The sequence below is a fragment of the Paractinoplanes globisporus DSM 43857 genome (genome assembly GCF_000379645.1).
GTDB classification, from domain to species: Bacteria; Actinomycetota; Actinomycetes; order Mycobacteriales; family Micromonosporaceae; genus Actinoplanes; species Actinoplanes globisporus.
This window is the reverse complement of record NZ_KB903326.1, coordinates 1-55,595: the sequence shown is the minus strand read 5'-3', so window position 1 is coordinate 55,595 and position 55,595 is coordinate 1. Positions and strand designations below refer to the sequence as shown.

At 70.9% G+C, this 55,595-nt stretch carries 55 protein-coding genes and 1 tRNA gene (1 of these 56 running past the window's edge); 25 read left to right on the top strand and 31 right to left on the bottom strand.

Annotated features, from left to right (window positions below):
- From A3CQ_RS55380 to A3CQ_RS0136675, 5 genes are all read right to left on the bottom strand, one after another.
- Positions 1-2,601, bottom strand: the 5' portion of a protein-coding gene (locus A3CQ_RS55380; RefSeq protein WP_020515945.1) for an arabinofuranosidase catalytic domain-containing protein. 1,161 nt of this gene lie to the left of the window's left edge; 2,601 of the gene's 3,762 nt are visible here — the first part of the coding sequence; it begins with the start codon at positions 2,599-2,601; the stop codon falls past the left edge of the window.
- Positions 2,602-2,695: 94 nt separating this feature from the next.
- Positions 2,696-3,391: a 2OG-Fe(II) oxygenase gene (locus tag A3CQ_RS0136690; protein WP_020515944.1), complete on the bottom strand. Its 696-nt coding sequence runs from the start codon at positions 3,389-3,391 to the stop codon at positions 2,696-2,698.
- A 9-nt stretch (positions 3,392-3,400) separates the two neighbouring features.
- Positions 3,401-3,892 carry a methylated-DNA--[protein]-cysteine S-methyltransferase gene (locus A3CQ_RS0136685; RefSeq protein WP_020515943.1) on the bottom strand — a complete coding sequence of 164 codons (492 nt, stop codon included), beginning with the start codon at positions 3,890-3,892 and terminating at the stop codon, positions 3,401-3,403.
- A gap of 100 nt (positions 3,893-3,992) precedes the next feature.
- Positions 3,993-4,853, bottom strand: a complete 861-nt coding sequence (ppk2, locus tag A3CQ_RS55375; RefSeq protein WP_020515942.1) for a polyphosphate kinase 2 — start codon at positions 4,851-4,853, stop codon at positions 3,993-3,995.
- A 73-nt stretch (positions 4,854-4,926) separates the two neighbouring features.
- Complete coding sequence (locus tag A3CQ_RS0136675; protein WP_020515941.1) at positions 4,927-6,351, bottom strand: aminotransferase-like domain-containing protein; 1,425 nt, start codon at positions 6,349-6,351, stop codon at positions 4,927-4,929.
- A 63-nt stretch (positions 6,352-6,414) separates the two neighbouring features.
- On the opposite strand from A3CQ_RS0136675, the gene A3CQ_RS0136670 reads away from it, so the two are divergent.
- Positions 6,415-7,572 carry a pyridoxal phosphate-dependent aminotransferase gene (locus A3CQ_RS0136670; protein WP_020515940.1) on the top strand — a complete coding sequence of 386 codons (1,158 nt, stop codon included), beginning with the start codon at positions 6,415-6,417 and terminating at the stop codon, positions 7,570-7,572.
- On the opposite strand, the gene A3CQ_RS0136665 is transcribed toward A3CQ_RS0136670, so the two are convergent.
- The gene (locus A3CQ_RS0136665) at positions 7,479-8,252 is read right to left on the bottom strand and encodes an AAA family ATPase (RefSeq protein WP_026206617.1); all 774 of its coding nucleotides are present in this window, start codon (positions 8,250-8,252) and stop codon (positions 7,479-7,481) included. The two genes, A3CQ_RS0136670 and A3CQ_RS0136665, sit on opposite strands and share 94 nt — an antisense overlap.
- 317 nt (positions 8,253-8,569) lie before the next feature.
- Between A3CQ_RS0136665 and A3CQ_RS58075 the strand changes: the two genes are divergently transcribed.
- On the top strand, positions 8,570-9,235 hold the full coding sequence (locus A3CQ_RS58075) for a phosphatase PAP2 family protein (protein WP_051115461.1): 666 nt from the start codon (positions 8,570-8,572) through the stop codon (positions 9,233-9,235).
- Between the two features lie 60 nt (positions 9,236-9,295).
- On the top strand, positions 9,296-11,158 hold the full coding sequence (locus A3CQ_RS0136650) for an FtsX-like permease family protein (protein WP_020515936.1): 1,863 nt from the start codon (positions 9,296-9,298) through the stop codon (positions 11,156-11,158).
- On the opposite strand, the gene A3CQ_RS0136645 is transcribed toward A3CQ_RS0136650, so the two are convergent.
- From A3CQ_RS0136645 to A3CQ_RS0136635, 3 genes are all read right to left on the bottom strand, one after another.
- Complete coding sequence (locus tag A3CQ_RS0136645) at positions 11,155-12,180, bottom strand: ABC transporter substrate-binding protein (protein WP_020515935.1); 1,026 nt, start codon at positions 12,178-12,180, stop codon at positions 11,155-11,157. The genes A3CQ_RS0136650 and A3CQ_RS0136645 overlap by 4 nt on opposite strands.
- Entirely contained in the window at positions 12,173-12,925 is a 753-nt protein-coding gene (locus tag A3CQ_RS0136640; RefSeq protein ID WP_020515934.1) for an ABC transporter permease, read from the bottom strand. The genes A3CQ_RS0136645 and A3CQ_RS0136640 overlap by 8 nt, the downstream gene beginning before the upstream one ends.
- Positions 12,926-13,013: 88 nt before the next feature.
- A complete protein-coding gene (locus A3CQ_RS0136635) occupies positions 13,014-13,811 on the bottom strand; it encodes an ABC transporter ATP-binding protein (RefSeq protein WP_040433715.1) in 798 nt (265 codons plus the stop codon).
- A 169-nt stretch (positions 13,812-13,980) separates the two neighbouring features.
- Between A3CQ_RS0136635 and A3CQ_RS0136630 the strand changes: the two genes are divergently transcribed.
- The 3 genes from A3CQ_RS0136630 to A3CQ_RS0136620 all read left to right on the top strand — a co-directional run bounded on the left by A3CQ_RS0136630 (position 13,981) and on the right by A3CQ_RS0136620 (position 17,114).
- Complete coding sequence (locus A3CQ_RS0136630; RefSeq protein ID WP_020515932.1) at positions 13,981-15,570, top strand: sensor histidine kinase; 1,590 nt, start codon at positions 13,981-13,983, stop codon at positions 15,568-15,570.
- Positions 15,567-16,229 (top strand): response regulator, encoded by a 663-nt coding sequence (locus tag A3CQ_RS0136625; protein ID WP_026206614.1) that lies wholly within the window; start codon positions 15,567-15,569, stop codon positions 16,227-16,229. The genes A3CQ_RS0136630 and A3CQ_RS0136625 overlap by 4 nt, the downstream gene beginning before the upstream one ends.
- Positions 16,230-16,592: 363 nt before the next feature.
- On the top strand, positions 16,593-17,114 hold the full coding sequence (locus A3CQ_RS0136620) for a hypothetical protein (protein WP_020515930.1): 522 nt from the start codon (positions 16,593-16,595) through the stop codon (positions 17,112-17,114).
- Positions 17,115-17,212: 98 nt separating this feature from the next.
- On the opposite strand, the gene A3CQ_RS0136615 is transcribed toward A3CQ_RS0136620, so the two are convergent.
- Positions 17,213-17,285: transfer RNA gene (locus A3CQ_RS0136615), tRNA-Asn, on the bottom strand.
- Between the two features lie 182 nt (positions 17,286-17,467).
- Here A3CQ_RS0136615 and A3CQ_RS0136610 point away from each other — a divergent pair.
- Entirely contained in the window at positions 17,468-17,758 is a 291-nt protein-coding gene (locus A3CQ_RS0136610) for a hypothetical protein (protein WP_020515929.1), read from the top strand.
- Positions 17,759-17,866: 108 nt separating this feature from the next.
- On the top strand, positions 17,867-18,427 hold the full coding sequence (locus A3CQ_RS0136605) for a class I SAM-dependent methyltransferase (protein WP_020515928.1): 561 nt from the start codon (positions 17,867-17,869) through the stop codon (positions 18,425-18,427).
- A 3-nt stretch (positions 18,428-18,430) separates the two neighbouring features.
- On the opposite strand, the gene A3CQ_RS61295 is transcribed toward A3CQ_RS0136605, so the two are convergent.
- A complete protein-coding gene (locus tag A3CQ_RS61295) occupies positions 18,431-18,871 on the bottom strand; it encodes a hypothetical protein (protein WP_157296783.1) in 441 nt (146 codons plus the stop codon).
- A gap of 88 nt (positions 18,872-18,959) precedes the next feature.
- Entirely contained in the window at positions 18,960-21,323 is a 2,364-nt protein-coding gene (locus A3CQ_RS55360; protein ID WP_020515926.1) for an NEW3 domain-containing protein, read from the bottom strand.
- Between the two features lie 176 nt (positions 21,324-21,499).
- Here A3CQ_RS55360 and A3CQ_RS0136590 point away from each other — a divergent pair, with 176 nt between their 5' ends.
- Together A3CQ_RS0136590 and A3CQ_RS0136585 are read left to right on the top strand one after the other, a co-directional pair.
- Complete coding sequence (locus A3CQ_RS0136590; RefSeq protein WP_020515925.1) at positions 21,500-22,858, top strand: cellulase family glycosylhydrolase; 1,359 nt, start codon at positions 21,500-21,502, stop codon at positions 22,856-22,858.
- Between the two features lie 143 nt (positions 22,859-23,001).
- Positions 23,002-23,292 carry a DUF1905 domain-containing protein gene (locus tag A3CQ_RS0136585; protein WP_020515924.1) on the top strand — a complete coding sequence of 97 codons (291 nt, stop codon included), beginning with the start codon at positions 23,002-23,004 and terminating at the stop codon, positions 23,290-23,292.
- Between the two features lies 1 nt (position 23,293).
- Here the strand turns inward: A3CQ_RS0136585 and urtE are convergent, their stop codons facing one another.
- The 6 genes from urtE to A3CQ_RS0136555 all read right to left on the bottom strand — a co-directional run bounded on the left by urtE (position 23,294) and on the right by A3CQ_RS0136555 (position 29,270).
- On the bottom strand, positions 23,294-23,986 hold the full coding sequence (gene urtE, locus A3CQ_RS0136580; protein ID WP_020515923.1) for an urea ABC transporter ATP-binding subunit UrtE: 693 nt from the start codon (positions 23,984-23,986) through the stop codon (positions 23,294-23,296).
- Entirely contained in the window at positions 23,986-24,732 is a 747-nt protein-coding gene (gene urtD / locus A3CQ_RS0136575; protein ID WP_020515922.1) for an urea ABC transporter ATP-binding protein UrtD, read from the bottom strand. Before urtD ends, urtE begins: the two co-directional genes overlap by 1 nt.
- Positions 24,729-25,811 (bottom strand): urea ABC transporter permease subunit UrtC, encoded by a 1,083-nt coding sequence (urtC, locus tag A3CQ_RS0136570; RefSeq protein WP_020515921.1) that lies wholly within the window; start codon positions 25,809-25,811, stop codon positions 24,729-24,731. The genes urtD and urtC overlap by 4 nt, the downstream gene beginning before the upstream one ends.
- On the bottom strand, positions 25,808-26,695 hold the full coding sequence (gene urtB / locus A3CQ_RS0136565; protein WP_026206612.1) for an urea ABC transporter permease subunit UrtB: 888 nt from the start codon (positions 26,693-26,695) through the stop codon (positions 25,808-25,810). Before urtB ends, urtC begins: the two co-directional genes overlap by 4 nt.
- Positions 26,696-26,753: 58 nt before the next feature.
- Positions 26,754-28,010, bottom strand: a complete 1,257-nt coding sequence (urtA, locus tag A3CQ_RS0136560) for an urea ABC transporter substrate-binding protein (RefSeq protein WP_020515919.1) — start codon at positions 28,008-28,010, stop codon at positions 26,754-26,756.
- Positions 28,011-28,181: 171 nt separating this feature from the next.
- On the bottom strand, positions 28,182-29,270 hold the full coding sequence (locus tag A3CQ_RS0136555; protein ID WP_020515918.1) for a substrate-binding domain-containing protein: 1,089 nt from the start codon (positions 29,268-29,270) through the stop codon (positions 28,182-28,184).
- Between the two features lie 102 nt (positions 29,271-29,372).
- Between A3CQ_RS0136555 and A3CQ_RS0136550 the strand changes: the two genes are divergently transcribed.
- From A3CQ_RS0136550 to A3CQ_RS0136515, 8 genes are all read left to right on the top strand, one after another.
- On the top strand, positions 29,373-29,801 hold the full coding sequence (locus A3CQ_RS0136550) for a MarR family winged helix-turn-helix transcriptional regulator (protein ID WP_020515917.1): 429 nt from the start codon (positions 29,373-29,375) through the stop codon (positions 29,799-29,801).
- Positions 29,802-29,825: 24 nt separating this feature from the next.
- Positions 29,826-29,990 carry a hypothetical protein gene (locus A3CQ_RS61290; protein ID WP_020515916.1) on the top strand — a complete coding sequence of 55 codons (165 nt, stop codon included), beginning with the start codon at positions 29,826-29,828 and terminating at the stop codon, positions 29,988-29,990.
- A 30-nt stretch (positions 29,991-30,020) separates the two neighbouring features.
- On the top strand, positions 30,021-31,019 hold the full coding sequence (locus A3CQ_RS0136540) for a type 2 periplasmic-binding domain-containing protein (RefSeq protein WP_020515915.1): 999 nt from the start codon (positions 30,021-30,023) through the stop codon (positions 31,017-31,019).
- Positions 31,016-31,642 carry a hypothetical protein gene (locus A3CQ_RS0136535; protein ID WP_026206610.1) on the top strand — a complete coding sequence of 209 codons (627 nt, stop codon included), beginning with the start codon at positions 31,016-31,018 and terminating at the stop codon, positions 31,640-31,642. The genes A3CQ_RS0136540 and A3CQ_RS0136535 overlap by 4 nt, the downstream gene beginning before the upstream one ends.
- A 68-nt stretch (positions 31,643-31,710) precedes the next feature.
- Positions 31,711-32,280 (top strand): flavoprotein, encoded by a 570-nt coding sequence (locus A3CQ_RS55355; RefSeq protein ID WP_084699389.1) that lies wholly within the window; start codon positions 31,711-31,713, stop codon positions 32,278-32,280.
- Positions 32,277-33,947: a glycoside hydrolase family 3 protein gene (locus tag A3CQ_RS55350; protein WP_063713647.1), complete on the top strand. Its 1,671-nt coding sequence runs from the start codon at positions 32,277-32,279 to the stop codon at positions 33,945-33,947. Before A3CQ_RS55355 ends, A3CQ_RS55350 begins: the two co-directional genes overlap by 4 nt.
- Positions 33,948-33,983: 36 nt before the next feature.
- Entirely contained in the window at positions 33,984-36,557 is a 2,574-nt protein-coding gene (locus tag A3CQ_RS0136520) for an ATP-binding protein (RefSeq protein WP_020515912.1), read from the top strand.
- Positions 36,558-36,605: 48 nt separating this feature from the next.
- Positions 36,606-37,415 (top strand): class I SAM-dependent methyltransferase, encoded by an 810-nt coding sequence (locus A3CQ_RS0136515; RefSeq protein WP_026206607.1) that lies wholly within the window; start codon positions 36,606-36,608, stop codon positions 37,413-37,415.
- Here the strand turns inward: A3CQ_RS0136515 and A3CQ_RS55345 are convergent, their stop codons facing one another.
- Both A3CQ_RS55345 and A3CQ_RS0136505 read right to left on the bottom strand, forming a co-directional pair.
- A complete protein-coding gene (locus A3CQ_RS55345) occupies positions 37,416-37,916 on the bottom strand; it encodes an SRPBCC family protein (RefSeq protein WP_020515910.1) in 501 nt (166 codons plus the stop codon).
- 85 nt (positions 37,917-38,001) lie between these two features.
- Complete coding sequence (locus A3CQ_RS0136505; RefSeq protein ID WP_020515909.1) at positions 38,002-38,445, bottom strand: protein-tyrosine phosphatase family protein; 444 nt, start codon at positions 38,443-38,445, stop codon at positions 38,002-38,004.
- Positions 38,446-38,608: 163 nt separating this feature from the next.
- On the opposite strand from A3CQ_RS0136505, the gene argS reads away from it, so the two are divergent.
- Positions 38,609-40,255: an arginine--tRNA ligase gene (argS, locus tag A3CQ_RS0136500; protein WP_020515908.1), complete on the top strand. Its 1,647-nt coding sequence runs from the start codon at positions 38,609-38,611 to the stop codon at positions 40,253-40,255.
- A gap of 46 nt (positions 40,256-40,301) precedes the next feature.
- Positions 40,302-42,086, top strand: coding sequence for a bifunctional metallophosphatase/5'-nucleotidase (locus A3CQ_RS0136495; protein ID WP_040433713.1), 1,785 nt, complete (start codon positions 40,302-40,304; stop codon positions 42,084-42,086).
- A 39-nt stretch (positions 42,087-42,125) separates the two neighbouring features.
- On the opposite strand, the gene A3CQ_RS0136490 is transcribed toward A3CQ_RS0136495, so the two are convergent.
- From A3CQ_RS0136490 to A3CQ_RS0136475, 4 genes are all read right to left on the bottom strand, one after another.
- Complete coding sequence (locus A3CQ_RS0136490; protein ID WP_020515906.1) at positions 42,126-42,968, bottom strand: MerR family transcriptional regulator; 843 nt, start codon at positions 42,966-42,968, stop codon at positions 42,126-42,128.
- A gap of 36 nt (positions 42,969-43,004) precedes the next feature.
- A complete protein-coding gene (locus A3CQ_RS55340; protein ID WP_020515905.1) occupies positions 43,005-44,360 on the bottom strand; it encodes a serine/threonine-protein kinase in 1,356 nt (451 codons plus the stop codon).
- A gap of 76 nt (positions 44,361-44,436) precedes the next feature.
- Complete coding sequence (locus A3CQ_RS0136480; RefSeq protein WP_026206606.1) at positions 44,437-45,006, bottom strand: YdeI/OmpD-associated family protein; 570 nt, start codon at positions 45,004-45,006, stop codon at positions 44,437-44,439.
- Between the two features lie 60 nt (positions 45,007-45,066).
- Entirely contained in the window at positions 45,067-45,399 is a 333-nt protein-coding gene (locus tag A3CQ_RS0136475) for a hypothetical protein (RefSeq protein ID WP_020515903.1), read from the bottom strand.
- A 320-nt stretch (positions 45,400-45,719) separates the two neighbouring features.
- Here A3CQ_RS0136475 and A3CQ_RS0136470 point away from each other — a divergent pair, with 320 nt between their 5' ends.
- Positions 45,720-46,085 (top strand): STAS domain-containing protein, encoded by a 366-nt coding sequence (locus A3CQ_RS0136470; RefSeq protein WP_026206605.1) that lies wholly within the window; start codon positions 45,720-45,722, stop codon positions 46,083-46,085.
- Positions 46,086-46,091: 6 nt separating this feature from the next.
- Here the strand turns inward: A3CQ_RS0136470 and surE are convergent, their stop codons facing one another.
- From surE to A3CQ_RS0136450, 4 genes are all read right to left on the bottom strand, one after another.
- Positions 46,092-46,931 (bottom strand): 5'/3'-nucleotidase SurE, encoded by an 840-nt coding sequence (surE, locus tag A3CQ_RS0136465; protein ID WP_020515901.1) that lies wholly within the window; start codon positions 46,929-46,931, stop codon positions 46,092-46,094.
- On the bottom strand, positions 46,928-47,860 hold the full coding sequence (locus A3CQ_RS0136460) for a 1-phosphofructokinase family hexose kinase (RefSeq protein ID WP_020515900.1): 933 nt from the start codon (positions 47,858-47,860) through the stop codon (positions 46,928-46,930). The genes surE and A3CQ_RS0136460 overlap by 4 nt, the downstream gene beginning before the upstream one ends.
- A 63-nt stretch (positions 47,861-47,923) precedes the next feature.
- Complete coding sequence (locus A3CQ_RS0136455; RefSeq protein WP_020515899.1) at positions 47,924-48,235, bottom strand: hypothetical protein; 312 nt, start codon at positions 48,233-48,235, stop codon at positions 47,924-47,926.
- Between the two features lie 95 nt (positions 48,236-48,330).
- A complete protein-coding gene (locus A3CQ_RS0136450) occupies positions 48,331-49,245 on the bottom strand; it encodes a cation diffusion facilitator family transporter (RefSeq protein WP_020515898.1) in 915 nt (304 codons plus the stop codon).
- Between the two features lie 139 nt (positions 49,246-49,384).
- Between A3CQ_RS0136450 and A3CQ_RS0136445 the strand changes: the two genes are divergently transcribed.
- Positions 49,385-50,299: an SMP-30/gluconolactonase/LRE family protein gene (locus A3CQ_RS0136445; RefSeq protein WP_020515897.1), complete on the top strand. Its 915-nt coding sequence runs from the start codon at positions 49,385-49,387 to the stop codon at positions 50,297-50,299.
- On the opposite strand, the gene A3CQ_RS0136440 is transcribed toward A3CQ_RS0136445, so the two are convergent.
- Positions 50,286-52,415 (bottom strand): HelD family protein, encoded by a 2,130-nt coding sequence (locus A3CQ_RS0136440; RefSeq protein WP_020515896.1) that lies wholly within the window; start codon positions 52,413-52,415, stop codon positions 50,286-50,288. The two genes, A3CQ_RS0136445 and A3CQ_RS0136440, sit on opposite strands and share 14 nt — an antisense overlap.
- Positions 52,416-52,528: 113 nt before the next feature.
- Between A3CQ_RS0136440 and A3CQ_RS0136435 the strand changes: the two genes are divergently transcribed.
- Positions 52,529-52,852 (top strand): ArsR/SmtB family transcription factor, encoded by a 324-nt coding sequence (locus A3CQ_RS0136435; RefSeq protein WP_026206603.1) that lies wholly within the window; start codon positions 52,529-52,531, stop codon positions 52,850-52,852.
- On the top strand, positions 52,849-53,295 hold the full coding sequence (locus A3CQ_RS0136430) for an SRPBCC family protein (RefSeq protein WP_020515894.1): 447 nt from the start codon (positions 52,849-52,851) through the stop codon (positions 53,293-53,295). Before A3CQ_RS0136435 ends, A3CQ_RS0136430 begins: the two co-directional genes overlap by 4 nt.
- Here the strand turns inward: A3CQ_RS0136430 and A3CQ_RS0136425 are convergent.
- Complete coding sequence (locus tag A3CQ_RS0136425) at positions 53,292-54,257, bottom strand: alpha/beta fold hydrolase (protein ID WP_040433718.1); 966 nt, start codon at positions 54,255-54,257, stop codon at positions 53,292-53,294. The genes A3CQ_RS0136430 and A3CQ_RS0136425 overlap by 4 nt on opposite strands.
- 194 nt (positions 54,258-54,451) lie before the next feature.
- On the opposite strand from A3CQ_RS0136425, the gene A3CQ_RS0136420 reads away from it, so the two are divergent.
- Complete coding sequence (locus A3CQ_RS0136420) at positions 54,452-55,072, top strand: carbonic anhydrase (protein WP_020515892.1); 621 nt, start codon at positions 54,452-54,454, stop codon at positions 55,070-55,072.
- 279 nt (positions 55,073-55,351) lie between these two features.
- Here A3CQ_RS0136420 and A3CQ_RS62310 read toward each other — a convergent pair.
- On the bottom strand, positions 55,352-55,595 hold a 244-nt coding region (locus A3CQ_RS62310; RefSeq protein WP_211216747.1), incomplete at its 5' end, for a hypothetical protein.

Sequence of the window (55,595 nt, the reverse complement as noted above, 5' to 3'; positions counted from 1 at the left end):
GGGCTTGCCGATCGCGGTGACGGTGGCCGTCTCGAGCCGGTCGCCGTAGCCGATGGCCATCTTCTGGCCGACCTTGAAGCCGGCCGTGCTGGTGACCGGCACCGTCGTCGAGTGGGCGGGAATCGTGATCACCGGGCCGTCGGGAACGGGCTGCCACAGCGGCGTGCTCGCGCTCGCCGCCGACCCGGGGCTGACGATCGTCGCGGTGCGCCCGTTGCCGGAGGAGTCGGTCGCCGTACGGCCGGTGGTCTCGTCGAATTTGTAGTCGGCGACGTTCCCGGCGCCGGGCTGACCACCGGCCAGGGCCGCCAGCTCGGCGGCGGACAGCGCATGGTCGTAGATGTTGACGTCGTCGACCGTGCCGTTGAGATACGGGTCGGGGTACTGCGAGCGGCCGATCCAGTTCTGCGTGGTGGCGCCGAGCGCGGCCGGCGTCAGCGTCATGTTGGCGCTGGTCGCCACGGCCGCACCGTTGAGATAAAGCGTGCCGGTGGTGCCGGAGAGCGTCACCGCCACGTGTGACCAGGTGTTCAGTGGCAGGTGACCGCCACCGGTGAGGTCCTGTTCCGCACCGTTCCCGTTCGTGGTGATGCCGAAGCGAAGTCCGTTGCCGCCGCCGTTCACGGTCAGGAACATGTTCACCGCGGTGCCGCTGCCGAAGTCGAAGACGCGGGCCCAGGTGTCGTCGGAGGCCGGGTTGACCCAGGCCGAGACCGTGTAGTCGGACAGCCCGCTGACGATTCCGGTGGGCAGGCTGACGTACTCGTCGGCGCCGTTGAGCTTGACGGCGTTCCCGAGGCGCCCGGTTGCTCGCGGCCCGGAGGCGCCGCCGGCGGGGATGTCGGCGATCGTCGCGGACTCGGCCCGGCCGCCGGTGTCGATGACGATCGGATCGCCGACGTTCAGGCCGGTCGTGTTGCTGAGGTTGAGAATGGTGTCGCCCGCATTGGCGGGGGCCGCGAGCCCGGAGGTGGACAGGCCGAGGAGGTACCGGCCGTGGGCCGCGATCCTCGTGCCGGCCGGGATCCGCACCGTCGAGGAGACCGCCTGCTGGGTCGGGTGCTCGGTCAGGGTCCAGCCCGAGACATCCACCGTACGGGCGCCGGTGTTGTAAAGCTCTATGTAGGAGTTGGTCGGGTTTCCGCTCGTCCCGACGCGGAACTCATTGATCTTGACCGGGCTGGTGTTGCGCACCTTCCCGATCGCCGTCGCGACATGCCTCGCCCCGCCGGCCGGCTCGCGCCAGGACGCCTGACCCGTGATGTCGCCGTTGAAGGCCGTCCGGGCCGAGGTGACGGTGAACGTCGTGCTCACACTCTGGCCGGCCGCGACCGACGGGAACCTCGACGCGCCCTTCGCCCGGGCGGTCCACCCTCGCGGCACGGAGAGGCTCAGCTCGACATTGGTCACACTCACAAGAGACGTGTTCGTGTACGTCGAGGAGACGTCCTGGCTTTCCCCGGGCGCGAACGTCCGGAGGCCGCCCGCCGGCGTCAGGGTGAGCGGCCGCTCGGCGTACCGGGCCGCCACGATGTCGGCCTGCACCTGCTGGTCGACGGCGTCGGTCGGATACCCGGACGTCATCACGCCCTCGTAGAACGTGCCCTGCGACCCGACGCTGTTGTCGCCGCCGTTGCCGAGGACGATCGCGCCCTGCTTGCGCATCGGGTCGTAGCTCGCGTCGACGCGCGGCCCGTCGAACATCGTGGTCAGGGCGCCCTGCTGCGCGTCGCCGCCGAGGCTGGCCCAGTGGTGCGGCTCGCCCTTGGCGACCGCGGTCACGAACCGGGAGGTCACGCTGGGCAGGTCGGCGCAGAGCTTCGACGTGCTGCCCGGGTTGACGCAGCCGACCAGGTTGTTCTCCTGGTCCGTCATGATCCACGGGCCGGGCGGGTTGCCGTGGTACCAGGCGCTCGCGGTCCCGAAGTAGCTGGTCTCCATGGTGCCGTTGCCGTCGTCGCGGCTGTCGGTCTCGGCGTTGCCGTAGTCGTAGCAGCAGCCGCCGTTGTAGTGCTTGCCGTTGACGACCCAGTACATGCCCTCCGGCTCGTCGTCGACCGCGATGCCGTGGGTGTCGTTGTCCCGCAGGCCCATGCCCGGCTCGATGAAGATTCCGTACGCCTGGTGCCCGCCGACGGTGATCGGAGCCATGTCCGCGATCGGGAGGTTGTTGAAGCCGCCCATGGCCGGACCGCTGAACCCGCCGCGGGGCGCCTGGGTGAGGTCGTTGTGCATCGGGGACTGGTCGTACAGCGTCGTGATGAGGCACGTCGTGCCGGCGCAGAACCGGTCCTGCGCGGCGGCGTCGGCGTACCCGCCGCGTTGCAGGAGCCCGATGTTCCGGACGGCGTCGTCCGACTGCCGCCGGACCTGATACAAGGGACCGTTGTACGACGCGTAGAGCGCGCGGGTGGTGCTGTGTGCCGCGACGCAGGGGGTCCCACCCGTGGCGTAGATGTCGCACGGGCGCTGCGTCGCGGGCGGCGTGGCCGGACCGCCCGCCCGCGCCGCGGTCGCCGTGCCGAACAGACTGAGAACGATCGCGATACTCGCTGCGAAGATCCTGCCCCGCGCCGGGCGCGAGATCGAGGGATGTCTCATGTCACCGTCCCTTGACTCGGGCGTCACCCATGCGCCGGCATCGATGCCGCCAACGGTCGAACGGTGTCACTGTGAACGTTAACAACGTGAGTCGTCAAGAGGCATCGTGAAACACGAGGCCGAGCGTGTGCCGCCGTCCGGAGCGGACGGTGCTCACGCCGTGCCGCATCGGACCGTTCGACCAGCCTCGATGCGTCGCGACCGGCCGGTCCCGGGTGGTGAAGACCAGACCGTGCCCCTGGGGCAGGGTGGTGGCGAAACCGCGGGACTGCGCGCGCGGCCGTTGCTCGGTCATCACGAACTCGCCGCCGGTGTAGTCCACGCCGGGCGCGTCGAGCCCGACGACGACCTGAAGCGGGAAGAGCATCTCGCCGAACACGTCGCGGTGCAGGGCGTTCCAGTCGCCCGGGCCGTACCGCAGCAGGATCTGCGCGGACTTGGACTGCCCGGCCTCATGACACATGCGAAGCCACTCGTCCAAGTTGTCGGGCCAGGGCGCGGGCTTGCCGAGCTTGGCCGCCCAGTCCCGCGCGATCGGCAGGAGGAGGGGATAGAACGCGCTCCGCAGCTCCCGCACCGGGTCGGGCAGCTCGTGGGTGAAGTAGCGGTACTGGCCGGAGCCGAACCGGTGACGGGCCATGTCCACGGTGGTGCGGAAGCGGGCGGAGTCGTCGTAGAGGGCGGTGAGCTCGCGGCACTCGGCGGCAGTGAGGATCGGGCCGGTGAGCGCGCTGCCGTACGCGTTGAGGTCGTCCGTCAGCGCGCCCCGGTCGGCGAATAGGGAATTCATGACGCGGCCTCAGAGGAGAGCCGGCTGCAGGGCGCCCTCGTGGGTGAGGAGCCGTATCTTGCGCTCGACGCCGCCCGCGTACCCGCGCATCGACCCGTCGGCCCCGATGACGCGGTGGCACGGGCGCACCAGCAGCAGCGGGTTCGCGCCGATCGCCGCGCCCAGGGCCTGGATCCGGTCGCGCGGCAGGCCGAGCCGCTCGGCAAGGGCGCCGTACGTGGTGGTGACGCCGTACGGGATCTCGTCCAGCTCCCGCCAGACACGCTGCTGGAACGCCGTGCCGCTGTCGGTGAACGGGATGTCGAACCGGGTGAGCTCGCCCGCGAAATACGCCTCGAGCTGGCGTATGACCTCGGCGAACGGCCCCGCGTCCCGGCGCCAGTCGGGCCGGACGGCCGGGGCGTTCCGCTGTCCGGGCATGGACAGCGAGGTCAGAGTGATTCCGTCGCCCACCAGCTGCAGGTCGCCCAGCGGGCTCGAGATGGTCGTCCAGGCAGTCATCGTCGCCTCCGTCGCGATCGGTTCCGTTCCGCCCTCAACTCTGCCGTCCGGCCGGGACGAAAGCTGGCGGGATTCGGACATCGCGCTGGAGTGCGCGGCCTTATGCGCGGTCCGCTTTGGCTTGTCGCTTGCGTGACTTGGCCGGGGCGCCTGCCGCCACCGAATCGGCGTGATCCGGCACGAACGTCTGCATCTCGCGCGGAGTCCGCTGATAGCCGCTCGACGGTGGCCGGGGCGGCAGCGACAAGGGCACGCGCTGCACCTCGTGGTAGCGAATCGTGGAGATCAGGTGGGCGATCATGTTGATGCGCGCCCGCCGTTTGTCCTCGCTCTCGACGACGTACCACGGCGCCTCGGGAATGTCGGTGTGCATGAACATCTCGTCCTTGGCGCGCGAGTAGTCCTCCCACCGACTGATCGATTCGAGGTCCATGGGAGAAAGCTTCCAGCGTCGCATGGGATCGTCCAGCCGGGAACGGAACCGCTCCTCCTGCTCGTGATCGCTCACCGAGAACCAGTATTTGCGAAGCAGAATCCCGTCCTCGGTCAGGAGGCGCTCGAAGATTGGGCATTGGTGCAGGAAGCGCATGTACTCCTGCTTGGTGCAGAAGCCCATTACCCGTTCGACGCCGGCCCGGTTGTACCAGCTCCGGTCGAACAGCACGATCTCGCCGGCCGCCGGGAAATGCTCGACATAGCGCTGGAAATACCATTGCCCGCGCTCCCGCTCGGTCGGCGCGGGCAGCGCGGCGATACGCGCGATGCGGGGATTGAGATACTCGGTGACCCGTTTGATGGTGCTGCCCTTGCCGGCCGCGTCCCGTCCCTCGAAAACGACGGCGACCCGGGCGCCCTCGACCTTCACCCATTCCTGGAGCTTGACGAGTTCGCCCTGAAGCCGGAACAACTCCGCCTCGTAGGCCTTCTTCGGCAGTCGCTCGATTTGCGCACCCTTGGTCATCGCAGCCCACCTTCTCCGAGCCGTCCCGTACCTCGGACTGTAGTGGCGATTACGGCGGGCGTCGTCACCCGCTTCAGATGGCCATGACCGGCGGGAACGCGTCTCGGCCGGGCGCGGGGTGGTAGTCGTGCCAGGCCGCGGCCAAGCGGCGCACGGCCTCGGTCAGCACCGCGGGCTCGGCGAGGAAATGCAGTCGCAGGTGGTCGGTGCTGCCGCCGTCGGCGTCGAGGCCAGAGCCGGGCAGCACGGCCACGCCGTGGCGCAGGGCCTGCTGGGCGAACGAGCGGCCGTCGCCGTGCGGCAGGCGGACCCACAGAGTCTGGCCGCCGGGGACGGCCGGGGCCTCCCACGACGGCAGATGGTGGGCCAGCTCGGCCCGGACGTGGTCGTGCTGGGCGCGCCGTTGGACGGCCGAGCGCGCGAGGGCGCGATCCAGGTGGGGGAGCAGGGCGGCCGCGGCGAGTTGCGCGGGGACGTTTCCCCCCAGATCGGCGACCGTACGCATGCGGGCCAGCCGGGCGATGAAGGGCTCGGGTGCGCGCACCCATCCCACCCGGAGGCCGCCCCAGACGACCTTGCTCAGCGACCCGATCGTGATCACCTCGTCGTCGTACGCGGCGAGCGGGGGTGGCGCGGTCTCCCCGGGGAAGCCGAGGTCGGCCAGCGCCTCGTCGTCGATCAACGGGACCGAGGCAGCGGCGGCCGCCGCCACGAGACGACGGCGTTCCGGCTCCGGCAGGACGGCGCCGGTGGGGTTGTGGAAGGTGCTTATCGCGTACGCGCAAACGGGTCTGACTGTCGTCAAAGCGGAAGCGAAATCGCTCAGCCCGACCGGCAGCGTGCGAAGCACCGCCGCCTCCTCGCGGAAGGCCTCGAGGGCGCCGAAGTACGTCGGCGTCTGGACCAGGACGCGGTCGCCGGGGCGGATGAGCGCCCGGGCCAGGAGGGTGAGCGCCTGCTGGCCACCGGTGGTGACGAGGATCTGGCTCGGATCGGTGGGCAGGCCGCGCGCGGCGTAACGGTCGGCGAGGGCGCGGCGCAGGCCGAGGTCGCCCATCGGGTGGTAGCCGATGTCTCCGGAGAGCCGGGCCAGGTCGGGCACGATCCGGGCGTACGCGTCGGTGAGCTCGGGCGGGGGAGCGTCTGGCGCGGCGCAGGCCAGCATGATGACGCCGTCGCGCGGTTCCAGCAGGTGGAGGAAGCCGGGGGCCTCGGTCGTCGGGCGCGCGGCGGCATTGTGCGGACCGGCCACGCGCGTGCCGCTGCCCTGACGGCGGACGATGCGGCCCTCGGCGGCCAGCAGGTCGTAGGCCGCGACGACCGTGCTGCGGCCCACGGCCAGCGCGGAGGCCAGCGCGCGGTCCGGCGGCAGGGCCGCACCGGCGGGAAGCTCGCCGTCGTCGATCAGCGTGCGGATCCGGGCGGCCAGCAGCAGGTACAGCGCGCCGCGGCCCGACGACCAGCGGCCCAGGCGTTCGACGATCCCGATTGGCTCCATCGGCAAACCAATCTAGCGGCATTGGCCCTGCCGCGCCTCCGCCCACCGGCCCACGATGAGGCCATGGCCGTCTTCGAACCCAGCGACATGACCGTTCTCGTCGACACCAATGTCCGCTTCGATCTCGCGGAGAGCACCTGCCTTCCCGTACGGATGGGAGAGCTGGCCGATCCGGCCGAGCTGGCCGATGTTCCGCTCGGCTACGGGACCGTGCGCGGCGACGCGGGACTACGCGAGCTGATCGCCGGGAGCACCGGGGTCGAGCCGGGTCAGGTGCTGGTCACCGTGGGTGCGATCGAGGCGATGTTCCTGCTGGCCCAAGCCGTCTGCGGGCCGGGGGACCGGGTGCTGCTGCTCACGCCGTGCTTCCCGCCGGCGCGTACGGTTCCGGCGGGGCTCGGGGCCCGGATCGATACGGTGCCGCTGTCGTTCGACGAGGGGTACCGGCTGCCGATCGAGCGGGTCACGGCGGCGCTCCGGCCGGAGACGCGGCTGGTGTCGCTCGCGTCGCCGCAGAACCCGTCGGGGGTGCGGTTCACCGACGGGGAGCTGCGGGCGCTGGTCGACGCGGTGCACGACCGAGCCCCCGGCGCCGTGGTGCTTGTGGACGAGACGTACCGCGAATCGACGTACGGGAAAATGGCGAAGCCACCCTCGATCGCGACCCTCGCTCCCAGCGTGATCACCTGCTCGTCGGTCTCGAAGGCGCACGGCGCGCCCGGGCTGCGGCTGGGCTGGCTGACCACGACGGACCCGGCGCTCTACGACCGGCTGCGGGAGGCGAAGTTCCAGACCACGATCTCGTGCTCGCGGGTCGACGAGTTCCTGGCGGCGCGGGTGCTCGGGCGGAGCGGGGAGATCCTCGCCGCGCGGGCCTCATTCCTGGAGGGTGCGCTGGCCGAGCTGGTGCGCTGGGCCGAGAAGCAGCGGGTCGAGATCGTCGTGCCGGACGGTGGGCCGATGTGCTGCCTGCGCCTGCCCGCCTCGGTCGATGTGGCGGCCTTCCATCGGCGGCTCGCCTCGCTCGAGACGCGGGTGGCGCCGGGGGCGTGGTTCGGCTCGGAGGATCGGGTCGTGCGGGCGGGCTTCGGCCACCTGGGCGCGGACGATTTCCGGAAGGCGCTGGATCACGTGGCGGATGCTCTGGCCTTCGCCTCGGCCTCTGCCAGCTCGGCCTCTGCCAGCTCGGCCTTTGTCAGCTCGGCTCGGACCAGCGTCTGACCGGACCGGACGGCGGCGGCCAGTCGGGCCCCGCCACGGATCGCGGTGAAATCGGGCGCGGCGTAGCCGACCTCGAGCGGTCCGGCGTCGTCGCCGCCCGGGTGAATGCGGAGCGGGTCGAGATAGCAGGCCAGGTTGTCGTCGTCGAGCGATACGAGGATCGCCTCGACGATCTCCTCGGGCGTGGCCCGAGTGCTGTCGCAAATGATGTCGTAGTTGCGCAGGCGCGTCTTGTCGGCGCCGTATGTGGTGAGGAACCGGATGCGCTCGCTCTCGGCGCGGTACGCCAGCTGGGTGCGAGCCTCTTCGAGCGTCGCGTAGTTCTCCACCTCGGTCGGCCGCCCGAGCACCCGCCACGCCGCGACGGTCGGCTCGGTGATGAGATGCACCTTCCGCGCATCGGTGAAGAAATGCCAGGCCAGCCGGCTGTCGACGACGAGCCGCTCACCGGACGCCGCGATCTCGCACTGGATCTGGTCGATGTAGGCGTCGATCTTGCCGTCGAGCTCGGCATGGAGGTTCAGCTGGAGGGCGCTCAGTCCGCGCTGCGCGGCCATTTCCCGATAGAGGTCGCCGATGCTGATGCGCCGGACGCCGAGGCGCCGGGCCAGCAGGACGGAGACGGTGGTCTTGCCGCTGCCGAGATCACCGTTGATGACAACAGATCGTCCTGAGGCCATGCCCCACCCTAGCCTCCGTCCACCTCGCCGGCCTCCATCCGAAGGATCCGGTCGCAGGTCGCGGCGACGCGCTCGTGACGCGTCGCCAGCAGCACGGCGGCACCGCGGTCGGCGCGCAGCTCCGGCGGACCGGTCTCGCCGCGCCGCCGCAGGTGGGCGTCTAACCGTGCGCGCAGCCGACACCCTGGTCGTCACCGACGACCAGGACCTTCGACGGAATGACCAGGCTGTTCACGCGCCCGGATCCTTACACCGCCGGTTCAGCGAATTCTCAGCCGGCCTCAGCTCCTACAGGCTGTAGGAGCTAGGCTCGGCCGATGGTGGTGAGCGCCGAGCGCCGGGTGTCCTGGTGGTGGCTTGTCGGCTCCTCGGCGGTGGCGTTCGTCCTGCTTGTCGTGCTGGTTCTCGTCCGCTTCGACCCGCTGGTGGATTTTGACAGCCGAGTGAGCCGAGCCACGCGCTCCGCGACGCTGGCCCACCCGCTCGGCCGGGCCGTGATGTCGGCGATCACGGCCACCGGGAGCACGCGGATCCTCGGCCCGCTCGCCGCGCTGGGCTGCGCCGTCCTGCTGGCGTTCAGGCGGTGGCGGGAAGCGTTCTTCGTGGCCGTCGCCATGATCGCGACGGTCGCGATCCGGTTGGCCGTGGTGACACTCATCGCCCGGCCGCGGCCGACCGACCGACTGGCCCCGGTCGCGAGCTACTCGTTCCCGTCCGGCCACAGTGCCGCGTCCGCCGCGGCGGCCCTGATCCTGGTCGTGGTCTGCCGGCCGCTGTTGCGCCGTCGATGGAGCCGCATTCTGCTGTACGCCGTCGCCGGGTCCTGGGCCTTCGCGGTCGGCCTGAGCCGGGTCGCGCTCGCGGTGCACTGGCCGACGGACGTTCTCGGCGCCTGGCTGTTCGTCCTGATCATCGTGCCCGCGGTCGGTCTGCTGCTGGACAGGCTCTCTCCCGGTGAGGGTCTCAGGGATCACCCTGATTGACGGAGCGGTACCGCTAACGGTTATCTGGTAGCTAACGGTTATCGGTGGAGGCGGGCGATCATGAGCGAAGTGGTGCTGCGTACCCGGAAGGCTCGGGGCGAGTGGGTGATGGGCCGATCCCTGCTCGTGCTCCGGCTCGCCTGGCGCGATCTGCGCCGCCGCCCGGTCGAGGCGATCCTCGCGTTGCTGGTGATGGCCGCGGCCACCACGACTCTCGCGATCGGGCTGGCCCTGCACGGAGTGACCGACCACCCCTACGAGCAGACGCGTTCGCAAACCGCCGGACCCGATGCCGTGGCGGGCTTCCTGAGCGAGGGCGGCGCACCGCCCACGACCGCCGATGTCGACGCGGTCACGCGCCTGCCCGGCGTGACCGCCCACGGTGCACCGATGCCGCTGGCACACACCACGTTGTCGATGGCCGGGCGTACCGCAACCGTGCAGGCGCTGGGCCGGGCGCCGGACGGCGATCCGGTCGATCGGCCGCTGCTGACCTCGGGCAGCTGGATCGGCGCCGGCTCGGTGGTGCTCGAGCGCGCCTTCGCCGACGCCATCGGTGCGCGGGTCGGCGATCAGGTCTCACTGGGCGGCCAGTCGTTCCGGGTCGGGGGTACGGCCGTGAGCGCGGCCCTTCCGGCGTATCCGAGCAGCCTGTGCCACCTGTTGTGCTTCGCCGGGGTCGCACCCGGTCCGCACGCGTTCGACCTCGGCCTGGTCTGGCTGACCCCGGCCGATCTGGCGAAGGTGCACGATCGCACCACCCCCGCCGTGGTCTATCTGATCGACCTGCGGCTGTCCGACCCGTCCTCGGCCCCCGCCTTCGCCGCGGCTCACGGCACACTGCCCGGCCCCGGTGCGAGCGGGCCGTTCGTGCTGAGCTGGCAACAGATCCGCGACGCCGACGCCGGGGTGACCCGCTCGGCCCAGGCCGCGTTGCAGGTCGGCGCTGTGCTGCTCGCCCTGCTCGCGGTGGCCGGACTGGCCGTGCTGGCCGGCCGCCGCACGCTGGAGCAGACCCGGCGGGTCGGCCTGCTCAAGGCGGTCGGGGGCACCCCCGCCCTCATCGCCCTGGTGCTGCTCGTCGAGCATGTCGCGCTGGCCCTGCTCGCGGCGGGGGCCGGCCTTGGCCTGGGCCGCGTTCTGGCCGGCCGGTTCACCGGTCCCGGCGCCGGGTTGCTGGGCTCGCCCGGCCCGGTCTCGCTGACCGGCGCCACCGTCGCGGTGGTGTTCACCGCCGCCCTGCTCGTGGCGCTCGCCGCCACGCTGCTGCCGGCGCTGCGGTCGGCCCGTTCCGCCACCATCACCGCGCTCGAGGCGCCCGCCCGGACGCCCCGCCGCGACGGCCGGCTGATCGCGCTGTCCGCCGGGCTGCCGGTCCCGCTGTTGCTCGGGCTGCGTCTCATCGGCCGCCGGCCGGGCCGCGCGGTGCTGTCGGTGCTCAGCACCGCGGTCACGGTCACGGGCCTGGTCGCGATCCTGACCAGCGCCACCGTCGCCGGCCGCGACACCGGTGGCCTGCACAACCTGCGCACCGAGCGGCTCACCCAGGTCACCGCCACGATCACGGTGATGCTTCTGGTGCTGGCCGCGGTCAACATCGTGTTCCTGACCTCGGCGACGGTTGCCGATGCCCGGCACACCTCGGCGGTGGCCCGCGCGTTCGGGGCCACCCCGAGCCAGGTGGCGGGCGGACTGTCGGCGGCACAGGTCGTGCCGGCCGGGCTCGGCGCGCTGGTCGGAGCGCCGGCCGGCCTGATCGTCTACCGCCTGGTGACCCGGACCTCGCTCACGATGCCCTCCCCGGCCGGACTGGCCGCGGTTCTGGTGGGGGTGGTGCTGGCGGTGGTGGTCTGCACGGCGATACCGGCGGGCATCGGCGCACGCCGGCCGGTGGCCGACGTGCTGAGTGCCGACACCGCCTAGCCGGCCACCTTCGCCGTGAACTGCGTGGTGTACGTCTTGCTCAGGTCGACCTGGTCCTTCTTGCCCTTGACGTTGGGGGAGAACTGGCTGAGCACCTCGAGAACGTTCTTCGCGCCGTCCTCCTTCATGAGGCCGTCGCCGTTGAACATGCCGATGCTGTCGTGCACGGCCTTGGCGTACAGCTGAGGATCGCCGGCCGCATAATCGGCGGGCATCTTGGCGGCGATCTCCTCGGCGCTGTGTCCCTTGATCCAGCGCAGCGTCTTGACGAACGCGTTGGCCAGCTTCTGCACCTGCTCCGGATGGCTCTGCACCCAGGCGCAGTCCATGTAGAGCGAGCTCGCCGGATACAGCCCGCCGAGCGCCTGCTTCGCGCCCTGCTCGGTCCGCATGTCGAGCAGGACCTTGCCCTTTCCGGTGCTGACCAGCTTGGCCGCGGTCGGGTCCGTGGTCATCCCGGCGTCGATCCCGCCGTTGTCGATCGCGGCGATGAACGTCTGCCCGGCGCCGGCCTTGACCGTGGTGTAGTCGGCGCTGGTCAGCCCGCCCTTGGTGGCGAGGTACTGGGTGAGGAAGTCGGTGGACGAGCCGGGGCTGGTCACGCCCATCTTCCTGCCCTTGAAGTCGGCCGGTGCCTTGATCGACGACGCCTTGCCCGCCGCGACGATCTCCACCTCGCCGGGGACGTCGGCCAGCTGGACCACGCTCGTGATGCATTTGCCCTTGGTCTGCAGGTCGATGGTGTGGTCGTAGAAGCCGACCACCCCCTGCACGTCGCCGGCGATCAGCACATTTTCCGCGGTCGCACCGGACGGCTCGGTCAGCAGCTGCACGTTCAGGCCCTCCGCCTGGAAGCCGCCGAGTTGCTCGGTCAGCTTCGCGGGGAGGTAGATCACCTTGTCGATGCCGCCGACCATGATCTTGATCGGACCGTCGGAGGCCGCGGAGGCGTCGGGGCCGGTGCCACGACACCCGGCGACAAGAACGGCGAGAGCGGCGGAAACAGCGAGGAATTTACGCATAGTTATCTCCCGATGTCTGTGCGGGTGGGCGCCACCGGAGGAGCCGGTTCTCCAGCAGCGTGAGCAGCCATTCGGCGAGCAACGCGACGACCGTGATGATGATCATTCCGGCGTAGATCCCGGCCGCGTCGAACGTGCCCTGGGCGTTGGCGATGAGGAGCCCCATCCCCTTGTCCGCGCCGGCGTACTCGCCGACGACCGCGCCGATCAATGCGAAGCCGAACGCGGCGTGCAGCGACGCGAAGATCCAGCTGGTGGCGCTGGGCACGACGATCGAGGTGAGCACCTGGGTGCGGGACGCGCCCAGGATGCGGGCGTTGTTGACGAGGTTCCGGTCGACCTCGCGGGCGCCCTGGAAGGCGTTGAAGAACACCGCGAAGAAGACCAGCACCACCGCGGTGGCCACCTTCGAGGTCAGTCCCAGCCCGAACCAGATGATGAACAGCGAGGCCAGCACGATCCGGGGTACCGCGTTGGCGGCCTTGATGAACGGCGCGGCCACCTCGGCCGCGAACCGTGCCCGGCCGAGCAGGATGCCGAGCACGACGCCGGCCACCGCGCCGATCAGGAAACCGAGCACCGCCTCCTCGAGGGTGACGGCCAGCTGCTTCCAGATCGATCCGAACGCGGTGCCGGTCGTGAACCAGTCGACCAGCCGCCCCCCGATGGCCGACGGCTTCGAATAGAAGAACGGATCGATCCAGTGGGTGGCCGCGTACTGCCAGCTGGCAAGCCAGACAACCACCAGACCAAACCGGACCGACCACAATCTCGTACGCCGATGGGTCCGTGTTCCGGTGATCTCCCGGACCTGTTCGGGCGCGACAGTCATCTCAGCCTGCACGGCTCGCCTCCTCACGGGCGCGGGCCACCTCATCGCGCAGGCAGGCCCAGATCTCGCGGTACGCGGCGGTGAACTCGGGCGTCATCCGGATCTCCTCGACGTCGCGCGGCCGACGAAGCGGCACGTCGAAGATCGCCTTGACCGTGGCCGGGCTCGAGGTCATCACCACCACCCGGTCGGCGAGCGCGATCGCCTCCTCGAGGTCGTGGGTGACGAAGACGACCGCCGCGCCGGTGCCCTGCCACAACCGCAGCAGCTCGTCCTGCATGAGCTGCCGGGTCTGCACGTCCAGCGCGCTGAACGGCTCGTCCATCAGCATGATCCGGGGCTCGTTGACCAGGGTCTGTGCCAGCGCGACCCGCTTGCGCATGCCGCCGGAGAGCTGATGCGGGTAGTAGCCGGCGAACTTCGCCAGCCCGACCCGCTCGACCCAGACCGTGGCCTTCTGCCGCGCCTCGGCCTTGGCGAGGCCGCGGTAGCGCGGGCCGGCGGCGACGTTGTCGAGCACCGAGCGCCAGGGGAGCACGGCGTCGGACTGGAACATGTAGCCGACGCCGTCCGGGATGCCGCGGACCGGCGTACCGTCCACTTCGACCTCGCCGCTGGACGGCGGTTCCAGTCCGGAAACCAGCGACAGCGTCGTCGATTTTCCGCAGCCGGTGGGGCCGACCACGGCGACGAACTCGCCGGCCGCCACCTCGAAGGTCAGATCCCGGACGGCGGTGTGCGGTCGGCCACCCGTGCCGGGGAAACGCTTGGTCGCGTTCCGCAACGCTATTACCGTCACGGCGAGCGCCTCCTGTCGTGTTTCGCGAACGTTTCGATTCCGCGACCGTAGGAAGACCGCCCGGCGGCCGGAATCCTTGCGGGCGTTGCGGCGCTAACCCGCGTTGACCGCGTATTGCTCGTTTTGCTCACGGCCGCGGATCGAGGTTCGTGGCGTTACAGTGCGGGGCATGCCGCGCCGGCCCGTTCCGTTCGCCTGGCAGGTCATGGGCCTGCAGGTCGGAGTGCTCGTGGTGGTCTTCGGGCTCGGCTGCGCGCTGATCGGCTGGCTCTTCGACCGCGAGCTCACCGAGCAGTACGGCAGCCGCGCCCTCGCCGTCGCGCACACCCTTGCCGCCGACCCCGCGATCGCGGCGGCCGCCGCCGTCGAGGATCCGGGCGGTGCTTTGCCGGCCCGGGCCGAGGCCGCCCGGGCCGCCAGCGGAGCGCTCTTCGTCGTGATCACCGACCGGCATGGCATCCGGCTCGCCCACCCCAACCCGCAGCGCATCCACGAGCAGGTCAGCACCGATCCGTCCGCGGTGCTCGCCGGGCGCGACACGATCAACGTCGAGCGCGGCACGCTGGGCCTCTCGGCGCGCGGCAAGACGCCACTGCGCGCCCCGGACGGCAGCATCGTCGGCGAGGTCAGCGTGGGTTTCAACGTGGCCGAGATCCGCGGGTACGTGTGGCAGCAGCTCGGCCTGGCCGGCATCGTCGCGGGCTGCGCGCTGCTGCTCGGCGTGGCCGGGGCGGCCTTGCTCAGCCGCCGGCTCAAGCGGCTGACCCTCGGTCTGGAACCGGCCGAGCTGGCCGAGCTCGTTCAAGAGCGGGAGGCGGTGCTGCGCGGCATCAGCGAGGGCGTGCTGGCCGTTGACGCGACCGGCCGCGTGTCGGTGTGCAACAAGGAGGCCGTACGCCTGCTCGGCGCCGGCCCCGCGCCGGGCACCCCGGTCGCCGAGGCCGATCTGCCGCCGGGGCTGGTGGGCGTGTTTGCGCTACGCGCGGCCGACAACGTGATCACCGTGGCCGGTGACCGGGTGCTGGTGGTCAACTACCGGGCGGTCCGCCGAGACGGCCGCGACCTGGGCGGCGTGCTGACCCTGCGGGACCGCACCGACCTGGAGAACGTGACCCGTGAGCTCGATTCGGTGCGCACGCTGAGCAGCGCGCTGCGCGCCTCCCGGCACGAGTTCGCCAACCGGCTGCACGTCCTCTCCGGCCTGCTGCAGAACGGCTACCGCGACGAGGCCCTCGAGTACCTGCACGCGGTCGCCGGCGGCACCCCGGCCGCGGCCGGCCCGGTCGGCGCCGTCGACGACCCGTACCTGCAGGCCTTCGTCGCGGCGAAGACGGCCGAGGCGGCCGAGCGCGACGTGCGACTGACGCTGTCCGACACCAGCTGGGTCGGCACCCGGGTCACCGCGCCGGTCGAGGTGACCACCGTGCTCGGCATCCTCGTGGACAACGCCCTGGAGGCGGCCCGGCTCGGCGCGCGGCGGCCGGCCTGGGTCGACCTGGCCCTGCTGTCCGACGACGACGCGCTGTACATCTCCGTGGTGGACTCCGGCGACGGCCTGACCCCGGCGCTCGGCGAACAGGTCTTCACGGCCGGCGTCAGCACCCGTGGCGAGCAGGGGCGTGGACTCGGCCTGTCGCTGGCCCGGCAGGCCGCCCGGCAGCTCGGCGGCGACGTCACGCTCGCCACCGCGGCCGGCGACGGGCACGGCGCGGTCTTCGAGGCGAGGCTGCCGCACGCGCTGGTGCCGGTCGCTACATGATCAGAGTGCTCGTCGTGGAGGACGACTTCCGGGTCGCGAAGGTGCACGTGGACTTCACCTCGCGGGTGGACGGCTTCACCGTCGCGGGTACCGCGCGTACGGCCGCCGAATGTCGCTCGATCCTCGCGGCGCGACCGGTCGACCTGGTGCTGCTGGACAGCTACCTGCCGGACGAGCCCGGCCTCGACCTGCTGGCCGAGCTCAGCGCCGACACCATCGTGTTGACCGCCGCATCGGACACCCGGTCGGTACGCCTCGCGCTCGCCCGCGGCGCCCTCAACTACCTGGTCAAACCGTTCACCGCGGAGCAGCTGGGCGAGCGGCTGACGGCCTACCGCCGGTACCGGGCGGCGCTGGCCGGGGATCGCCACCTGGGGCAGGAGGAGATCGACCGGGTGTGGCGGCTGCTGCACGAGGGCGACCGGCCGGCCGTTCCCAAGGGCCAGTCCGCGGTGACCGTGCGCCTGGTCAGCGAGACTCTGCGCCGCGCCGGCGAGCCCCGCACGGCTGCCGAGATCGCCGACGAGCTGGGCATCTCCCGGGCCACCGCGCAACGGTATCTGGCCGCTCTGGCCCGCGACGGGACGGCCGAGATGCGCCTGCGCTACGGCACCACCGGCCGGCCCGAACATCGCTATCGATGGGTCGGAACCGGTTGACACCTTTCAGCGTTTCCTAGGGTTCCGTCAGTAGCCTCCGCCGATGGGTTCCGCCATCCGACACGTGCTCGGCGTGCTTCCGCGCCCGGCCCGGGAGTGGTTGCTGCGCCACCGGGAGGTGACCAACTGAGCGACTTCGCCTCCGGGATGGTGGCCGGGACGCTGCTGGCGATGGGGTTCCGGCTCTGGGCGTACCGAACCTGGGTGTTCCCTCACCGCCGGGTGCGACCGGTGCAAGGGGGAGCGCAGCCGCCCATGCCCGAGGAACGGGCCGCCTGACCAGCGGTCACCTCCCCGAAATCAGGGTTATCTTCGGGAGTCCACCGATGGCCCGGCGGGACCGGGAGGTCGGAGACTCCGCCCATGCGCCTTCCGTACCTGCTGCCGGCCGTCGCCCTGGCCATCCTGATGTCGTCCTGCGCGCCGAAATCCGCGGTCCGCGCCCCGGCTGCTCCGGCGGCCTCGGTGGCCGGCAACGCGGTCCACCTGACCGCCTACACCGACAACGACGGTCCCACGTCCACCGTCGTCCTCGACGGCGCGGTCGGCGACTTCGGCCAGGCGAGACGAGACAAGAACGAGCTCGACCTGGTGCTGGCCCACGGCTCGTTCCGGCTGGACATCGGGGACCTGGAAAGGACGTTCGCCGGCGGCCTGAACAATCTCGCGATCAACACCGCCACCTGCTCGGCCACGGCGAGCGTGCGCGGTGCTGTCCCGGTCGCGGCGGGCTCGGGAACCGGCTCGTACCGGCGTATCAGCGGCACATTCGACCTTACGATCACCCTGGACGAGGTCTATACGCCGAACTCGTGCACCGAAACGAGTGCCTACCTGGCGCAGTCCATCGTCATCACCGGCCCCGGCACGGTCGTTCTCCGCTGACGGTCCGGCCGCGGTGTGACCGAGAACACAACGGGGTTTCAATCGGGGGCCGACCGGCCGACTAGACTCGAGTGTCACCAGGAAAACCCTGGTCAGAGCTCCCCCATTTGGACTCGAACCAAAAACCTGCCGGTTAACAGCCGGCTGCTCTGCCAATTGAGCTATGGGGGATCGTGCAGCACCGTCTTGCTCGGTGCCGGGGAACAGAGTACATGACCACCCGCCCCCGGTGCGAAGGGGTTGCCCGGGCGCGCCGCACCGGGGTGAAACACCTGGTGCGGGAGTACCGGGCGGGCAGGATGGGTATGGCACCGAGAGACGCACGCGCGTCACGTACGGAAGGAGCCGCCACCATGCGCGGAAAGCTGATGTTCCTCACCGGCCTCGCGGCGGGCTTCGTCCTGGGCAGCCGGGCCGGCCGGGAGAAGTACGAGGAGCTCCGGGAGAGCGCCAAGAAACTCTGGGACAGTCCGACGGTCCAGGAAGCGGCCGGTGTCGCCCAGGCGCAGGCCACGAAGCTCTACTCGGAGGGCAAGGACAAGCTCCAGTCCTCCAAGCTCGGCGAGAAGCTCCACGCCGTCAGCGACTCGACCCCGGCGGATTCACTGGCCGGTTCGAACAGCAAGTCGCCCGGCAGCATCTGAGTTCCCAGCTTCGGTACGACGGAACGGCCGCCCCATCCCGGGGCGGCCGTTCCGCGTTTCGCGCCGGGATAGTGTGGGCTCGTGGCTCAGGACAATCTCTGGCGGCGGATGGTGGCGGAGAACCCGGAGCACTCGCGGCGGTACATCCAGCGGTTCCGGGATCTCGCGGCCGGCGGCACGGACCTGGGCGGCGAGGCTCGGATGATCGACGCGATGGTGGGTCGCGGAGCCCGGATTCTGGACGCCGGGTGTGGCACCGGGCGGGTCGGTGGGTTTCTTCTCGAGGCCGGCCATGAGGTGGTCGGGGTCGACCTCGATCCGGAGCTGATCGCGGTCGCCCGTCAGGAGCATCCCCGGGGCGAGTGGATCGTGGGAGATCTCGCCGAGCTGGACGTCCGGGGCGAGTTCGACTTGGTGTTCTCGGCCGGGAACGTCATGACGTTCGTGGCGCCGGGCACGCGGGTGGAGATCCTGCGCCGGCTGGGTGGGTGCTTGCGCGAGGGCGGGCGGGTCGCGGTCGGCTTCGGGGCCGATCGGGGGTACGACTTCGACGCCTTTCTCGCCGACGCCGCGACCGCCGGCCTCGCGCCCGAGCTGCTGCTGAGCACCTGGGACCTGCGCCCGTTCACGCCCGCGTCCGACTTCCTCGTGGCGATCCTGGCGCGCTGAGAGTCAGGTGGTCGTCCCGTCCTGAGCGGCGCCGGCGCCGGTGCCCTGCTGGGTCGAGCCGGTGCCGCCCTGCTGCGTCGAGCCCTGCTGCTGGTTGCCGAAGCCGCCGCCGTCCATCCCGCCGCCGGGACCGCCGTTGCCTCCTCCGGGGAACTGGCCAGCGCCGGGGCCACCCTGCTGGGTGGAACTGCTGCCGCTGTCCACCGCCATGCCGATGCCGAAACCGGCCCCGCCGGCCAGTGCCGCCGTGAGCGCCACCGCCGCGATCACCCTCTTCCCCGTCCACCGAGCCGAGCCGGGCGCCGCCGAGCCGGGCGCAGCGGTAGTGGGAACGCCCGCCGGGGCCCACTCTCCCTCGAGCGGAGCCGTGACCGGCTCGGGCAACGACGAGGGCGACGACGAGGGCAGCGGCGAGGGCTGGTGTGCGACCTGATCAGTGGACATGTGCATCCTTCCGAGTCGGAGAGCTTCCCCAGAAGGTGCTGTCGCCACCTGTCGGCAGCCTATGCCTGACGTATCCGCCGACTGAGACTTACTCGGCCCGGATGTTGTCGATCCAGACGTCCCCTCCCGTGTTCAGGAAGACCCAGACCGCCCGGATGTCGGCCGGGTCGAGCGTCACCCCGGCCGGGCAGCCGATCTCGTCGAACGAGCGCGTCACGGTCCGGCTCCCGCCGGGGTTGGTCCAGGTCCACTGCCCACCCTGGCACCACGTGTACGCGTCGCCGACCTGCACCGCGAACTCGCCGACACTGCCGAGCCCGGACGTTCGCATGTCGAACTTGAGCGCATGCGCCCCGCTGAGATCGAACGGCGACGGCAGCGCCGGCCCGAACCAGTTCCCGTTGACCGGCGTGTGCACGAGCAGCCCGGCCGACCCGTCGGTCGCGAACGCCGGAGACTGCTCGACCGACCCGCCCCCGTCCGCGTTGGCGATCCCGAACCCGTCCGTCCCCGACTCGAACGAGAACAACGTCCGCGACGAAGGCAGCACCGGATCGCCGGGCCCGGCCGAACCGCAGGTCAGCACGGGCTGCGCCCAGTCCGCCTCCCCGGTCCCGGCAGTCACGAGCCGCAGCCAGGTCGCGCCGCTCAGGGCAGCGGTCAGCGTCCCCGACGACCCCGCGGCCACGAGCGTGTCGTCCGCGTACACCTCAAGAGTTCCGCCCGAAATATCCGACACGAGCGAGCTGCACGACCCGCCCAGGTAGTAGCTCAGCGACGCCGGCGCCAGCGTTCCGATCCCGCGCACATAGACGTGGTCACCGATCGAGATGAGGTTCCCGGCGCTGTTCTGGTCGTAGAACACCGATCCGCTGACCGCCGCCGCCCGCACCGTGCTCAGGTGAAGCCGGCCGCCGGGCGGCGCGTTCACCACATTCACCCCGAGGGTGCTCGCGCTGGTCTGCCGGTGCCGGCCTCCCCAGACGTACGAGGCGGAGATCGTCACCGGATATGAACCCGCGGCCGTTCCCGCGGGCGCCGTGACGGTCCAGCTCGTTGCGAAAGAGGCGTCGGTGGCCAGCGACCGCCGCGAAGCCGAGGCGGCCGTGGCCGTCCACCCCGCCGGCCCGGTGACCTTCACGCGTACGTCGCCGATGGCGCCGGCGCCCCGATTGGTGATCGTGGTCGTCAGCGGAATCCCCGCCCCCGGAACGGCCGTGCCCATGCTCCCGGCCACCGTCACCGACGGCGCGAGGGGCCGCGGATCGCCGACCGGCCGCACCCTGTAGACCACGGTCCCGTGCGCCGGAACCGCCGTCTCGATCGTGCGCGCGGCCTGCGTGACCGCCCCCGACCACACGTACCGCAGCCGATACGCGGACGCCCGCGGCAGCCCGGTCGCCGAGGCCGCGACCCCGACGGTGGCCAGCGTGTCGGTCGAGTTGTAGAGCGCGATCGCGTGCTCTCCCGACGCCAGCGGCTTGTCCAGCACGAGCAGCCCGCCCGAGTCCGACACGACCCGCCCCTGCGCCCCGAGCCGGTCCTGGTCGATCCCGATGACGTCCCGGTTGGTGAGGATCGCGAGCGTCTCCGCCGGCGCCGACCGCAGGTCCGTCCCGATGATCAGCGGCGCGGCCATCATCGCCCACATGCTCATGTGCGTCCGGTACTCGGTCGCGGTCATCCCGCCGTTCCCGATCTCGAGCATGTCCGGGTCGTTCCAGTGCCCGGGCCCGGCGTAGGCCGACAAACCCACGTTCTGCGCGATGATCGACTTCAGCGAGGGCCAGTTGTCGCTGATGTCCCCGGTGGTGCGCCACAGGTGTCCGACGTCGGCGCCCCACGTCCAGGGCTGGGTCGTGCCCCACTCGCAGATCTCGAAGACGATCGGCCGTCCGGTCGCCCTGAGCGCGTCCCGCATCGCGGTGTACCGCCGGATGTACTCGGCCTGCGTACCGTCGGATTGGTTGTAGCAGTTGTCGTATTTGAGGTAGTCGACGCCCCAATCGGCGAAGGTCCGGGCGTCGAGCGCCTCGTGCCCGAGACTCCCGGGGTAACCGGCGCACGTGTTGGTGCCCGCGTCGCCATAGATCCCAAGCTTCAGACCCTTCGTGTGTACGTACGCAGCCGTGCCCGCGATCCCGTCGGGGAACTTGACCGGGTCCGGCAGCAGCCGGCCGGTCGCCGCGTCGCGCTCCTTCAGCGCCCAGCAGTCGTCGATGTTGACGTACCGGTAGCCGGCGTCCCGGAGCCCCTCGCTCACGAACAGGTCGGCGGTCTGCTTGATGAGCTGCTCGTTCACGTCGCAGCCGAACGCGTTCCAGTCGTTGAAGCCCATCGGCGGCGTGCGGGCGAGCCCGTCGTCGAGCGCGAGCGCGGGCGTGGCCGGCAGGGCGACGGCGGCGGCCACGACGGTCAGCGCCGCGGCCGCGACGGCGAGGAATCTGCGCATGGGCGGGACGCTACGGCAGACATCCATGGCAATCAATGGGAGCGCTCCCGATTGACGGAAGCCGATGCGCTGGGTAGTTTTCAGGCACTCGACATCCCCCGAGGGCGAGCACGTTTGCCGGTCAGGCGGCGGGCTGGGGTAGCACTTCCCCCTTCCCCCGTTTCCTGAGGCAGGTCATGAAAAAGCAGCTCAGCATCCTCGGCACCGTCCTGGCCACCGTGGCCGCGGCGGTACTCATGTTCGTCAGTCCCGCCTACGCGGCCACCGGCCTGCACATCAGCGGCACGAACATCGTCGAGCGCAACGGCTCGACGTTCATCATGCGCGGCATCAACCACGAGCACACCTGGTTCACGAACCAGACCAGCTCGTTCGCCAACATCAAGGCGACCGGCGCCAACACCGTCCGGGTCGTGCTTTCCGGCGGCCGGTGGACCGCCAACAGCGCCACCGACGTGGCCAACGTGATCGCCCTGTGCAAGCAGAACAGGCTGATCTGCGTGCTCGAGGACCACGACACCACCGGGTACGGCGAGGACGGCGCCGCGTACACCCTCGACCAGGCCGTGAACTACTGGATCGGCCTCAAGAGCGTGCTGGTCGGCCAGGAGGACTACGTCGTCATCAACATCGGCAACGAGCCGATCGGCAACACCAACCCCGGCCAGTGGACCGCCGCCACCGTCGCGGCCATCCAGAAGATGCGCAGCAACGGCTTCCAGCACCTGCTGATGGTCGACGCGCCGAACTGGGGCCAGGACTGGCAGTACACGATGCGGGACAACGGTCAGACGGTGCTCGACGCCGACACCCAGCACAACACGGTGCTCTCCATCCACATGTACGCGGTGTTCAACACCGCCTCGTCGATCACGTCCTACCTGGACACCTTCAAGTCGAAGGGCTGGCCGCTGGTCATCGGCGAGTTCGGCTGGCAGTTCGACTCCTCGCAGGTCGACGACCAGACGCTGATGTCCGAGGCGGTCAAGCGCGGTCTCGGCTACATCGGCTGGTCCTGGGCCGGCAACAACGACCCGATCCTCGACATGACCAACAACTTCGACCCGAACTCGCTCACCACCTGGGGTCTGCGGATCGTCAACGGCACCAACGGGATCAAGGCCACGTCCAAGCAGGCCTCGATCTACGGCACGACGACCGGCACCCCCACGACCAGCCCGACGAGCAGTCCCACCAGCAGCCCGACGACATCGCCGACGACGATCCCGCCCACCGGCGGCTGCACGGCGACGTACTCGATCGTCGGTTCGTGGCCGAACGGCTTCCAGGGTGACGTCAAGGTGACCGCGGGCAGCTCCGCGATCAACGGCTGGACCGTGACCTGGACGTACGCCAACGGCCAGACGGTGAGCCAGGCCTGGAGCGCCACGGTGACCAGCAGCGGGTCGTCCGTGACCGCCCGCAACGTCAGCTACAACGGCAAGCTGGCCGCCGGAGCCGCCACGAACTTCGGCTTCCTCGGCTCGTGGACCGGCACGAACAGCGTCCCCACGCTCAGCTGCACCGCGAGCTGAACACCGCTCCCGAGGGCCGGTCCGCCGCCGGCCCTCGGGGGTAGCGTGCCTCCGGTGGTCGTGACGTCGGTGCGCGAGACGGCCCCTACCCGCTCGACGTCGCAGAGGGGACCACGTCGGCCACGCTCTACTAGCCTGTCGGCATGGACCTTGAGTTCACCGGGGAGATGTGGTTCTGGCGGGGGCCGGCGCCCTGGCACTTCGTCACCGTGCCCGACGACGAGTGCCAGGCGATCGCGTCGGCCGCCTCGCTGGTCACGTACGGCTGGGGAATGATCCCGGTGACCGTCAGGATCGGGCGGACCGGGTGGACCACATCGTTGTGGCCCAAGGACGGGAAGTACATAGTCCCGGTCAAGACGTCGGTGCGTACGGCCGAGGGCATCGATGTCGGTGACACCGTGACCGTACGTCTGGTGGTCGACGCTCGTTAGGTCAGACGGTCAGGGCCTGGCGGACCTTGGTCTCGGCGCCGGCACCTCCCTCGCCGGACGAGGTCAGGCGGCCCGCCTCCAGGACGTAGTAGCGCTGGGCCGCGGTGAGGGCGAAGCCCACGTGCTGCTCGACCAGCAGGACGGACATGCCGCCGCGGGACGCCACCGCGAGGATCGTCTGCTCGATCTCGGCCACCACCGAGGGCTGGATGCCCTCGGTCGGCTCGTCGAGCAGGAGAAGACGAGGGCGGGTGATCAGCGCCCGGGCGATGGCCAGTTGCTGTCGCTGGCCGCCGGAGAGGAGACCGGCCCGCCGGGACATCAGGTCACGCAGGGCGGGGAACAGGTCGAGCGCCTCGGCCGTGGCCTGCTTGCCGTCGCGGCGGCCGTCGGCGACCAGCTGCAGGTTCTCGGCGGTGGTCAGGTGGGGGAAGCACTGCTGGCCCTGGGGGACATAGGCCATGCCGCGTGCCACCCGCTGATGCGGCGCCAGGCGGGTGATGTCGTCGCCGTCGAGCAGGACGCGGCCTCGGCGGGGCCTGAGGAGGCCGACCGCGCAGCGCAGCAACGTGCTCTTGCCCGCGCCGTTGTGGCCCAGCACCGCGGCCACTCCGTCCTCGGGAACCATCACCGAAACGCCGTGCAGCACGACGCTCCGGCCGTACCCCACGTGTACCTCGTCGAACTGGAGCATCAGGCCACCTCCGAGGCGGACGGTGCGTGGCCCAGGTAGACCTCCTGGACCCGGGGGTCGGCCTGCACCTCGGCAACCGTGCCCTCGGACAGCACCTTCCCGGCGTGCATCACGGTGACCGTGCGGGCGAAGCGGCGCAGGAAGTCCATGTCGTGTTCGATGACCAGTACCGTGCGGTCGGCGGCCAGGCGTCCGAGCAGGTCGCCGGTCGCGTCGCGCTCGGACTGGCTCATGCCGGCCACCGGCTCGTCCAGCAGCAGGAGCTTGGCGTCCTGCACGAGGAGCATGCCGATCTCGAGCCACTGTTTCTGCCCGTGGGCCAGGGTGCCGGCGAGCTCGTCGCGTACGGCGGAAAGCCCCACGGTCGTCAGCGCCTCGGCCACCGACGACGGCACCTGGCCACGAGCGCGAAGCAGGCTGAGCGGATGACGGCTCCAGCCGGCGGCGATGTCGAGGTTCTGCAGCACCGTGAGCTCCTCGAAGACCGCCGCCGTCTGGAACGTGCGTCCGACGCCCAGCCGCGCGATCCGGTGTACCTTCCGCCCGAGCAGCGCATGGTCGTCGAACGTCACCGAACCGGTCGCCCTGACCAGGCCCGTAATGGCGTCGATCAATGTGGTTTTGCCGGCGCCATTGGGACCGATCACGAAGCGGACGTCGCCCGCCGGCACCTCCAGGTCGACACCGTCGACGGCCACGAACCCGTCGAACACCACGCGCAGGTCGCGCACCGTGAGCCCGCTCATTTCCTGGCCTTTCGCAAAAGCCGGGGCAGTGACGCCAGCCCGCCCGGGAGAAAGACGATCGGCAGAATGAACAACAAGCCTTCGAAATAGGTCCAGGCCGAGGGGACCCGCTCCGAGAGGGCCGTACGCGCCCAGGCCACCGCGACCGCGCCGAGAGCCGGCCCGATCAGGCTCGCCCGCCCGCCGACCGCGACCCCGACCACGAACTCGATCGAGGGCACCACGCCGACCAGCGCCGGCGAGATGATCCCGACGGCCGGCACGAAGAGGGCGCCGGCCAGCCCGGCCATGCCCGCGGCGACCACGTACGCGACGAGCTTCACGTTCGCCGGGTCGTAGCCGAGAAACCGCACCCGCTCCTCGGCGTCGCGCACCGCCACCAGCAGTTCCCCGTACCGGCTGCGCATCAGCTGCCACGCCACCGCGAGCATGAGCAGCAGCGCCCCCGCGATGATGAAGTAGATCATCTTGCGGTTGACCGGGTCGTTCAGGTCGTACCCGAAGAAGCCCTGGATGTCGGTGAGTCCGTTGGTGCCGCCGGTGGTGCCCTGCTGGCCGACCAGGAAGATCGCCATGGCCGCCGCGAGCGCCTGCGAGAGGATCGCGAAGTAGGCGCCGCGCACCCGCCGGCGGAAGATCAGCTGACCGAGGAGCAGGGCCACGAGCATCGGCAGCGCCACGGTTGCGACCAGCGCGAACACCGGGTTCGCGAACGGGCGCCACCACCAGGGGAGCGCGTCCAACTGTCCGTACAGCTGCATGAAGTCCGGCAGGTTGCCGGCGCCCGCGTCGGCGAGCTTGAGGTGCATGGCCATCGCGTACCCGCCGAGGCCGAAGAAGACGCCCTGGCCGAGGGTCAGCATGCCGCCGCGCCCCCAGGCCAGGCCGATGCCGACCGCGATGATGGCGAGGCAGAGGTACTTGGCCAGCAGGCCGAGCCGGAAGTCGTCGAGCGCGGCCGGGGCGAGCGCGAAAAGGGCGACGGCGCCGGAGGCGAAGCCCGCGGCCGTTTTCCAACCGGTCCGTTTCCGGCTCGGCTTGATCGGCGGCGCGACGGGAGGAGAGGCGACAGCGGTCATGCGAGACTCCTCGTCCGCAGCGTGAACAGCCCCTGCGGCCGCCACTGCAGGAACGCGACGATGACGATGAAGACGATCACGCTGGCGACGCTGACCGTGGTCGTGTACTCCACCATGGACTGCAGGATGCCGAGGGCGAACGCGACGATCACGGTCCCCTTGAGCTGGCCGATGCCGCCCACGACGACCACCAGGAACGCGTTGACGATGATGTTGGTGCCCATGGCCGGCCCGATCGGGCCGATCAGGGTGAGCGCGACCCCGGCGATGCCGGCCAGGCCTGAGCCGATGAAGAAGGTGAGCCGGTCGACCCGCCCGGTGGCCAGGCCGGACACCGCCGCGAGGTCACGGTTCTGCACGACCGCGCGGATCCGCCGGCCGAGCGAGGTGGTCTTGAGGACCAGGGTGAGCGCGGCCACGGCGGTCAGGGCGAGCACGAGGATGAAGACCCGGCTGCTGGCGATCACCAGGCCGCCGGGCAGGTGGATGCTGCCGGTGAGCAGGTCGGGCGCCCGGGTCTGCACGTTGGGCGCGCCGAAGATGTCCCGGGCCGCCTGCTGCAGGATCAGCGCCACACCCCAGGTGACCAGCAGCGTGTCGAGCGGCCGGCCGTAGAGGCGGCGGATCAGCAGGAATTCCAGCAGCACGCCCATCGCCCCGGCGACCGCGAAGGCGATCGGCAGGGCGACGATCAGCGATGCTCCGGCGCTCGTGATCACCTGCTGGAGCACGTACACCGTGTAGGCGCCGGCCATGATGAACTCGCCGTGCGCCATGTTGATCACGTTCATCTGACCGAAGGTCAGGCTCAGCCCCAGGGCGATGAGCAGCAGCACCGCGCCGATGCTGATTCCCGTGAAGAGCTGGCTGAGGACCAAAGTCAAGGTCAAACCCCCTTTGCGCGTACGGTGCGCCCGGCCGTCACCGGGCGCACCGGCGTCCCTAGGCCAGTCCGGTCGCCCAGCTGTAGTCCTTCAGGTACGGATCCGGCTTGATCGGCTGTCCCGAGCTCCAGACCTCCTTGATCAGGCCGTCCGGACCGATCTTGCCGATCCGGGCGGTCTTGTAGACGTGCTGCGAGGGGCCGTCGACCGTGACCAGGCCCTCGGGCGCCGCGTAGGTGATGCCGCCCGCGTCGGCGGCCGCCTTGACCTTCTCGACGTCGAACGAGCCGGCCTTCTCGACCATGGCTTTCCACAGGTAGACCGAGGTGTACGCGGCCTCCATCGGGTCGCTGGTCGGCTTGTCGGCGCCGTACTTCGCCTTGTACGCCTTGACGAACTTGTCGTTGGCCGCGCCGGCCGTGGTCTGGTAGTAGTTCCAGGCCGTGAGCTGGTCCGCGAGGTACTGCGTGCCGATGCTCTTGACCTCCTCCTCGGCGATCGAGACGGAGACTACCGGCATGGCCGCGGCGGTGAGGCCGGCCGACTTGTACTCCTTGAAGAACGCCACGTTGCTGTCGCCGTTGAGGGTGTTGAAGACGGCACTGGCCCCGGACGCCTTCACCTTGTTGACGATCGTGGAGAACTCGGTCGACCCGAGCGGCGCGTAGTCCTCGCCGAGCACCTTCATGCCGTTCGCGGTCGCGTACGCCTTAATGATCTTGTTGGCCGTCCGCGGGAAGACGTAGTCGCTGCCGACCAGGTAGAGCGAGGTCTTGCCCTGCGCCTTGAGATAGTCGAGCGCCGGGACGATCTGCTGGTTGGTGGTGGCGCCCGTGTAGAAGATGTACGGCGACTCCTCGAGCCCCTCGTACTGCACGGGGTAGAACAACAGAGCCTTGTTCTTCTCGAAGACCGGCTTGACCGCCTTGCGGCTGGCCGAGGTCCAGCAGCCGAAGACCGCGGCGACCTTGTCCTGGCTGATCAGCTTCTGCGCCTTCTCGGCGAAGGTGGGCCAGTCGGAGGCGCCGTCCTCGCTGACCGGCTCGATCTGTTTGCCGAGCACGCCGCCGGACGCGTTGATCTCGTCGATCGCGAGCTTCAGAGAGTCCCGGACGGTGACCTCGCTGATCGCCATCGTGCCGGAGAGGGAGTTGAGCAGGCCGACCTTGACGGTGGGCCCGGAGGTGTCGACGACCGCGCCGGCCGTCGTCGAGGTGCCGCTGTCGCCGGTCTTGGCGCCGCAGGCGGTCAATGCCGTGACGCTGACCGCCGCCACGACGACGGCCAGCGCGCGGGTTCCGCGAATCTTGAACACGAAGAAGCCTCCTGCCTCGATGGCTAGGGCTTTTGCATATTGACTAGGGGGAATGCTGCGGCCAGTCTCGGAGCACGCGATTTCCGGGCCGTTTCCCCGCCCTTAACAAATCGTTTCCGCTCTTTTCAGGAAACGAAAAAAGCCGACCAAGAAATGGTCGGCCAGAAACTGTTACTTCCAGCTGGAAGCATCCGGTAAGGGTGGCAGTGTTGTCAAGACGTCGAACTCCACCCCGTGCGCCCGAGCCAGGTAGATCCGCTGGCGCACGTGCCGCCGATGCAGGCGCAGCAGGCCGCGCGGGCCCTCGTAGGACACCTCGCCGGCACGGGCGCCGATCTCGCGGACGTCGAGGGTCCGCGCCCGGCCGATCAGCGCCGCGAGCAGGAGCACGCCCTCGTAACACGACTCACCGAGGCTGCCCAGCGGCGGCGCCTCCGGGCCGAACCGGGCCGCGTACCGGCCGTGGAAGTCGAGGCTCTCCGGGGTGACCATCGAGGCGAAGAAGCCGGCCGCGCTGTGCAGGTCGTGTGTGGCCGCGTGACCGCTGGCCAGCAGCATGTTCTCGTCCATCAGCGTGCTCAGCCGCAGGCAACGGGCGTCCAGGCCGGCGCGGGCGAAGGCGCGGTTGAAACGCACGGCGTCGTTGCCGACCAGCAGCATCAGGACGGCGTCCGCCTCCGAGGTGCGGATGTGGTCGAGGACCGCCGCGTAGTCCTGTGTGCCGAGCGGGACGTACCGCTCGCCGGCGACCCGGATGCCGTGGCGTTTGACGGTCACCGCCGTCCGGCGTGGCCAGACGTAGTCGTTGCCGGCTATGAACCAGCTCCGCACGCCGCGCTCGCCGGTCAGCAGCGACATCGCCGGAAGCAGCTGCGCCTGCGGCGTCTCGCTGGTGAGGAAGACCCCGGTGCTGCGCTCGCCGCCCTCGTAGAGCGCGGTGTAGACGTACGGGATCCGGCCCGCGATCCGCGGCGCCACGGCCTGCCGCACCGACGAGATGTGCCAGCCGGTCACCCCGTGCACCGCGCCCACCGAGACCAGCGCCTCGACCTCGGCCGCCACCCGCTCGGGCGCGGCGCCCCCGTCCACCGGGATCAGGACGAGCTCGCGGCCCAGCACCCCGCCCGCGGCGTTGATCTCCTCGGCGGCCAGCTGCGCGCACAGCTCGGCGCTCGGGCCGAACATGCCGGCCGGGCCCCGCAGCGGCACGACGAGCGCCACCCGGACCGCGTCCGTGCTGAGGTCGAGCAGCTCGGGCATGGCCCTATGCTCGCGGGTCCCGCGCCACCGGCGGAACGCCACGGCGCAAGCTGCGGCCCATCTGTAGCATGGCGGCCACGCGCGGGGACCGAGGGGGATGTCATGCGTCGAGCCACCGACCTCATGCATCTGCTGACCCGCGCCGAGCGGCTGCTGGCCCGCCGGATCGCGGGGGTCCTCGAGTCGTCCGGGCTGAGCCTCGACGCGTGGCGGGTGGTCACGCTGCTCGCCGACGGCAAGGGGCACACGATGAGCTCCTTGTCGGAGGGGGCGTCCCTTCCGCCCGCCAGCCTCACCCGCCTGGTGGACCACCTGGTCGACGAGAACCTTGTGTACCGGCGGATCGACGAGATCGATCGGCGTCGTATCCGGGCGCATCTGACGATGCGCGGACGGCGGCTGCACGAGAAGGTCGCGTCGGAGATTTCCGCAGACTTACCGGAAATATCCGATGATGTCGAGCTGGCGGAGCGGCTTGGATCGTTGATCCGCGGGCTCTCGGCCGCCCCGGTGACCGGGATCACCCTCTAGAGGTCGATCGAGTACGGTCGTTGGATGGGCGAGCTCTACTCTCGACGGTCGTTCCTCGCCGGGGCGCTGACCGCGGGCATGCTGTCCACGGCCGCGAGTTACTTCCTCACCCGGCGTACGGCGATCACGCTCACGCTCGCCACCGGAGCCGACCCCACCGGCGGGCGCCAACTGCTGGTCAGCATGTAGAACGAGCTGAACCCGGACACGCAGATCGCGGTGTCCGAGGTCAACAGCTCCACGCGCGACCAGTTCCTGAAGTTCAACCAGACGAACGCCGACATCTTCAACCTCGACGTCATCCACATCCCGCGGTTCGTCGCCGAGGGCAAGATCGTGCCGATCGACCCGAAGAACGACATCTCGCTGCTCGGGCCCGTCCGCCAGGTGTGCCAGCGGGCCGGCACCAGCCAGTTCTGGGCGGTCCCGTTCAACTCCGACGTCGGCATGTTGTTCCGCCGGGTCACCGACAAGCGGGCCGACGCCGCGCCCACGCTCAAGCAGGTGATGGCGGCGTCGGTACGCGGGCCGGTGCAGTTCGCCGGGCAGCTCGACACGGTCGGCAGCCAGACCGACGAGGCCTTCGTCTGCAACGTGCTCGAGCAGGCCCTCGCCCAGGACGACGCGATCATCGACGAGAGCGGCGTCCTCTCGTACGGTCTCGGCCAGTGGCGCGACGCGCTCGGGCCGCTCGCCGACGCGATTCAGCGCAAGCGGGTCGTCGACGCGGCCGGCGAGGACGACACGACCCGGGCGTTCCAGCAGGACAACCTGCGCTGGATGCGCAACTGGCCGGTCCGCTACCTGCCGCTCGACCGGGCCGAGCGAGTCAAGCCGGCCACCGCCGAGATCCGTGTCGACCGGCTGCCGATCGGGATCCTGGGCGGCCAGAGCCTCGCGGTCTCCGCCGCCGGCGACCACCGCGACGAGGCGATCCGGGCGATCCACTTCCTGACCGACAACCCCGCGCAGAAACTGCTGACGTCGTTCGGCTTCGCACCGACCGGCGTCGACGCCTACATCGACGCCGACCTCCAGGCGGCCCTGCCACACCTCAACCTCATCCGGTACGCCGTGGAGGGCTCCCGCCCGAGGCCAATGCACGCCAACTACGCCGAGTTCGCCAGCCGCTTCGCCGACCACACAAGGCGCTACCTCCACGACGGCGAGCCGCTCACCCAGCAGTTCATCATCGACATCCGGGCGGCGCTCCGATGAGCGCCCACGGCATCCAGGCCTGGCAACTGTCCCTGATCGTGACGCTGCTGATCGTCGCGATCGAGCCCCTGGTGCACCTGCTGCTGACCCGCCGCCCCAACCTCGCGATCAGCCGCTGGTTCCGCACCACGGCGCTGGCCCTCCTGCTGGTCCTCACCGTGGTCGTGGCGGTGGCCGCCCTCGGCCCCGACCTGGCCGACAAGCTCTCGAGCGTCGCCGCCGGCGCCGTCGCGGTCGTCGCCTTCGTCCTGGCCCTGCGCTCCTACCAGTCCCAGGACGCACCCCCGAGCGGCACCGGCGCCCCCGACCCTCCCGAGGCGGCATCGCCATCCACCGACCAGCCGCCCGTGGCCCCACCGCCCGCGACCTCGGCAATCGACCCGGCCCCCGAGCCCCCGTCGGCGATCGCCCCGGCACCGTCCGTCTCGGCGTTGAGTGGCCCGGCACCCACCGGCCCGGCACTGACCGGCCCGGCACCCACGGACGCGCCGCCCCCCGACCCGGCGCCCGGCGGCCCGCCACCGCGCCCCGGCGGGCCGAACGTGCCGCCCGCCCCGCGCCAGCCCTTCCTCTCGGTCCTGGTCAGCCGCTGGCTGGCCGGCCGCAAAACCCCACGCCGATAGCCGCGTGCACGGCAAAGGCATCGGGACATGGCGGCGGGGTGGGCGATCATCCGTCAGAATCGGAAGCTATGGGTGATTTGCGGGTGGTGGTGTGTGGGGGTGGGGCGGCCGCCGGGGTGGGGACTCTCATCGTGGCGGCGGCCGGGCGCGGGTGGGCCGTCGATGTCACGGCGACGCAGAACGCATTGGAGTTCATCGACGTGGCCGAGGTGGTGCGGGCCAGTGGGAAGCCGGTGCGGACCACCTACAAGTTCGCGCCGGACGGCAGGCGGATCTCGCCGCCGGCGGATGCGTTGATCGTGGCGCCGGCGACGTTCAACACCGTGAACAAGCTGGCCGCCGGTATCGCGGACACCTACGCGCTCAGTTCGGTGGCCGAGGTGATCGGGCGGGGTGTGCCGACGGTCGTCGTTCCGGCCGTGAACAGCGCGCTCGCGAGCCGGCTGCCGTTCCGGAACGCCGTGCAAAGTCTGCGGTCCGAGGGCGTACGCGTGCTGCTTGGTCCTGAGGATGGTTGGGAGCCGTTGCCGCCCGGCCGGAACGACCCCCACCTGTTTCCGTGGATCAAAGCGCTTGACCTGGTCGAGGAGGCATTCGGTTTGACAACTGTCGATCGAGGCGTTCCGATGAGGTCATGACGAAGCGGCTCGCGGCATTCGTGGCGGTAATTGTCTTGGCGATACCGGCGCAGGCGCAGGCACACGGGAGGGATCCGCTCGCGGGGATGACATTGGCCGAGAAGGTCGGCCAGATGTTCGTCTCGTACGTGTACGGCGACAGCGCGACCGCCCCGAGCGCCGCCGACGCCGCGGCCAACCAGGCGATGTTCGGCGCCGACGTGAGCACCGGCGCGCAGGCCGTCGCGAAATACCACCTCGGCGGCGTCATCTACTTCACCTGGAGCCACAACCTCAACGCGCCGGCCCAGATCGCCGCGCTCTCCAACGGCCTCCAGCAGGCCGCGATGGGCGACACCGGCATCCCGCTGCAGATCAGCACCGATCAGGAGGGCGGCGTCGTCAACCGGATCGGCGCCCCGCTGGCGGTCTCCCCGGGCAACATGGCGCTGGGCGCGACCTTCGACCCCCGTACGGCCGAAAATGCCGCGCGGGTGAGCGGCGAGGAACTCAAGGCCCTCGGCATCAACGTCGTCGACGCCCCGGTGGTCGACGTCAACACGAACCCGCGGAACAGCGCCGACGGCGTCCGCTCCTTCAGCGACCGCACCGCCCACGTCTCCCTGTTCACGAAATATGCGATCAAGGGTTACGAGCGGGCGAAGATCGGGACGCAGGCCAAGCACTTCCCCGGGCTCGGCGACACGACGGTCAACACCGACAACGGCGTGGCGATCACCGACGAGAGCCGCCAGGAGATCCTGAAGACGCACGTCCCGCCGTTCGTGGCGGCGATCAAGCAGGGCGCCACCAGCGTCATGGCCGCCCACATCATCGCCCCGTCGCTGGACCCGTCCGGAAAGCCGGCCAGCCTCTCCAAGCCGATCATCACCGACCTGCTCCGCAAGCAGCTGCACTTCAACGGCGTGGTGATCACCGACGCGCTCAGCGCCGCCGCCCTCGAGGACTACACCGACCAGCAGATCGTCGTGGACGCCGTGAACGCCGGGGTCGACGAGCTGCTGATGCCGCGCAACGTCCCGCTGGCCATCCAGTCCCTGCTCGACGCCGTCGCCGCCGGCACCGTCACCGAGCAGCGCATCGACCAGTCGGTCCGCCGCATTCTCAAGACCAAGACCTATCAGCCGTACGTCCCGGAGACGCCGACCGTGGGCACGCCCGGACACCTGGCCACGATGGCCGACGCCGCGGCCCGGTCGATCACGGTGCTCCGCAAGGCCGCCCTTCCCCTGCGGCCCGGCCAGAACGTCCTGGTCACCGGCTGGGGCGTCAGCACCACGACGAACCTGGCCGCCGCCCTCGGCGCCACGCGCTTCTACACCGGGTCCCCTTCGGACGCCGTCATCGCCCAGGCCGTGGCGGCCGCCGAGAACGCCGACGTCACGGTCGTCACCACGTACAACGCCTGGGGTGACGTCACCCAGCAGCGCCTGGTCAGCGCCCTGCTCGCCACCGGCAAGCCGATCGTCGTCGCCGCGGTCGGCGCCCCCTACGACCTCGCCTACTTCCCGTCCGCCACCACGTACGTGGCCGCCTACGACTACCAGCCCGTCTCGATCACCGCCCTGGCCGCCGTTCTGCAGGGAACCGCCCCGGCCCGAGGCCATCTCCCGGTCTCGATCGACGGTCTCTACCCGTACGGCAGCGGTTTGTCCGAAAGGCGCTAGGACTTCCCATGTCACCGGCTTAGCCTGGCCGGTGACATGGATCTGCTGGAACGCGCCGACGAGCTCGCCGCCCTGCGCCGGCTGTTCGCCGAGACATCGGCGGGCGGTCGCGTCGCGGTGCTCAGCGGCGAGGCGGGCGCCGGGAAGTCCACCCTCGCCACCGCCTTCACCGAGTCCGCCGGCGCGCGGGCGCACGTCCTCTGGGGCGCCTGCGACCCGCTGCTCACCCCGCGCGCCCTCGGCCCGCTGCACGACATCGCCCGCGCCCTCGGCGGCCGCCTCCGCGACCGGCTGAACGTCCCCAAGACCGAGCGCGCCGAGGTCTTCGACCTGCTGCTGGAGGCGCTCGACCGGCCGCCGCAGTCCGCCCGCCCGGTCGTGGTGCTCGAGGACCTGCACTGGGCCGACGAGGCCACCCTCGACATGGTCGCGTTCCTCGGCCGCCGTCTCGCGCGATGCCGGGCGCTGCTGCTGCTGACGTACCGCGATGATGAACTGGCCCCCGACCACCATCTGCGGACCGTCCTCGCCGGACTCCCGCCCGGTCTTTCCCGGCGGGTGACCCTGCCGCCGCTGTCCCGGGCGGCGGTCACCGAGCTCGCGCATCGCGCCGGCCGCGCCACCCCCGAGATGTACGAGGTGACCGGCGGCAACCCGCTGCTGGTCTCCGAGGTGCTCGCCGCGGGCGCCGAGGGCGTTCCGCCGACCGTCCGCGACCTCGTCCTCTCCCGGCTGGCCACCCTCGGCGAGCCGGCCCGCGAGGTGGCCCGCCTGGTCTCGGTCGTGCCCGCCCACGCCGAGGCCGCGCTGCTCCAGGGCCGCGCCGAGGCGGTCGACGAGTGCCTGGCCCGGGGCGTGCTGACGGTCCGCGGCGACGGCGTGGCCTTCCGCCACGAGTTGCTGCGCCGGGCGGTGGAGGAGGCCCTTTCCCCCGTACGGCGGAAGGCCTTGCACGCCGAGGTGCTGTCCGCGCTCGCGGCCACGCCCGGGGTCGACCCCGCTCGGCTCGTGCACCACGCCCACCACGCGGGCGACGCCACCGCCATCCTGCTCTGGGCCCCGATCGCCGCCCGCCGCGCCGCCCAGCTCGGCGCCTACCGCCAGGCCGCCGCCCACTACGCGACCGCCCTCCCGCTGGCCGGCGACCTCCTCACCGAGGAGCGGGCCGAGCTGCTCGAGGAGTACTCGCTGGCCGCCTACCACGGCGGTCTCGGCACCGAGGCGATCGAGTCGCGCCGCTCCGCGCTGCAGCTGCGCGAGGTGCTCGGCGACCCGCTGCGCATCGGCGACGGCCTGCGCTGGATGGCCCGCCTGAGCTGGTGGAACGGCCGGCCCGACGACGCCCGCGACTTCGGCTGGCGCGCCGTCGAGGTGCTCGAGGGCGCGCCGCCCGGCCGCGAGCTGGCCGCCGCGTACAGCAATCTCTCGCAGTTGTTCATGCTGGCGAACGAGGAGCCGGCCGCGATCGAGTGGGGCCGCCGGGCGCTGGAGCTGTCCCGGCGCACGGGCGACCTGGCCACCGAGGTGCACGCGATGGTCAACATCGCCTCGGCGCAGCTGCAGCTGGGGGAGCCGGAGGGCGTGACCGGCCTGCACGCCGCGCACGACCGGGCGGTGGCGGCCGGGCTCGACGACCACGCCGGCCGCGCCCTGGTCAACCTGGGAACGGTCGCGGCCGACCGGTTCGACTTCGACCTCGCCGAGGACACGTTCCAGCGCATCCTGCCGTTTCTGCTCGCCCGCGACCTGGACGGCTACGCCCGGCACATGCTGGGGCACCGCGCCCGGGTGAAGCTGATGCGCGGCGACTGGTCGGGTGCGGCCGCCGACGTCGAGGATTCGCTGGAGGGTGTGCCCATGCCGGGCGCGTTCCTGGTGCAGTCGCTGACCGTGCGGGCCGCGCTGCGCGCCCGCCGCGACCAGCCGGGCGCGTACGAGGACGCCGCCCTCGCCGCCGAGCGCGGCTACCGCACCGGCGAGGTCCAGTTCGTCGGTCCGGCCGCGATCGCGCTGGCGGAGTTGCACTGGCTCGACGGCGACGAGGAGCGGGCGGCGGCCGAGGCACGGCACGGCTACGAGATCGCCGAGCAGGTCGGGCACCCGTGGTTCCTCGGTGAGCTGGCCTTCTGGCTGTGGCGGTGCGGCCGGCTCGCCGAGGCGCCCGCAGCCGCGGCCGAACCGTTCAAGTTGGTCATCGGCGGGGACTGGCAGGGCGCCGCGGCGGAGTGGGCGAGGCGGGGCTGCTCATACTCGCAGGCCGAGGCCCTCTCCTGCGGCGACGCCGAGGCGACCGGCGAAGCGCTGCGGATCTACGACCGGCTCGGCGCGGTGCGGCCGGCCCGGCGGCTGCGCGGGCTGCTGCGCGAGCGCGGCCTTCCCGTGCCGCGCGGTCCGCGGGCGGCGACGACCACCGATCCGGTCGGGCTGACCGGCCGGCAGCGCGAGGTGCTGAAGCTGCTGGCCGAGGGGCTGAGCAACGCCGAGATCGCGGCCCGGCTCACGCTCTCCGCCAAGACCGTCGATCACCACGTGTCGGCGGTGCTGGCCAAGCTGGGCGTGCCCAACCGGGGTCAGGCCGCCGCCGAGGCCCGCCGGCGGGGCCTAACATAGGGAGCTTTCCCCATGTGGACCCCGCGCATGATTCCTAGCGTCGAGCCCATGACCGAACTTGTACTCGATGGCCTCAAGGCCAGGCAACGGATGACGTGGGGGAGCGGCGACTACGGGGCCGTCGCCGCTCTCATCCATCCCATGGCGGAGGAACTCGTCCAGGCCGCGGACCTCTCCGCCGGGGCTCGCGTGCTCGATATCGCCGCCGGAACCGGCAACGCGTCGATCGCGGCGGCCCGCAGCGGCTGCCGGGTGACCTCCACCGACTACGTGCCGGCCCTGCTCGCCCGGGGGCGCGAGCGGGCCAAGGCCGAGCACATCGCGATCGACTTCGATGTCGCCGACGCCGAGGACCTGCCGTACCCGTCCGCGTCCTTCGACGCCGTGCTCTCCGTCGTCGGAGCCATGTTCGCCCCGGACCAGGAGCGGGTGGCGGCCGAGATGACCCGGGTGTGCCGTCCCGGCGGGACGATCGCGATGGCGAACTGGACGCCGGACGGCTTCATCGGCCAGATGTTCCGGACCGTCGGGCGGCTCGTACCGCCGCCGGCCGGCATCCGCGGGCCGATCGAGTGGGGGAGCGCGGCCCGGGTGCAGGAGCTCATCAGCGACCGGGTGATCGACCTGCGGGTGGTGCCGCGCACGTTCGTCTTCCGGTTCGAGTCGCCCACGCACTTCACCGAATACTTCCGCGACAACTACGGGCCGACGGTGAAGGCGTTCGAGGCGCTCGGCGAGCGCGACGGCAAGCTGCTCTACGACGACCTGACCGACCTGGCGGCCCGGTACAACGTCGCGACCGACGGGACCGCGAAGATCCCGTCCACGTACGTCCAGGTGCTGGCGATCCGCCGCTAGCTATCCCGTTTCTTCTATGGGGGTGGTCAACCGGTTCGGCGTGGCGGCGCCGAACCGGTGGCGGATCTCGGTGCCGTCCAGCGCGGCGGTCGCCGTGACGACCGCGGCATCGGCCAGCTTTTCCAATTCTGTCCGCAGCAGCGGGGTCACGAGCTTGGCGAGCCCGTGCATCTCGAGTTCGACCCGGTACGTCACCTCGGCGCCGCTGCCCGGCGCCGGCCGCACGAGGATCGTGTCGACGCAGGTGGCGCCCTCGCTGCGACCGTGGAAGACGAGCCGGCCGTCGTCGGCGGCGGCGAGTGTGTAGGTGAGCTCGGCGGTCACCCCGTACAGCTTGCGGACGTGCCGCCAATGCGCGCCCGGCGTGATCGGGCCGGCGCCGAGCCGGCTGGTGCGCACGCCCGAAGGGTCCCATTCCTGGGCGTTCGAGAAGTCCCGCAGGTACGCCAGGACGGCGCCCGGGGCGGCGGTCACGGCGAACGTACGCTCCACGACGATCATCGGTCCCCCAGGGCGTCGGCGTGCTGTCCCAGCGTAATGGCAGCTTCTGATCAGTGCCCGTGTTTCGCCCGTGCGACCGATCGCTTTATCGACCGTCGTCGAAGGATCGGACGAACCGCTTCTGCCACGGAGTCTCGACCGCGTGCGGGTGGTAGTGCTGCCGCACCCAGGCGACCGCGTCGGCCGCCGGCACCCCGTCGAGCACGGCGAGGCAGGCCAGGGCCGTTCCGGTGCGCCCGCGACCGCCGGCGCAGGCGAACTCGACCCGCTCGTCCTGGCTGCGCCCCAGACTTTCGATCAAAACCTCCTTCAGGTACGACGGGTCCGCCGGCAACCGGAAATCGGGCCAGCGCACCCAGCGCGAGGGCCAGCCGAAGTCGGGCGGGGCGTCGCCCAGAAGGTAGACACCGAACTGCGGTGGATGACCGGACGGCATCGGATCGTTGAGGCCGCGCCCGCGCACCAGACGTCTCGAGGGCAACGACAGCACCCCCGCGTCACCGAGCCGCCAAAGCTGTTCGAAACGCACGCCACCATCCTGCTACAGTCGCGCGCATGCACACCTTCAGCGACCGACGCCGGCGATCAGACGACCGCCGCTGCTGAGTTGTGCCCTTCCGCCGGCGGGTCGATCCCGCCGGTGAGTTCCGTCGACCGGTCGACCCGCCTCGTCGTACGACGATGGGTTGCCGATGAATCTCGAAGCTCTGCTCGCCGGTCGGCTCGCGGCCGCGTTCGCCGCGGTGGCGGGCGAAACCGTCGACCCGGTGGTGCGGCAGTCGCAGCACGCCGATTTCCAGTCGGGCGCCGCCTTGGCCCTCGCCCGGCGACTCGGCCGGCCACCGCGCGAGGTCGCGGCCGAGGTCGCCGATAAGTCCGATCTCGCCGGCCTGGCCTCGGTCGAGGTCTCCGGCCCGGGCTTCCTCAACCTCGCCGTCGACGACGCCGTGCTCGCCACCGCGGTCGACGCGCTCGACGACGACCGGCTCGGCGTGCCGCCGGTCGCGAGGCCCGAGCGGATCGTGATCGACTACTCCGGGCCGAACGCGGCGAAGGAGCTGCAGGTCGGCCACCTGCGGTCGACGATCATCGGGGACGCGCTGGCCCGGCTGCACGCGTGGCTCGGGCACGAGGTGATCCGGCGGAACCACCTCGGCGACTGGGGCACGCAGTTCGGCATGCTCATCGAGCACATGGTGGATCTCGGCGGCGACGCGGCCGAGCACTCACTGGGCGACCTGACCGACTTCTATCGGGCGGCGCGGCGGAAATTCGACGCAGACGACAGGTTCCGGACGAGGTCGCGGCTGCGGGTCGTGGCGCTGCAGTCGGGCGACGAGCTCACCCGGTCGCTGTGGCGGCGGCTCGTCGGCCAGACCGAGTCGACCTTCATGGACACGTACGCGCGGCTCGGGGTGACCCTGACGCCCGCCGACTTCGTGGGGGAGAGCTTCTACCAGGACCAGCTCGAGTCGGTGCTGTCCGAGCTGGACGAGAAGGGCCTGCTGGTGGAGAGCGAGGGCGCGCTCTGCGTCTTTCCGGCGGGGTTCACCGGCCGGGACGGCGAGCCGCTGCCGCTCATCGTGCGCAAGAGCGACGGCGGATTCGGGTACGCGGCGACCGACCTCGCGGCGCTGCGGCACCGGGTGCGGACGCTCGGCGCCACCCGGCTGCTCTACGTGGTCGGCGCGCCCCAGCGGACCCACTTCCGGATGGTCTTCGAGGTCTGCCGCCGGGCGGGCTGGCTGCCGCCGGAGGTGACGGCCGAGCACATCGAGTTCGGCTCGATCCTCGGCGCCGACGGCAAGATGTTCCGCACCCGGTCCGGCGACAACGTCACGCTCGCCGCCCTGCTCGACGAGGCCGTGGAGCGGGCCAGCTCGCCGGCCGTCGGCATCGGCGCGATCAAGTACGCGGATCTCTCCGGCGACCGGCGCTCCGACTACGTCTTCGACTGGGACCGCATGCTGGCCTCCACCGGCAACACGGGGCCGTACCTGCAGTACGCGTACGCCCGGATTCGGTCGATCTTCCGGCAGGCCGACGCCGCCGAGGCCGGGCCGGTGTCGCTCGGCGCGCCCGCCGAACGTCGCCTGGCCCTGGCGTTGCTCGGCTTCGAGCCGGCGGTGACCGCGGCCGCCGCCCACCGGGAACCGCACCGGCTCGCGGTCTACCTGCACGAGCTGGCGGTCGCGTTCACCGGCTTCTACGAGTCCTGCCCGATCCTGCGGTCGGCCGGGCCGACCCGGGCGAGCCGGCTCACGCTGGCCGACCGGACCGCCCGCACGCTCGCGATCGGACTGTCCCTCCTCGGAATCGATCTCCCCGAAGAGATGTAGCAAGCGGGATCCCGCGGCGGGATACATCGACGGTTAGGGTGCGTTAATGACTACCCCTCCCACCGGTGTATCGCGACGCACAGTGATCGCCGCCTCGGCTGCCGCGGCGGCGGCGCCGCTTGCCTTCTCGCCACCCGCGCAGGCCCACGGCCCTTCGCCGCAGACCTACCACCTCACCGTGCTGGGCACGTCGGACACTCACGGCAACGTCTACAACTGGGATTACTACAAGGACGCCGAGTACGACGACAGCGCGCACAACGATGTCGGCGTGGCCAAGCTCGCCGCGCTGGTCAACAAGATCCGCGCGGAGGCGACCGGGGCGACGCTGGTGCTCGACGCCGGCGACACGATCCAGGGCACGCCGCTGGCCACGTACTACGCCAAGCAGGAGCCGATCACCACGACCGGTGAGAAGCACCCGATGGCCCGCGCCATGAACGTCCTGCACTACGACGCGGTGACCCTGGGCAATCACGAGTTCAACTACGGCCTGCCGCTGCTGAACCTGTGGATCCGGCGGCTCGGCTTCCCGGCCCTCGCCGCGAACGCGGTCAGCGCCAGGACCGGCAAGCCGGCCTACACCCCGTACGTGATCAAGAAGGTCTCTCTCGGGAGGCACGCGCCGACCCTGCGGGTCGGGATCCTGGGCCTCACCAACCCGGGCGTGGCCATCTGGGACCGGGCCAACGTCGAGGGCAAGCTCGAGTTCCTCGACATGGTCAGCACCGCGGCCAAATGGGTGCCGGTCATGCGGCGCTGCGGCGCCGACCTCGTGATCATCTCGGCGCACGGCGGCGACTCGGGCACCTCCAGCTACGGCCCCGAGCTGCCGAACGAGAACCCGGCGGCGCTGATCGCGGCCCAGGTGCCCGGCATCGACGCGATCCTGTTCGGCCACGCCCACCTGGACATCCCGCAGCGATTCGTGGCCAACACGGCCACCGGCGAGCAGGTGCTGATGTCCGAGCCGTCGAAGTGGGGCCAGCGGCTCACCAAAATGGACTTCGACCTGGTGCGTCAGCACGGCAAGTGGAAGATCACGACCAAGGCCGCCACCACGCTGAACACCAACACGGTCGAGGCCGACCCTTCGGTGCTCGCGGTGGTGAAGGCTCAGCACGCGAAGACGGTCGCCTACGTGAACCAGATCGTCGCGCAGTCCACCGAGGAGCTGTCCGCCGCCACCTCGCGGTACGAGGACACCCCGATCCTCGACTACATCAACAAGGTGCAGACGGACACGGTCGCAGCGGCGCTCGCGGGCGGCACATATGCGAATTTGCCGGTTTTGTCGATCGCGGCGCCGTTCAGCCGGACCGCGGTGTTCCCGCAGGGCGACGTGAAGATCAAGGACGTCGCCGGGCTGTACATCTACGACAACACGCTCGAGGCGGTCGTGCTCACCGGCGCCGAGGTCAAGGCGTACCTGGAGTACTCGGCGAAGTACTTCGTGACGCTCGCGCCCGACGCTCCGGTCAACACCGACACGATCAACGACCCGTCGGTGCCGGACTACAACTACGACACGCTCTCCGGCGTCGACTACGACATCGACATCTCCAAGCCGGTCGGCTCGCGGATCACCCGCCTGCAGATCAACGGCGCCGACGTCGACCCGGCCGCGCAGTTCGTGGTCGCGGTGAACAACTACCGGCGCTCGGGCGGCGGCAACTTCCCCGGCATCGTCAAGACCCAGGTCTACAACGAGCAGAAGGAGATCCGTCAGCTGCTCATCGACTGGGCCCAGGCCAAGGGCGCCATCAACCCGGCCGACTTCTACGTCAAGAACTGGCAGCTGGTGCGCAACGGCGTACCCATCGTCTTCTGATTTTCTGAAGGGGGGCGCGCGAGGCGCGCCCCCCTTCTCTCAGCGGGTTACCGGGACCTGCATCTCGGTGACCCACTTGTCGAACTCGCCGGGTGGGCAGTCGAGGTAGACCTCGCGGGCGAAGCCCGGGTCGACCGTGCGGTAGCCGTTGTCGTCGATCCAGTTCGCGATCTTCTGGCCGGTGCGGAACGCCTCGGACATCGAGCCTTCGTGCAGCGCCGTCGCCGCCTGCTCGATCGCCGGCAGCGTGACCACGTCGAAGCCGGGGTCGCCGCTCACCTCGGCGTCGCCGATCGGGAACGCCGCGTGCACGGTGATCGTCTCGTCGCCCGGCCCGGTGGGGGCGGGCAGGTAGTACGCGATCGGCGCCGCGCACATCGCGACCCCGCTCTTCTCCATCAGCTCCATCAGCCGCGGATAGAGCGGACTGAGATTTTCCGTGATCGACGTCGGATGGTCGTAGCCGAGCGCGGTCGCCGACAGCTCCGCGACCCGCAGCGGCGGCAGCTTCTTGAGCACGACGTCACCGGTGTCCATGTGTCCCTCGCTTTCGATCATGCGGAGACGCGCGTCGACCAGTGCCAGGCGTGCCCGGTCCTGCCGCACCTGTGCCTCGAGCTCGGCCCGGCGCAGGCGCAGCATGCCCCGCAGCTCGCCGGCGTCGACCTTCTCCTCGATCAGCGTCTGCACCTGCTGCAGCGTGAAGCCGAGGTCCTTGAGGGCGATCACCCGGTTGAGCAGCTTCAGCTGGCTCGCCGTGTAGTAGCGGTAGCCGCTGGACGGGTCCACATGGGCGGGCCGAAGCAGACCGATGGCGTCGTAGTGGCGCAGCATCCGCACCGACACCCGGCCCAGGCCGGCGAAGTCTCCAATACTGAACATGGTTCCTCTACCTTCCGGCCTGACACAGTGTGAGGGTCAACTGCCCTGCGCCGCTCCCGTCGTCGGATCGGTCGTCGTCGGCGTGGTCGGATCGGTGGTGGCCGGGGTGGTCGGCGCCGTCGAGGTGGGCGGGGTCGTCGGCGTCTTGCTGGGCGTGGGGCTGGTCGACGCGGAGGCGCTCGCCGACGCCGACGCGCTCGCCGGTTTCGACGTGCCCCGTCCCGTCGAGTTCGGCCGGGTGCGCGCGCTCGAGGTGACTGCGGACGGCTCGGGGATCGCGGGCGCCGTGTTTTGCGGCTGGGTCTCGGTGGGCACCGGGTTGAGCGGGTTGTCCACGTGGTTGGAACCGTCGCTGGGGCTGAAGATGATGGCCATGGTCACGCCGAGGGCCAGCACGACCAATGCCACGATCCCCGCGAGTACGGCGGTCTGGCTGGGCGGCTGCCGGCGCGGCGACGGCGGCGACGCCGGTATCAGCAGGTCGCGGGGGACCGCCGCGGTGCGGGTGGGTGCCGCCGGGCTGAGCGGGGCGAGCATCGTCGTGCCGGTCATCCGCTTCCAGTCGAGCGGTCCGGCCGCCTCGAACGCCGCCTCGGCGAACTCGGCCGCGGTCGCGAACCGGTCGGCCGGCTGCTTGGCCATGGCCCGCGAGATCAGTTCGCGCACCGCGGGCGGCACGTGGGCCGGCAGCGGCTCGGGCTCGTCCTCGAGGTGGCGCAGGGCCACCTGCAGCGCGTTGTCGCCGTCGAAGGGCGGGTACCCCGCGATGCAGTGGTACGCCACCGCGCCGAGCGCGTAGATGTCCGTGGCGGCGGTGACCTTGCCCTTGGCGACCTGCTCGGGCGCCATGTAGAGGGCCGTGCCGACGATCGCGTTCAGCTGTGTGACGCTGGTCACGGCGGCCGAGCGGGCGACGCCGAAGTCGACCAGCACGACCGCGCCGCTCGGCCGGACGATCAGGTTGCCCGGCTTGACGTCGCGGTGCACCACGCCGACCTCGTGTGCGGCGTGCAGCGCGTCGGCGGCCTGCGCCACGATCGACATGGTCTCGGTGACGGGCATCGGGCCCTGCCGGACCCGGGCGGAGAGCGGCTCGCCCTCCACGTACGCCATGACCAGGTACGCGACCTGCTCCTCGCCGGTGTCGTCGGCGTCGGCGTAGTCGTACACCTCGACGACCCCGGGATGGCGGAACGAGGCCATCATGCGGGCCTCGCCGTAGAAGCGCGCCGAGAACTCGGGATCGCGCAACATCGCGGTCTTGAGCACCTTGACGGCGATCACCCGGCCGAGCACCACGTCGGTGCCCTTCCATACCTCGCCCATGCCACCGGTGGCGATGCGCTCGTCCAACCGATACCGGTTGCCCAGGAGGTTCCCCGCAGACAGCACCGCCGGACCTTATCTAATCGGGTGGCGAAGCAGCCACAGCAAGCGAACGTCGCTCAACTCTACAGACGCCTTCCCACTAGCGTGGGGCCAGAGGAGGCACCCTCTGACCGGTGGCCGAGTCGGCGATGAGCTGGGCAAGGCGGCGCTCCCGCGTCTCCGGTCGCTTGGCGCTGATCACCCAGTGGGTGGCCGCCCGGCGGTAGTACGCCGACTGTGCCGAGAACCACTCCCACGCGGCCGGTTCGGCCCGGAAACGGGCGGTCTGCTCGGCGTCGAAGGTGCCGTCCTGCTCGTACGAGTACGCCGGGGCCTGGTCGGCCTTGCGCTCCTCGAACGCCCTGGTCCCGGCCGGGGCCATCAGGCCGCGCTCGGTGAGCTCGGCGATCTTGGCGATGTTCACCGCGCTCCACACGCTGCCCTTGCGGCGCGGCGTGAACCGAACCCGGTAGGACCGCTCGTCGAGGCTGCGGCTCACGCTGTCGATCCAGCCGAAACAGAGCGCCTGCTCGATCGCCTCGGGGTGGGAGACGCCGGCGCGGCCGGAGCCCTTCTTCCAGTACCCCACGAACAACTCGGGCGCCGAGTCATGATTCGCCTCGAACCAGGCGCGCAGGTCGGCGGCCGTATCGAAGAACAACGCGTCCACCGGCACAGCGTAGGGCCGCCGGGCGGCAAAGGGCTCCGCCCGGCGGCTGATCTTCGATCGCTAGTGGCCCGCGACGATCGTGGCCGTCTCGGCCAGTTCCTGTTCCTCCTGGGCCGCCTGGCGGGCCAGCGCCCGCCGCGCGTAGGCCGCGGCGGCCCACCCGGCGGCGACGCCGGCCAGCGCGGTCAGCGCCAGCAGGCCCCACGGGCGGCCCGGGCGGCGCCCGGCCAGCGCGTCGGCCGCGGCGACGGCCCGCCGCCACGCCTCGTCGGCCAGATCATGACCCCGGTCGGTGGCGACGGACGCCGCCTCGCCGGCCGAGGACATGGCCGACGACAGATACTCCCACGCCTCTTCGGCGGTTCGCTCGGCTTTGCTGCTCGTCGAGAACATCGTCTGTTTTCTCCTCCTGCGCTTCGCCGTACCTCGGTCACCTGCCCATATGCGCCAAGTGGCAAACGTGTCCGCTGTGGACGCCATCACGTTTCGGAAACGACTGGACGGGCCCCGGTAGTCTTGACGCGGTTCACACGGGTCACTCAGGTGGCTAACAGGTTTGGGGCCTAACCTTTCGGTCAGTCTCACCGAACCTTTTGGGGATGGTCTCGGCCGCCCCCGGCGCGAGCCCGCGAGCGGCATTGCACTACGCTGCGTCGCGGCCCGCGCACAGAGGAGCTGACGCCCGGGCAACCGGGCGGGTGGAGGGAATTGGCGTGACGCTGTCGATAATGACGTCGACGCTTGCCGACGGTGTGGTGGAGGTTTCGCCCAGCGGCGAGATCGACGTGGAGAACGCATACGAGATCCGGGAAGCCGTGGCGGCGCAGCTCGCCGAGGGCCAGCCCGTTCGCATCGAGCTCAACCTGCACGACGTAACGTTCATCGACTCCGTGGGCATCAGTGCTCTCGTGGCCGCCTTCCAGCTCGCCCAGGTCAGCGAGGTCAAGCTGATCGTCACCCGGCCCAGCCGGTTCGCGCATCGTCAGCTTTGGGTGACCGGCCTGCTCGGCCTCTTCGGCAACCCGCAGCCGCACGACGACGGCGCCGAGAGCGCGCGGCCGGCGGTCTCCGCGTCGTAAGGGGTCTCACAGCGCCGGGGAGTGCACCTCCACCGTCTCGAGGTTGAAGCGGACGTCCGCGGCCTCCACCGGGGCGCGTAACGGGGTCACCACGGCGAAGTGCTCGGCCAGGGCGGCCAGGTCCGTCTGCGGCTCCAGCAGGTCGTCCGCGGCCTGCACGGCGGTGCGCACGAACCCCTCGCCGGCCTCGGCGATGCTCATCTGCACCTGGCCGAACTGCGCGAGCGAGGCCCGGCGCAGCCCGCGGATCCCGTCCAGGTGCAGGTCGGGCACGTTGAGGTTGAAGACGGTGCCGGCGGCCGTGTGCCGTAGCGTCGGGATCAGCCGCACGGCGAGCTCGGCCGCGCTGCTCCAGTGCCGCTTCTCGTCGTCGGCCTCGCTGATCACGTCCATCGCGGCGCCTCCGCTGCGCGACGACGCCACCCGCGGCGAGAGCACGTCCAGCGAGACGGCGAGGCCGTGCAGACCCGCGTACGAGGCCGTCAGGGTGGCCCCGACCGTGCCGGAGTGCACGACCGCCGAGCCGGCGTTGGCGCCCCGGTTGATGCCGGAGAGGACCATCTCCGGCGGCTCGCCGAAGGCCTCCCGCAGCGCGAGAAGCACGATGTACGCCGGTGACGCCGCCACCGCGTACGCCGAAATGTGCCGGGCCCCGGTGAGCTCGCGCTTGTGCAGAATGATCTTGCCGTGCTCCTCGATCGCGGTCATCGCGGCGCTGGAGCCGCTCGACTCGGTGACCGGCGCGGCCACGACCACGTCGTGCCCCTCCCGGGCGGCGGCCCGCGCCAGGTAGCGGAGGCCGGGCGAGTCGATGCCGTCGTCGTTGGTGACCAGGATTCGTGTCATCGTGCCTTCTTGATCGGGGTGAGCTTGATCCGCTCGGTGAGCACCTGGACGGCGTCCAGATGTCCCGTGCCGAGACCGTGCCGGGTGACGTTCAGCGCGCCGGCGGCCGCCCCGGTGCGTACCGCCTCGCTCATCTCGCCGCCACGAGCGAGCACGGCGGCCACACCGGCCGTCATCGAGTCGCCGGCGCCGCGGCCGTCGGTGGGGGTCAGCTTGGGCGTGCCGACCCGGTAGATCTCCTCGTTGATCAGCGCGAGGGCGCCCGCGTCCGCCCGCGACACCAGCGCCGCCTCGGCGCCGTCGTCGTGCAGCTTGAGCAGCGCGCTGGTGAGGTTCTTCTCGGAGTCGTCGGCCGAGAGCCCGTCGGCGATGAGCTCCTCGTGGCTGACCTTCACGACGTTGAGGCCGGCCGACAGGACCGCCTTGAGGTGCTCGCCGCACAGGTCGGCGATCACCCGGCAGCCGTTGGCCCGCAGGTCGGCGGCGAGGCGGCGGTAGACGTCGGGCTTGATCACCGAGGGGTGCGCCGGGCCGCTGAGGATGGCGATGCCGGCCCGCAGCCCCTCGGCGAGGGCGAGGTTGTAGAGCTCGTCCAGCTCGTGCCGGGTCAGCGGGGAGCCGGCGATCTCGGCGATCGAGTGGCGCTGGCCGTCGCGGCGGTCGTGCACGTACCAGCCGCTGCCGGTCTCGCGCGGGACCGTGCGCAGCGTGACGCCCTTGAAGTCGAGCAGGGGCTTGAGGACCCGGCCGACCTCACCGCCCACCGCGGCGCAGAGGATCACCTCGGCGCCGAGCGAGGTGATCATGCGGGTCTGCCAGATGCCCTGCCCGCCCGGGTGGACGTGCAGCTCCGGCTGGTCGTACTGCTGCTCGATGGTCACGGTCAGCTGAGGTGCCGGCGCGAAGACCATGACCCGAGCGTCGCTCATATCCGACATTGTCCACTTTTGCGGGCGGCCGGGTCCGGCAAATCCCGCAAAAGCGATTAAGTCTCAGAGTTCGAAGGCTTCGCTGGTGAGCTCGTGCAGCGGGTCGAGGAATTCCGGGTGCTGCCGCAGCAGGTCCTCGAGGCGCACCCGCCACTTGCCGGCCTCGACGTCGGCGGCGTACCGGTCGCCGCCGGTCTCGACGAGCGCGGTGAGCAGGCGCTGGCGGGTGTCGGCGAACTGGCCGTAGACCTCGCTGCCGAGCCGCGCGAGCACGTGGGCCGCGAACTGCTCGGAATGCGGGCTGCCGGCGGCTCGGACGAAGGCGCGGGCGCCGTCCCATGCGACGCGCGGCTGGTGCGTGACCGTTGGGGTCATGACTGTGTCCCTCCGTGATGGCATGGCCACCAAGCGTAGGGAGATGGCCAGCGTGGGATCATGATGCTCGCGATCTGTGATGATCGCCATACCCGTCACCAGCCGGCCGGCGCGCACTTCCCGGTCGTGCCGACGGGCTCGACCTGCAGCGTGGCGTGCTCGATCGCGAAGTCGTCGTGCAGGGCCTCGCGGGCCGAGTCGAGGACCGTGGCGAGCTCGGCCGCGGGCTCGAGGCTCAGGTGGGCCGAGGCCACGTCCATGCCCGAGGTCAGCGTCCAGACGTGCAGGTCGTGCACGTCGCAGACGCCGGGGACGGCGGCCAGCCGGGCGCGCACCGCGGTCATGTCCAGGTGCTCGGGGGCGGCCTGGACGAGGATCCGCACGGCCGAGCGGCCGAGCGCGAAGGTGCGCGGCAGGATCATGAGGGCCACCAGGACGGCGACGATCGGGTCCGCGTACGACCAGCCGGTGAGTCCGATGATCACGGCGGCCACGATGACCCCGGCCGAGCCGAGCAGGTCGCCGACCACCTCGAGGTACGCCCCGCGGACGTTGATGCTCTCCTGAGCGCCCGCGCGCAGCATCCAGAAGGCGATCACGTTGATCACCAGGCCGCCGGCGGCCACGATCAGCATCGGCCCGGCCGGCACCTCCGGCGGGTCGGTGAACCGGCGGACGGCCTCGACCAGCACGAAACCGGCCACGGCGGTGAGCAGCACGGCGTTGGCCAGCGCGGCGAGCACCTCGAGCCGGTAGAGCCCGAACGTGCGGTGCGAGTCGGTGGCGGCCCGGCCGGCCGCGGTGATCGCGGCGAGGGCCATGGCTATCCCGAGCACGTCGGTGAACATGTGCCCGGCGTCCGACAGCAGGGCCAGCGAGCCGGTGATGATCGCGGCGGCCGCCTCGACCAGCATGAACGCGGCCAGCAGGCCGGCGGCCCACCAGAGACGCGTGCGGTGCCGGGCGCCGGCGCGCAACGCCTGCGTCCCGTGGTCGTGCCCGGCTCCCATGCAGTCAACCCTCCGTCGCGGAGACCCGCCTCGGCCAATGTATGCGGACATCGCTATATATGCAACTCGAACCGAACCGGATCCCACGGGGTATGCAATCGACGACAACCCAAAAGCTCCGCCTGGAAAGGGATAATCCGTGTCCAGACGTACTCTCGCGATTGTCATCTCCACCGCCCTGGCCGTGGTGCTGGGCGCGCCGCCGGCGGTGGCGCATTCCACCTCCTCCGTCACCCTCGCCCTCCCGAACGGATTCCAGCCGGAGGGCATCGCCATCGGCGAGCGGCCGTACGCCTACTTCGGCTCTCGCCTCGACGGCGACATTCTCCGGGTCGGCCTGGTCACCGGCGAGCGCCGCGTGATCACTCAGGGCCCCGGCACCCCGTCGCTCGGCCTGAAGATCGACAAGCAGGAGCGCCTCTTCGTGGCCGGCGGCAACGGCGGCAACGCCCGCGTCATCGACACCCACAACGGCAAGGTGCTCAAGTCGTACACCCTGCAGACCTCGCCGTCGTTCATCAACGACGTGGTGCTGACCGGTGAGGCCGCCTGGTTCACCGACTCCACGAACCCGGTCCTGTTCAAGCTCGCGCTCGGCCGGAAAGGCAAGCTGCCGGCCGAGGCCGTGCGCGTGCCGATCACCGGCGACATGGTCTACGCCACCGGCACCAACGCCAACGGCATCGCCGAGACGCCGGACGGCAAGGCCCTGATCGTGGTGCAGTCCAACACCGGCCAGTTGTTCAGGGTCGGCTACAACGGCAAGTCCAAGGAGATCGACCTCGGCGGCCAGAACGTGCTCAACGGGGATGGTCTCTGGCTCCGCGGCAGCACCCTGTACGTCGTGCAGAACCGCCTCAACCTGATCGCCAAGATCCAGCTCAGCAAGGACGCGATCAAGGGCAGGGTCGTCTCCAGCACCACCGACAAGGCGTTCGACGTCCCCACCACGATCGCCGAGTACGGCAAGCGCTTCTACCTTCCCAACGCCCGGTTCACCACCCCGGCGACGCCGGACACCACTTACAACGCCGTCGGGATCAGGATCCCGTAGGTAGCCAGTCGGCCGTCGTGCCGACCGTGGTCAGGCGCTGGGTGGCCCGGGACAGGGCGACGTAGAGCGTGCGGATCCCGGCCGCGTCCCGGGTGAGCGCCGCCGGCTCGACCAGCACGACGGCGTCGTACTCCATGCCCTTGGCCTCCAGAGCCGTGACCACCTGGACCCGCTCGGGCAGCCCGGCCACCCACTCGGCCATCTCGTCCCGGCGCGGCACCGGCGTGATCACCCCGATCGTGCCGTCCACCTCGTTCAGCTGCTTCTCGGCCAGCTCGCGCACCAGGCCGGGCAGCCCGGCCCGGTCGGTGATCACGTCGACCGGCTCGACCCCGGTGCTGCGCACGGCCCTCGGCAGCGGCAGGTCCGGCATGATCGTCCGGATCACCTTGGCCGCCTCGGCGAAGATCTCCGACGAGTTCCGGTAGTTCGTGGTCAGCGCGTAGCTGTTGCGCTTGCGCGAGCCGAGCGCACGGTCGCGGGAGCGGTCGAGCTCGGCCGGGTCACCGGCCCACGCGGTCTGCGCCGGGTCGCCCACGATCGTCCAGGACGCGTACTGGCCGCGGCGGCCGATCATCCGCCACTGCATCGGCGAGACGTCCTGCGACTCGTCCACGACAACGTGCGCGTAGTCACGGTAGTCGTCGTCGCGCTGGACCTGCTGGGCGCGGGCGGCGGCCTGGCGGTCGGCGTACGTGCTGACCTCCTGGATGCCGTCGCGCACGTGGAACGGGTTCCTGGTCTTCTTCTGCGGCTGGCGCGGGCGGCCCATGATCTCGTCGAGCTCGTCGAGCAGCGCCACGTCGGCGATCGTCGGGCCCTGGGTGGCCAGCGCGTCGAACGAGCCCTGCAGTGTCGCGATCTCCTCCCGGGAGAGCAGGCCGTTGGCGTAGTGGCGCAGCCGGCCGGGCTCGGCCAGCCAGCGCAGCACCCGCATCGGGGTGAAGCGCGGCCACCACGCCTTGAGGAAGTCCCGGAAGTCGGTGCGGTCGGCCAGCTCGGCCTCGAAGTCGGGCTTCTCCGGCAGCCCGGTGACCTTGGCCTGCCGGGCCTGCGTCCAGAGCGCGTCGAAGATCCGGTCGAAGCCATGCCCGCGCACCTCGTTGCGCCGCGCGCCCCGCGGCAGCGCCTTGCGCCGGATCTCGTCCAGCTGGCGCGCGTCCAGCCGCAGCAGCGTGCCCCGGTAGAGCAGGCGCAGCTCGCCGGGCCCGCCCGGGACCCCGTCGTGCGAGGCGCGCTCGAGCACCCGCCGCATCCGCAGCGACCCCTTGATCGCGGCGACCGGGCCGGGGTCGACCCGGGCGGCGTCGTAGCCGACGACCAGCGACCCGAGCGACCGCAGCGTCGCCGTGTCCTCGCCGAGCGAGGGCAGCACGGTCGCGATGTAGTCGACGAAGACGCCGGACGGCCCGACGACGAGGATGCCGCCGCCGGCGAACCGGCTGCGGTCGGAGTACAGCAGGTAGGCCGCCCGGTGCAGGGCCACGGCCGTCTTTCCGGTGCCGGGCCCGCCGGTCACGATCGTCACTCCCGAGGCGGGGGAGCGGATCGCCTCGTCCTGCTCGTGCTGGATCGTGGCGACGATGTCGCGCATGCCCCGGCCGGTCGCCTTGGACAGGCTGGCCAGCAGCGCGCCGTCGCCGACCACCCGCATCCCGGGCGGCGCGGCCTCGGGGTCGAGCAGGTCGTCCTCGATGCCGATGACGGTTTCCCGGCTCGACTGGATCATGCGGCGGCGCACCACGCCGAGAGGCTCGGCCGCGGTCGCCCGGTAGAAGGCCGCGGCCGCGGGCGCGCGCCAGTCGACGACCAGCGGCTGCGAGTCCTCGTCGCGGATGCCCATCCGGCCGACGTAGTGGGTGGCGCCGGTCTTGAGATCGAGGCGGCCGAAGACCAGGCCCTCGTACTCGGTGTCGAGGGCGTGCCGGCGGCGGGCGGCGTGGAAGACCATCGCGTCCCGCTCGACCAGCGCGCCGAACGTGCCGACGCCGGCCAGCCGGTAGCCCTCTTTCTCGGCTCGCGACGCATCCCGGCGCAGCTCGACGAGGCGGGCGTAAACCCGGTCCACGTGCTGCTGCTCGATCGCGATCTCTTGCTGGAGGACGGTGTCGCTCAAGGTGGGTCGATCTCCCTGCCTAAAACTGAGCTTCCCAAAAAAAGGGGGCAATCGAACTTACTCCTATTGGCCAGGTCCTTGACAGTCGGGTCCCCGCGCGGATACTTAAGCGAGTGCTTAACCATCAGCTCGACCTCATGTACGGCGCCCTCGCCGACGGCAGCCGCCGCACGATGGTCGACCGGCTCAGCCGCGGCCCGGCCACGGTCAAGCAGCTCGCCGAGCCGCTGACCATGTCGCTGCCGGCCGTACTGCAGCATCTGCGCGTGCTGGAGGAGAGCGGCCTGGTCAGCTCGGAAAAGGTCGGCCGGGTCCGCACCTGCCGCCTGCAGCCGGCCGCGCTGCAGGCGGCCGAGCAGTGGATCGCCGACCGCCGGGCCGGATGGGTCAGCCGCCTCGACCGCCTCGAAGAGTTTTTGAACGGAGAAGAGCAATGACCGAGCGTTCCGCACTGCACGACACGTTCCGTATCGACCGGCACTTCGACGCCGCTCCCGCCCGGGTCTTCCGCGCGTTCGCCGACCCGCAGGCCAAGGCCAAGTGGTTCGGCGGCCCGATGGAGATGAAACGGGAGTCCTTCGACTTCAGCGAGGGCGGCCGGGAGGCGACCGAGTCGCGCTTCGGCGACGGCACCACCTTCGGGTACTACGCGACGTACACCGACATCGTCCCGGACGAGCGGATCGTCTACACGTACGAGATGACCATGAATGGCAAGCGCATCTCCGTCTCGGTCGCCACCATCGAGCTGCGCGCGGCCGCCGACGGCACCGACTTCACGCTGACCGAGCAGGGGGTCTACCTCGACGGGCTGGACAACCCCGCGCAGCGCAAGCAGGGCACCGAGGAGCTCATGGACGCCCTCGCCAAGTCGCTCTAGGCCGCCCGGCCGTCCACTCGGCCGGCCTTGCGGGCGCGCTTGGCGCGGCGGTGACGCTCGCCCGGCGTGCTCGCCCCGGCCCGCTCGACGATCGACGCGAGAGCGGCCGACACCTCGGCGTGCCGCTCGAGGATCAGCATGTGCCCGGCGCCGGGGAAGACGGTGAGCTCGGTGCCGGGCAGCGCGTCGGCGATCCCCTCCGCGCACGGCGGCGGGGTGAGCCGGTCGCGGTCCCCGACCAGCACCGCGGCCGGCAGGTCACCGAGCCGGGCCAGCGTGTCGAGCCGCTGCTGCTCGCCGATCGAGGCCCGGAAGCCGCCGATCGACCGCAGCGTCGTCCGCCCCACCGATTTCATGGTCATCCGGAGGGCGGCGTCCTCGTACACGTCACCGAAGAGCAGCCAGCGCAGGGCCGGCCGCAGCGCCGGGATGAGCGCGCGGTGGGGACGCCAGGCGCCCGAGCGGGCCAGCACGCCCGCGCCGAACGTCTCGCCGGCCCGCATCACGGCGGCCAGGCGCGGCGGCAGGCCGTACCGCGTGTGTGCGGTGCCCTCCGCGGTCGTCGACACGAACAGCAGCCCGGCCACCCGCTCCGCGAACTCGTCGGGGTGGCCGTGCGCGTACTCCATGATCGTCATGCCGCCCATCGAGTGCCCGGCCAGCACCACCGGCCCGTGCGGTGCCAGCCGTCGCAGCACCTCGGCCAGATCGTTGCCGAGCTGCCCCAGTGTGGTGGTCTCGAGCCCGGTCGTTTCCGAGCGCCCGTGCCCGCGCGCGTCGAAGGCGATGATCCGGGGCGGTCGTGGCATGCGCAGGAGGGCGGCGATCTGGTTGTGCCACGTGCGCCGGTGCAGGCACCAGCCGTGCATCAGAACGACGGTGACCTGCGCCTCCGCCGGACCCCAGGACTCCACGCAGAGGGTGACACCGTCGCTCAGGGTCAGAGCTGATCGCTCGGACATGGGCACCTCCGCGAGAAACACGGCCCCGTTGTACCCACGGGTAATAATCATCGCTCGCGATCAGGCCCTCCGCCACCGCAGCCAGCGCTTTTATGGCCATTTGCCCTACCGGTCGCAAGCCGCTCGGACATCAGCATTCGGTGACTTGCCTCGCACTCCCTGTTCCTCGGGCCGAAGTTGACGAGAATTTCGGCATGACCATCGACCCGTCGGCCCCGTCGCCCCCGCCGATCACCAACGCCGCCGACGCCCTGGCCGAGTTGGTCGCGGGCAACAAGCGCTTCGTCAGTGGCCGTCCGGAGCATGGCCATCGGGTCTCCGCGGCCGCCGCCGCCTCGGGCGGCCAGCAGCCGCACGCGGTCGTCGTCGGCTGCATCGACTCCCGGGTGCCCCTCGAAGCGATCTTCGACCAGACCTTCGGCTCGATCTGCGTGGTCCGCTCCGGCGCCCACGTCCTGGACCGGGCCGTCCTGGGCTCCATCGACTTCGCCGTGGCCAAGCTCGGCGTCCCCTTGATCATGGTCCTGGGCCACAAACGCTGCGGCGCCGTCCAATCCACCGTCGAGGCCCTGCGCACCAACAACCGCCCCGCCGGCGACATCGGCTACCTGGTCGACCAGATCGCCCCCGCCGTCACCACCATCGGCCTCGACGATCCAGACGTGGCCGACAAGGCGATGCGAGCCCACGTCCAGCGCACCACCGCCCGCATGCAGGACATCACCGGCGTCCCCGAGGCCATGGCCGCCGGCCGGGTGGACGTCGTGGGCGCTGTCTACGACCTCGACACCGGCCTGGTGGACCTACTTCCTTAAATTCCCCATATCGTACGAATCGACGCAGAGTCCACGAATTCCACCGCGACCTAGCTGCAACCCAAGGCCGCAGCGCGACCGCCGGGCTGAAGTGGTGGGCCGGGCTCCCGCGCCAGCTCCGCGCATGGCCGCGCTCACTGCCGCGACTCCCGCCGGCCGCACGGATCTCCACCCCGCCGCCGGGTGGCCAGTCGTCGCCGCGGCCGGTTGCGCCGTGCGGCCGGTTGCTCTGGGTTGCCACGGGAGGGGTGGCGCGTCGCTGAGCGTGCTGCCGCCCGTCTAGCCGAGCGCATCGGCGTGGCGACGGAACTTGGGCGGCCGAGGCACGCGCCACCACTTGCGCTCGCCGCACCCCGCCCCGCCAACCCACGCGTTTCCGCCCGCCGCGCTGCCTGCCCCGGCTGCGCTGCCTGCCTCGGCTGCGCTGCCTGCCTCGGCTGCGCTGTCTGCCTCGGCTGCGCTGTCTGCCTCGGCTGCGCTGTCTGCCTCGGCTGCGCTGTCTGCCTCGGCTGCGCTGTCTGCC

Bases quoted from the DNA above. Each gene is read 5' to 3' on its own strand.
- A3CQ_RS0136690 (WP_020515944.1), bottom strand. From the start codon at position 3,391: ATGAATTCCCTATTCGCCGACCGGGGCGCGCTGACGGACGACCTCAAC.
- A3CQ_RS0136685 (WP_020515943.1), bottom strand. From the start codon at position 3,892: ATGACTGCCTGGACGACCATCTCGAGCCCGCTGGGCGACCTGCAGCTG.
- ppk2 (WP_020515942.1), bottom strand. From the start codon at position 4,853: ATGACCAAGGGTGCGCAAATCGAGCGACTGCCGAAGAAGGCCTACGAG.
- A3CQ_RS0136675 (WP_020515941.1), bottom strand. From the start codon at position 6,351: ATGGAGCCAATCGGGATCGTCGAACGCCTGGGCCGCTGGTCGTCGGGC.
- A3CQ_RS0136670 (WP_020515940.1), top strand. From the start codon at position 6,415: ATGGCCGTCTTCGAACCCAGCGACATGACCGTTCTCGTCGACACCAAT.
- A3CQ_RS0136665 (WP_026206617.1), bottom strand. From the start codon at position 8,252: ATGGCCTCAGGACGATCTGTTGTCATCAACGGTGATCTCGGCAGCGGC.
- A3CQ_RS58075 (WP_051115461.1), top strand. From the start codon at position 8,570: ATGGTGGTGAGCGCCGAGCGCCGGGTGTCCTGGTGGTGGCTTGTCGGC.
- A3CQ_RS0136650 (WP_020515936.1), top strand. From the start codon at position 9,296: ATGAGCGAAGTGGTGCTGCGTACCCGGAAGGCTCGGGGCGAGTGGGTG.
- A3CQ_RS0136645 (WP_020515935.1), bottom strand. From the start codon at position 12,180: ATGCGTAAATTCCTCGCTGTTTCCGCCGCTCTCGCCGTTCTTGTCGCC.
- A3CQ_RS0136630 (WP_020515932.1), top strand. From the start codon at position 13,981: ATGCCGCGCCGGCCCGTTCCGTTCGCCTGGCAGGTCATGGGCCTGCAG.
- A3CQ_RS0136625 (WP_026206614.1), top strand. From the start codon at position 15,567: ATGATCAGAGTGCTCGTCGTGGAGGACGACTTCCGGGTCGCGAAGGTG.
- A3CQ_RS0136620 (WP_020515930.1), top strand. From the start codon at position 16,593: ATGCGCCTTCCGTACCTGCTGCCGGCCGTCGCCCTGGCCATCCTGATG.
- A3CQ_RS0136610 (WP_020515929.1), top strand. From the start codon at position 17,468: ATGCGCGGAAAGCTGATGTTCCTCACCGGCCTCGCGGCGGGCTTCGTC.
- A3CQ_RS0136605 (WP_020515928.1), top strand. From the start codon at position 17,867: ATGGTGGCGGAGAACCCGGAGCACTCGCGGCGGTACATCCAGCGGTTC.
- A3CQ_RS61295 (WP_157296783.1), bottom strand. From the start codon at position 18,871: ATGTCCACTGATCAGGTCGCACACCAGCCCTCGCCGCTGCCCTCGTCG.
- A3CQ_RS55360 (WP_020515926.1), bottom strand. From the start codon at position 21,323: ATGCGCAGATTCCTCGCCGTCGCGGCCGCGGCGCTGACCGTCGTGGCC.
- A3CQ_RS0136590 (WP_020515925.1), top strand. From the start codon at position 21,500: ATGAAAAAGCAGCTCAGCATCCTCGGCACCGTCCTGGCCACCGTGGCC.
- A3CQ_RS0136585 (WP_020515924.1), top strand. From the start codon at position 23,002: ATGGACCTTGAGTTCACCGGGGAGATGTGGTTCTGGCGGGGGCCGGCG.
- urtE (WP_020515923.1), bottom strand. From the start codon at position 23,986: ATGCTCCAGTTCGACGAGGTACACGTGGGGTACGGCCGGAGCGTCGTG.
- urtD (WP_020515922.1), bottom strand. From the start codon at position 24,732: ATGAGCGGGCTCACGGTGCGCGACCTGCGCGTGGTGTTCGACGGGTTC.
- urtC (WP_020515921.1), bottom strand. From the start codon at position 25,811: ATGACCGCTGTCGCCTCTCCTCCCGTCGCGCCGCCGATCAAGCCGAGC.
- A3CQ_RS0136555 (WP_020515918.1), bottom strand. From the start codon at position 29,270: ATGCCCGAGCTGCTCGACCTCAGCACGGACGCGGTCCGGGTGGCGCTC.
- A3CQ_RS0136550 (WP_020515917.1), top strand. From the start codon at position 29,373: ATGCGTCGAGCCACCGACCTCATGCATCTGCTGACCCGCGCCGAGCGG.
- A3CQ_RS61290 (WP_020515916.1), top strand. From the start codon at position 29,826: ATGGGCGAGCTCTACTCTCGACGGTCGTTCCTCGCCGGGGCGCTGACC.
- A3CQ_RS0136535 (WP_026206610.1), top strand. From the start codon at position 31,016: ATGAGCGCCCACGGCATCCAGGCCTGGCAACTGTCCCTGATCGTGACG.
- A3CQ_RS55355 (WP_084699389.1), top strand. From the start codon at position 31,711: ATGGGTGATTTGCGGGTGGTGGTGTGTGGGGGTGGGGCGGCCGCCGGG.
- A3CQ_RS55350 (WP_063713647.1), top strand. From the start codon at position 32,277: ATGACGAAGCGGCTCGCGGCATTCGTGGCGGTAATTGTCTTGGCGATA.
- A3CQ_RS0136520 (WP_020515912.1), top strand. From the start codon at position 33,984: ATGGATCTGCTGGAACGCGCCGACGAGCTCGCCGCCCTGCGCCGGCTG.
- A3CQ_RS0136515 (WP_026206607.1), top strand. From the start codon at position 36,606: ATGACCGAACTTGTACTCGATGGCCTCAAGGCCAGGCAACGGATGACG.
- A3CQ_RS55345 (WP_020515910.1), bottom strand. From the start codon at position 37,916: ATGATCGTCGTGGAGCGTACGTTCGCCGTGACCGCCGCCCCGGGCGCC.
- argS (WP_020515908.1), top strand. From the start codon at position 38,609: ATGAATCTCGAAGCTCTGCTCGCCGGTCGGCTCGCGGCCGCGTTCGCC.
- A3CQ_RS0136495 (WP_040433713.1), top strand. From the start codon at position 40,302: ATGACTACCCCTCCCACCGGTGTATCGCGACGCACAGTGATCGCCGCC.
- A3CQ_RS0136490 (WP_020515906.1), bottom strand. From the start codon at position 42,968: ATGTTCAGTATTGGAGACTTCGCCGGCCTGGGCCGGGTGTCGGTGCGG.
- A3CQ_RS0136475 (WP_020515903.1), bottom strand. From the start codon at position 45,399: ATGTTCTCGACGAGCAGCAAAGCCGAGCGAACCGCCGAAGAGGCGTGG.
- surE (WP_020515901.1), bottom strand. From the start codon at position 46,931: ATGACACGAATCCTGGTCACCAACGACGACGGCATCGACTCGCCCGGC.
- A3CQ_RS0136460 (WP_020515900.1), bottom strand. From the start codon at position 47,860: ATGAGCGACGCTCGGGTCATGGTCTTCGCGCCGGCACCTCAGCTGACC.
- A3CQ_RS0136455 (WP_020515899.1), bottom strand. From the start codon at position 48,235: ATGACCCCAACGGTCACGCACCAGCCGCGCGTCGCATGGGACGGCGCC.
- A3CQ_RS0136450 (WP_020515898.1), bottom strand. From the start codon at position 49,245: ATGGGAGCCGGGCACGACCACGGGACGCAGGCGTTGCGCGCCGGCGCC.
- A3CQ_RS0136430 (WP_020515894.1), top strand. From the start codon at position 52,849: ATGACCGAGCGTTCCGCACTGCACGACACGTTCCGTATCGACCGGCAC.
- A3CQ_RS0136425 (WP_040433718.1), bottom strand. From the start codon at position 54,257: ATGTCCGAGCGATCAGCTCTGACCCTGAGCGACGGTGTCACCCTCTGC.
- A3CQ_RS0136420 (WP_020515892.1), top strand. From the start codon at position 54,452: ATGACCATCGACCCGTCGGCCCCGTCGCCCCCGCCGATCACCAACGCC.